Source organism: Mesorhizobium sp. (assembly GCF_017306585.1).
GTDB lineage: Bacteria > Pseudomonadota > Alphaproteobacteria > Rhizobiales > Rhizobiaceae > Mesorhizobium.
In genome coordinates this window covers 1-57,080 of the sequence record NZ_JAFKIC010000124.1, presented here as the reverse complement: position 1 = coordinate 57,080, position 57,080 = coordinate 1, and the positions used below count along the sequence as shown (strand labels likewise).

The window sequence follows — 57,080 nt, the reverse complement described above, 5'->3', positions numbered from 1 at the left end:
ACCAAGGGGTTCAGACCGGGTCATGAACCCCAAGAGGTTCAGACCGGGATCAGTTCGTGCCCTTGCCGCCGCATTTGCCGGTTTTGACGTTGAAGTTGCCGCAGCTGAGCGGCGCGCGCCAATCCGAGATCAGGTCCTTGGAATCAGGCAGGTAATCCGACCATTCCTTGCCGACCAGCAGACCAGGCGTCTGCCACACGGTCTGGAACTGGCCGTCAGCCTGGATCTCACCGATAAAAACCGGCTTGGTGATGTGATGGTTCGGCATCATGGTTGCGTAGCCGCCGGTAAGGTTCGGCACGGATACACCGACCATGGCGTCGATGACCTTGTCGGGATCGGTGGTGCCGGCCTTCTCGACCGCCTTCACCCACATGTTGAAGCCGATGTAATGGGCTTCCATCGGGTCGTTGGTGGTGCGCTTGTCGTTCTTGATGAACTTGTGCCAGTTCTCGATGAACTTCTTGTTCTCGGGCGTATCGATGCTCTCGAAATAGTTCCAGGCGGCGAGATGGCCGACCAGCGGGGCAGTGTCGAGACCAGCCAGTTCTTCCTCGCCGACCGAAAAGGCCATGACCGGGATGTCTTCGGCCTTGATGCCCTGATTGCCGAGTTCCTTGTAGAACGGCACGTTGGCGTCGCCGTTTACGGTCGACACGACAGCGGTCTTCTTGCCGGCAGAGCCAAACTTCTTGATCGCCGAGACCTCGGTCTGCCAGTCGGAGAAACCGAACGGCGTGTAGTTGACCATGATATCCTCGGCGGGAACGCCCTTGGCCTTCAGATACGCCTCGAGGATCTTGTTGGTGGTGCGGGGGTAGACGTAGTCGGTGCCTTCAAGCACCCAGCGCTTCACCGAACCGCCATCCTCGCTCATGAGGTAATCGACGGCGGGTATTGCCTGCTGATTTGGCGCGGCGCCGGTGTAGAACACGTTGCGCTCGCTCTCCTCGCCCTCATACTGGACGGGATAGAAAAGAATGTTGTCGAGTTCGGAGAACACCGGCAGCACCGACTTGCGCGAGACCGAGGTCCAGCAGCCGAACACCGCCGCCACCTTGTCCTTCGAGATCAGCTCGCGCGCCTTCTCGGCGAACAGCGGCCAGTTCGAAGCCGGATCGACGACGACGGCCTCGAGCTTCTTGCCGAGCAGGCCGCCCTTGGCATTCTGCTCGTCGATGAGCATCAGCATGGCGTCCTTCAGCGTCGTCTCCGAAATCGCCATGGTCCCCGACAGCGAATGGAGAATGCCGACCTTGATCGTATCGTCGGCCGCCCTGGCGGGCGCCGATAGCATCATGCCGGCGGCAATCACGCCCGCCGAAACCATTTTTGTTATTGTCGAGAAATGACCCCTCATACGAAAGACTCCCAAGCTGGTTGATTGCACCGCAACAATGCGATGCAACCCGCGTGCCAACCGTCATGGAGGTGTCAAAGAGACGTCAATAATCTAATATTATCAGTCTGTTATCCTGTCATACGAGGCAAGACCAATAGGGCTGGTAAAAATTTGGTTGAGAGAAATTTGCGCAATGCACAAGGGCTTATGCCTAATTTCTGCCCAAATCTATGAAGTGCCTATAATTTGCCCTCCGCCCTCGCATGCGGATACCGGATATTGCGGCGCGGAACGGAAATAGGGCAAGCTGGCGCTTAAACCGAGCGACGCAATGGCATCCCTGATTTCCCGCATTTCCATCGGCCTCCTGCTTCTGGCGACATCAACCGGTGGCGCGCGGGCTGATTTCAGCGACGGCAAGATGCCGGACGGCGCCTATCACTGCGAAGTCTATCTGCTGGGCATGTTCCTCGACCTCGGCGAGATCACCATCAAGGGCAACGTCTATAGCGGGCCGGCCACTTTCGGGACCTCGCAACAAGCCTACAACTACCAGATGGACGCGAACGGCGTGATCTCGTGGCTCGGGCCGGTCGGTGGTTACACGACAGGCGGCAATACGATCTCGCTGACTCAGGCGACGCTGGACGGCCAGACCCAGCCTTCCTTCGACATCATCATGAAGCAGCCGGACGGCGCCTTCACCGCTTCGACCTGTACGAAGAACTGAAGGCCTTTCCAGTCACCGGGAGATTGCGGACCGCCACGGCGGCTGGCGTGGAAACGCGTCTGTCATTTGCATGTTGCCGAAGCGGATTAGGCAGCGGTGCGCCGTCAACATCCACCCGAGAGGCAGACATCATGGCCAGTTCCCCGTCTTCATCCTCCCCCGTCATCCGCGATGTCATCGCCGCGCGCGCTTCGCGCCGCGACATCCTCAGGGGTGGCCTGGCCACCGGAGCGCTGGTCGCCGGCGGCGGCTTTGTCGGCTCTTTGTTTGCCGGCGAAACACATGCCTCGGCGGCGCTTTCCACGCTCGGCTTTCCCGAACTGAAGCGCGTCTACGACAAGACACACGCGGCGGCCGAAGGCTATGAAACCACGGTCGTCGCGCGCTGGGGCGATCCGCTGGTGGCCGGCCTGCCGGAGTTCGACGGCAACGCGATAGCGGCCGACGAGCAGGAAAAGCGTTTCGGTTACAATTGCGACTACATCGCGTTCATGCCGCTGCCCAAAGGTTCGGTGAACTCCGACCACGGCCTGCTTTGCGTCAACAATGAATATATCTCGCCGAATGTGATGTTCCCGGGCATGGCCGAGGACGGCGCCGGCAAGGCCATGACCAAGGAACAGGTCGACCTCGGTCTGGCTGCGATGGGGCATTCGATCGTCGAGGTGATGCTCAAGGACGGCAAATGGGCTGTCATCGAGGACAGCCCGCTCAACCGCCGCATCACCGCCAGCACGGCAATGACGGTTTCCGGACCGGTAGCCGGCCATGCGCTGATGAAAACCTCGGCCGATGCGACCGGCACAAAAGTGCTCGGCACGAGCTACAATTGCAGCGGCGGGTTTACGCCATGGGGCACCGTGCTGACCTGCGAGGAAGGCGTTTCCGACCTGTTCGGCGGCGACCCGAAGAAGGCGCCGACATCCGACATTCTCGACCGCTACGGCTTCGACGGATCCGATATCTACGGCCGTGGCCGCTTCCATGACCGCTTCAACATCGACAAGGAACCGAACGAGCCGAACCGCTTCGACTGGGTTGTGGAGATCGATCCCTATGACCCCAAGTCGAAGCCGGTGAAGCGCACCGCGCTCGGCCGCATGTCGCATGAAGCCTCGACAGTGGTGCTCAACAAGGACGGCCGCATCGTCGTCTACATGGGCGACGACGATTATTTCGAGTACATGTACCGCTACGTCTCGAACAAGGCCTACGACAAGGCAAACCCGGCCTCCAGCAACGGCCTGCTGGACGATGGCGTGCTCTCGGTCGCCCGCTACGACGCCGATGGCTCGATGAGCTGGCTGCCGCTGGTGCACGGCCAGGGCAAGCTCACTCCCGAGAACGGCTTTGCCGACCAGGCCGAGGTGCTTTTGAAAACACGGCTCGCCGCCGACGCGCTTGGAGCGACGCCGATGGACCGACCGGAGGACATCGAGACCAATCCGGTGACCGGGCGGATCTACGCCGTCATGACCAAGAACAAGAAGCGCGACGAATCCAAGATCAATCCGGCCAACACGCGCCCCGAGAATCTCTGGGGCCACATCGTCGAACTGATCCCGCCCGGCGGCCGCGGCGCGGACGCCGACCACACGGCGGACAAATACGCCTGGGATCTGTTCGTGCTCTGCGGCAATCCCAGGGACGTCAAGATCGGCGCCACCTTCCATCCCGACACATCGGACAATGGCTGGTTCGTCTGCCCCGACAACATCACCTTCGACCCGGCCGGACGCCTCTGGGTGGCGACCGATGGCGCCAACGACTTCGACCTGCCGGACGGCGTCTATGGCGTCGACACGGAAGGCCCGGCGCGCGGCCTGCCGAAGCTGCTGTTCACCTGCCCGCATGGCGCGGAGGCGACCGGCCCTTGCTTCACGCCGGATGGCACGACCTTGTTCCTGTCCGTGCAGCATCCCTCCGAGGATGCCGAGACGCTCGACAAGGCGCAATCGCTGTGGCCCGACTTCAGGGATGGCCAGCCGCCCCGGCCTTCGGTCGTCGCGATCCGCCGCAAGGACGGACAGCCGGTCGGAGCCTGAATATCGGGCGAATAAAAAGGGCGCGGAACCCGGTCGGGCCCCGCGCCAGCAGGCAGTCGGGAGGCTAGATCGTCTTCGCCGACATTTGCGCGGCGATATAGTCGGCCTGGCGGATCGCCAGCGATACGATGGTGAGCGTCGGATTTTCAGCCGCGCCCGTGGTGAACTGGCTGCCGTCCGACACGAACAGGTTCTTGATGTCGTGCGCCTGGCCATGTTTGTTCACAACGCCATCCTGTGCCTTCTCGCTCATCCGGTTGGTGCCGAGATTGTGGGTCGAGGGATAGGGCGGCGTTGGGAAGCTGCGCGTGGCGCCGACAGCATCGTAGAGTGCCGTCGCCTGCTTGTAGGCATGGTTGCGCATTGCGGTGTCGTTGGGGTGGTCGTCGAAATGCACGTCGGCGATCGGCATGCCGTGCTCATCCTTCTCGTCCTTGTGCAGCGTGATGCGGTTCTCCTCGCGCGGCATGTCCTCGCCGACGATCCATAGCCCGGCCATGTGGTCGTAATGGTCGAGCGCGGTGGTGAAGGAGCGGCCCCAGCCGCCAGGGTTCAGGAAGGCAGCCATGAAGGGCAGACCTAACGACAGCGTTTCGAATTCATAGCCGCCGACGAAACCGCGAGACGGGTCGTGTCTCGCCTCGTCACGGATAATGCCGGCCATGGTGGTGCCGCGATACATGTGCACCGGCTTGTCGAAGATGGCGTAGACCGAGCCCGTGGTGTGTCGCATGTAGTTCTTGCCGACCTGCCCGGACGAATTGGCGAGGCCATGCGGGAATTTGCTCGATTCGGAATTGAGCAGCAGGCGGGGGCTCTCGATGGAGTTACCGGCAACGGCGACGATGCGGGCCTTCTGCTCCTGCAGCTTGCCGTCCTTGTCGGCGTAGACCACGCCGGTGACCTTGCCCGAGGCATCATGGTTGATCTTGATCACCATGGCGTCAGGCCGGACTTCGAGATGGCCCGTCGCCTCGCCCTTGGGGATTTCCGTGTAGAGGGTCGACCATTTGGCTCCCCATTTGCAGCCCTGGAAGCAGAAGCCGGTCTGCTGGCAGGAATTGCGGTCATCGCGCTCGACCGAATTGATGGCCATGTTGCCGGTATGGCATTCCTTATAGCCAAGCTTGTCGGCGCCGGCCTTCAGCACCTTGAAATTGTTGTTGCCAGGCAGGCGCGGCCAATTGTTGGTGCCGGTCACGCCCATCTTGGCTTCCGCCTTGGCGTAATATGGCTCCATCTCGGCCAGCGTGACCGGCCAGTCCAGGAGATTGGCGCCTTCCAACTTGCCGTAGGTGGATAGCGTCTTGAACTCATGCTCCTGGAAGCGCAGCGACGCGCCGGCCCAGTGCGTGGTCGAGCCGCCGACCGATTTGACAATCCAGGCCGGCAGATTCGGGAAATCCTTGGCCACGCGCCAATCGCCTGAAGTGGTGCGCTTATCCTTCCAGGCGAGCTGGGCAAAGGAATCCCACTCGTCGTTGATGAAATCCTCATATTCGTGACGTGCGCCGGCCTCGAGGATGACGACGTCGATGCCCTTCTGCGCCAGTTCGTTGCCGAGCGTACCGCCGCCGGCGCCCGAGCCGATGATGACGACCACGCCGTCGTTTTTCAGATCAAATTGTGCTGCCATGGTTTCCTCCCATGAAATCGGTCAAATAGCTGATAGGACAGAGCGGCTCAGAGCCACTCGATGTCGTTGAAGCCGCGCGCGATGTAGCCGCCCTTGGAGTAGGACTCGCCCTCATAGCCAAAGATCGGCCAGAGCTCCTTCTGGTTGTAGAGGCTGACGACGAGCCCGCCGCGAACCGCCTGGAAGAAGGGCGAATTCTCGACCTCCTTGAGCAGTGCGACGCGCTGCTCTTCCCAGCCAAGTCCGCGATAGCCTCCGGGCCCGGCCCTGCTGTCGAGTTCGGCAATGCCCTTCTCGATGAGATCCTTGTGGGCAGGATCCTTGGCAGCGGTCTCGTCATGCCCCTTGACGGCGACTGCGTAGTATTTGTCCGGCACCTGGTCGTGCGGATAGATGTCGCGGGCCACCTGGATCAGCGTCGCCATTGTTTCAGGCTTCAGCGCCGCCATCTCCAGTCCCCAGGCATGTTCGGGACTGATGATGGCGCTGCCGGAAATGACCAGCAGCGCGCCGACGCCGCCGCGTTTTAGAAGTTCGCGACGCGAAAGCCCGTCCTTTCTCTCCTGGGGCTTCCGCTCGTAGATCGTGACCATGTTTTCCTCCCTGCTTGCTGTTCGCACTCCAAAGAGTGCCGTTGCTGGCGCCGCGCCGGCCCGCGCAGCTGGTGATTTCCTAAAGGAAGCGCCCTCCCCGCTGCAGGACCTCGATCTTGTAGCCGTCGGGGTCCTCGATGAAGAAGAAGCGGGCGATGAGGGAACCATCGCGGTTGAACTCGACGATCTTTTTCGGGTTGAGGCCGAGGGCGCCGAGCCTGTCGTGCTCGCTGTCGAGATCGGCGACCGACACCGCGAGATGTCCGTAGCCGTCGCCGAGCGCATAAGGTTCCTGCCTGCCCTTGTTGACAGTCAACTCGACCTCGAACGGCGTGTCGGCATTGCTGAGATAGACCAGCGTGAAGGTCTCGAAATCCAGCCGCTGGGCAACCTCCAGGCCGAACGCCCTGGTATAGAAATCGATGGACCGGGCCTCGTCCAGAACCCGGATCATGGTGTGGATCGCCTTTGCCAAATCAGACTCCGCGGTTCGTGCTTCGGAGATGATTATGAGCGCCTGCGAAGAAAGGTGGTGGCAGCCGATTACCACGCATGGGATCGGGAAAAAGGATATGTCCCTGCCTAAGGACGAAAGTCTGATTGCCGTTGCCGGTCGTCCGGTCGAAGATGAAATCGCAGGCAGTGCTCAAAAGGCGCCGACCGCCCCGTCGGCGCCCAAGACCAACAAAAACGGGAGAAAACAATGTGCAGAGTCTTTGCCGCACAGGATCCGGAAGGCTATCGCCAGATCAACCGGTCGATCCGTATCGACGGCCATTCGACAAGCATCCAGCTCGAGGCGACATTCTGGGCCTTGCTTGACGAAATCGCCGACAGCCAGGGCCTGACGACGCCCAAATTCATCTCGAAGCTGTATGACGAAGCCATCGAGATCAACGGCGCCATTCCCAACTTCGCATCGATGTTGCGCACGACCTGCGCGCTCTATCTGCGCGGCCACCGGCCGGGCATGGACGAGCAGATGGCGCTGAAGCGGGAAGCGGCCTGACCGCTTCTACGATTCAAGCATGTCCTTGACGACCGTCGCCAGTTGCTTGAGCGAGAACGGCTTGGGCAGAAAACCGAAATGCGCTTCCGCCGGCAGGTTCCTGGCGAAAGCGTCCTCGGCATAGCCGGAGACGAAGACGAACTTGATGTCCGGCTGGCGCTTGCGCAATTCGCCGAGCAGGGTCGGCCCATCCATCTCCGGCATCACCACGTCGGACACGACGATGTCGACCTTGCCGCCGAGCGCTTCGAACACTTCCAGCGCCTCGACGCCCGAAGACGCCTCGTGAACGGTGTAGCCGCGCGAGGTCAGCGCCCGCACACCGCCCATGCGCACGGCATCCTCGTCCTCGACCAGCAGCACCGTGGCCGATCCGGACAGGTCCTTGGCGGTGTCGGCGGCCTTGACCGGCGCGGTGGCCGGTGTTTCGCCGGGTTCGGCCGCCTTTTTCGCTTCGGCGATGTGACGCGGCAGGAAGATGCGGAAGGTCGATCCCTTGCCGACCTCGGAATCGCAGAAAATGAAGCCGCCCGTCTGCTTGATGATGCCATAGACCATGGACAGGCCAAGGCCGGTGCCCTTGCCGACTTCCTTGGTGGTGAAGAAGGGTTCGAAAATCTTCTTCAGCACATCGGGCGCGATGCCGCTGCCGGTGTCCTCGACCTCGACCACGACGTAGTCGGCCGCTGCTAGCTCGCGGTAGGGGAAGGTCTTGCATTCCTCGGCGGTCACATTGCGGGTGCGCACGGTGAGATCGCCGCCGGCGGGCATCGCGTCCCGTGCATTGACGGCAAGGTTGACCACCACCTGCTCGAACTGGCCGATATCGACCTTGACCGGCCACAGGTCGCGGCCATGGTCGATCTTGAGCTTGATGTCGTTGCCGACGAGGCGGGCAAGCAGCATGCGCAGATCGGCCAGAACGTCGGTGAGGTTCAGCACCTCCGGCCGCAGCGTCTGCTTGCGCGAGAAGGCCAGCAACTGCCTGACCAGCGAGGCGGCCCGGTTGGCGTTCTGCTTGATGTTCATGATGTCGGGGAAGGACGGGTACGACGGCCGGTGGTTGGTCAAGAGCAGGTCCGAGGGCATGTTGATGGCGGTCAGCACGTTGTTGAAGTCGTGCGCGATGCCGCCGGCGAGCTGGCCGACCGCCTGCATTTTCTGGCTCTGCGCCATCTGCCCCTCGAGCGCCTTCTGCTCGGTCGTCTCGACGGCATAGACGATGGCCGATTCCTCGGCGCCCTCGCCGCCGGTGCCATCGGCCACGGCGTTGACGTAGAAACGGATATGCCGCTCTTCATTGCCGGGCAGGACGGTGTCGATCGGCTCGATGTCCGCCTGCCGCTGCCGGGCCTTCTCGAACGCGGCGGCAAAGGCCGGCCGGTCGCGCTCGTGGATCACCGTATCGAGCCGCACACGGCGGTCGACGGCATCGCGGTCGACGACCGAGGAAAACAGCGACAGGAAAGGCGCGTTGGTGCGCAGGATGCGCCCGCTGGCATCGACGCCCGCGATGGCCATCGGCGTCGAATTGAAAAAGCGGGTGAAGCGCACTTCCGAGGCACGCAGGTCGGCGGAAGCATCCTCGCCCTGCGTTCGGTTGAGCACGATCGTGCGCGTCGGACCGCCGACGCCTTCGCGGCTGGCCGAAACGCGATGCATGAAGCGCACCGGCAGCGCCTCGCCGGTCATCGTCGTCAGGTCTAGATCGATGACGGCGTTGCGCGTCGTACCGGGATCGGCCTTGACCGAACGCACCAGCGCCATGCCGTCCCCGGCAACGATGTCGGGCAAGGCCACGGCACCGGGCGTGAAACTGGCGAGGTCGATGCCCAGCCATTCCGCGAGCGTGGCATTGATATAGGTGACGCGGCCATCCTGGTCGGCGGAAAAGAACCCGGCCGGAGCATGATCGAGATGGTCGATGGCTTTCTGCAGGTCGAGGAAGAAGCGTTCCTGCTCGGCGCGCTCCTGCGAAATGTCAGCGAGCTGCCATGCCAGCATCGGCAGACGCTGGCCCGGGACGCTGAAGGTGCGGGCGCGCGCCCTGTACCAGCGGGCGCCCGGTTCGGCGCCCGGGCGGATCGATTGCGCCAGCCGGAACTCGCCATCGCCGGGCTGACCATCGCGCAGACCCGATGCCAGCCGGTAAATGGTCACCGAGGCTTCGGGAACGTCGGAAAGCAGCCCTTCGACAGTTTTGAGATCGGCGGCCGACGAGGCGCCGGTCATGTCGGCATAGGCCCGGTTGGCGTAGACGACGCGGCCCTTGGTGTCCGTGACCAGGAGACCCTGCGACATCGAATCGACGAAAGCCTTGGAGAGTTCATCGCCGGTCGAGCGCGGCGTGATCTGCACGAAGCCGATCGCCGTCGCGAAGAGGAAGCCGACGCCGATCATCGCCAGCACGCCGAGCATGCCTAGCAGGAAGGGATCGCCGAGGCGTTCGCGGAAAAGACCGAAGACGATCGCGGCGCCCGTCAGAACGACGATGAAGATGATGAGCCGGGTGACCGCGCCCGGTCGCGTGTTCTGGTCGACGATCGGTACCGGATAGAAATCGCCGCGCGCTTCCTTGGCCATATGTCCCCTGCTCGTGAAGTCCGACGTTCCGCCCCTAATGCATTTCGCCCAAAAGTGACTTCGGCTTCGGGAAGACGAGATGCATGAAAACAAGGACCTGAGGCGCGCCGGATGAATCCGTTTCACCGCGACGTGCCTTAGCCGGTTGAATCATATTCTCCCAGTCTGGAAAAGGCCCGGGCGGCAAATGTCAGATAAAAATGATGCCGGCTCGGGCCAGGAGTGTTTCAACCTGTTCACGATGCGTGAAAGGCAACTTGCGGTGGCCAGCCGCAACAGTCTAGTGTCGCGTCACTTTCCAAAACCGATCAGGGGAAACCAATGCAGTGGCTGGATAGCGTGGCGGGTCCCGGTTATGCCGCAGCGCTGCTGTGGACCTTCGCGGCGCTGATCCTGCTGGTCATCGTCCTCATCATCGTCAGGCTTATCCGAAACCTGACCTTCGGCACGTTTGTGGCAGGCGGCCGGAACCGCAAGACGCGGCTCGCGGTCATGGATGCCACCGCCGTCGACAGCCATCGCCGGCTGGTGCTGGTGCGCCGGGACGACATCGAACACCTGCTTCTGATCGGCGGCCCGACCGATGTCGTCGTGGAGCGGGACATACGTCTGGCCGCGCCTCGCCGTCCGGCACTGACCGGAGATGGCGGCTTGCAGCCCGTGCCGGCCGCTGCCCCGGCTCCGGCGGCGAAACCGCGTCCGCCGCAGCCCGCCCCTCCCGCCCCCGCAAGACAGGCGCCCGCTCCGCAGCCCGTGGCCGCCGCGGCCCCTGCCCGCCAGCGTCCAACGCCGCCGCCCGCGCCGGCGCCCGCCCCAAAGCCGGCGGCGCAGACCTATGCACCGACCAATGTCACACCGCTGCCCGCCTATGGCTCCGCCAATGCCAACGTGGTCAAACACGCGCCGCCACCACCAAGGCAGGACAGCATCGACGACACGCTGATGAAGGAGCTCGAGGTTTCGCTCGACCAGCCGCGCTCCGGAGGTCCGGTGGGCAAACCGGCGGCCAAGGCGCCACAGTCGCTCGACGATGAGATGACCAGGCTGCTTGGTGAACTTTCCAGCCAGAAGCGATGATTGGTGCCTGAGCCGCTCGTATCGGCTGCGGTCAGGCAACTTCCATCACGGCGCACGAATAAAAAATGGCCGGGCAAACCCGGCCATTTCGAAATTAGTTCCGTGCAAGGCACTCAGTCGTCGCGATAAACTTTCTCGCGACGCTCGTGGCGCTCCTGAGCCTCGATCGACAAGGTTGCGATCGGGCGGGCGTCGAGCCGCTTCAGAGCGATCGGCTCGCCGGTTTCCTCGCAATAGCCATATGTACCCTCGTCGATGCGCTGCAGCGCCGAATCGATCTTGGAGATAAGCTTCCGCTGACGGTCGCGGGCCCTGAGTTCGATGGCGCGGTCGGTTTCAGAAGAGGCGCGGTCGGCGAGGTCTGGGTGGTTGGCGTTTTCCTGCTGCAGGATTTCGAGGGTTTCGCGCGCTTCGCGCAATATGTCATTTTTCCAGGTGACGAGCTTCAGGCGGAAGTAGGATTTCTGCCGCTCGTTCATGAACGGCTCGTCTTCGGAGGGTACGTAATCGGCGGTAACGATGTCGTTCATTCGACTCACCCAAACTGCCCCAAATTTGGCGCCTATATATTCGCCACCAGACGCCTGCACAAGCGCAATCGGCCACCGAGTCACGCAATTGTTAAAGCGCTCCCGACGTCCTCGTTGGGGCGAGACGCGGCTGTATTGAATTCGGAAGTACTTGAACTCGGGCCACGTCATTCTTGGCCACGTCATCTCATGAGCAATTCAGGATGCGAAACATATGGCCTGAAACAGATGGCCATTGTGCGCGGCGCCGTTCTCGTGGCTAATCGCGGCGTTGCTTGGGCATCATTGGAGGTTGGGTGAGCAGGCTCTTTCTGTTGCGACACGCCAAAGCCGGCTGGGCGCTGCCCGGCATGCGCGATTTCGACCGCCCTCTCGACGCATCCGGGCGTGCCGACGCCGAGATCATCGGGGCCGCCATGCGCTCACGCGGCTATATCCCGGACCGGACGCTCTGCTCCAACGCCGCGCGCGCCAGGGAAACGCTGGAAGGCCTTGCCGGCCAGACCGACACCGGCAAGGTCCTGTTTTTCGATACGCTCTACAGCGAAGATGCGGCCGGCTACCTCCGTCTCATCCGCGACCATGGCGGGGCGGGCTCCCTGCTCGTCATTGGCCACAACCCGATGATGGAGGACCTTGCCATGGCCGTTTCCGGCGATGGCGACGGGACTGCGCGCACGACGCTCAATCATGGCTTCCCGACCGCGGGCCTGGCGGTGGTGCGCTTCCTCGACGATCTGGCAAAGGCGGCCCAGGGCCTGGGATATCTCGAAGCTTTCCTGACGCCGGCCGAATGCTGACCTCGGCTCGGGCGCCATTTCAAAGCCGGGTTCCAGCCCCTATATCGGATGGACCGAAGCCCGAGAGACCGCATTTTGGCATCATCGCTGACCACTTTCACCGACGAGGCTAGAATTGCCCTCGATACGCTGTCGGGCCGCGCCACCGGGCTTTTTTCACCATCGCTGCGCCTGGGCGTAACCGGTCTTTCCCGCGCGGGCAAGACGGTGTTCATCTCGGCGCTCGTCCACAATCTGATCCACGGAGGCCGCCTGCCGCTGTTCGAAGCGCAGAAATCCGGGCGCATCGCCCGAGCCTTCCTCGAGGAGCAGCCTGACGACGCGGTACCGCGCTTTCAGTACGAGGATCATATCGCGGCATTGGTCAATGACCGCGTCTGGCCCGATTCGACGCGCGCCATCTCGGAGTTGCGGCTGACCATAGAGTATGAATCGGCTTCCGGCTGGAGCCGCATGTTCTCTTCCGGCAAGCTTTCGGTCGACATCGTCGACTATCCCGGGGAATGGCTGCTCGACCTGCCGCTGCTTGGCAAATCCTTCGCCGATTTTTCACGAGAAGCCCATGAGATGGCTGTTCTGCCGGTGCGCGAGGACCTATCGCGAGCCTGGCGGGCCATCTCCGCCGATATCGACCCGAATGCCGACGCCGACGAGATGACGGCCCGGCGCCTGGCCGAAAGCTTCGCTGCCTATCTCAAGGCCTGCAAGCTCGACGAACGGGCGCTGTCGACCTTGCCGCCCGGGCGTTTCCTGATGCCCGGCGACCTCGACGGCTCGCCCGCGCTGACCTTCGCGCCGCTGGCCAATATCGGCGACAGGCGCCCGCGCTGCGGCTCGCTGCACGCCATGATGGAAAGGCGCTACGAGGCCTACAAGACGCATGTCGTCAAACCCTTCTTCCGCGAACACATTACGCGTCTGGACCGCCAGATCGTGCTGATCGACGCCATGCAGGCGCTGAACGCCGGTCCGGGCGCGATGGCCGATCTCGAACGGGCGGTAACGGAAATCCTGGCCTGTTTCCGCCCCGGCCGGGGCAGTTTCATCACCGACCTGTTCTCGCGCCGCATCGACCGCATCCTGGTCGCTGCGACCCAGGCCGACCACCTGCACCACGAAAGCCACGATCGTCTGCAGGCGATCGTGCGGCGGCTGGCCGACCGTGCCGTCGCACGAGCGAATTTCACCGGCGCCGATGTCGACGTGGTTGCGATGGCGGCGGTGCGCGCGACCCGCGAAGGCACGGTCAAGCAAGGCCGCGAGACATTGCCTGTCATCATCGGAACGCCCATAGCGGGCGAGAAGATCAATGGCGAAATATTCGACGGAAAGACGGAAACCGCTATTTTTCCCGGTGACTTGCCGGAGAAAATTGATGCGGTATTCGATGCCTCCGGACCCGAACACAGGCAGGATTCCTCGGATCCGGCGATCCGTTTCATCCGGTTCCGCCCACCAAAACTGGAACGCACCGCCGAGGGCGTCACCCTGTCCTTGCCGCATATCAGGCTGGACCGCGCCTTGCAGTTCCTGATCGGAGACCATCTCGCATGACCTCCCCCCGCAAGCCGGCGGCATTCCGCATCGAACCGGAGGCCGCGCCAAGACAAGAGGCGCCGCAGGCACGCCAGACCGAGGCTCCACGCAAACCTCGCGCGACGAAGGTGGACGTGGCGATGGTTATCCCCGCGGAAGTCGACGTCTTCGACGAACCCGACATCATTGCCGCCGAACCGCCGCCGGCAATCGCTCCGAGGAAGCGGTCGCTGCTCGGCAGCATATTCTTCGGCGCCGTCGGCACGCTGGTTTCGCTGGCTGTAGGCCTGTGGGCCGACCAACTCATACGCGACCTCTTCGCGCGCGCCGAATGGCTGGGCTGGCTGGCCGCCGGCATGGCAGCCATCGCCGTGCTGGCGCTTCTGGTGATCCTTATCCGCGAGTTCCTGGCGATCGCGCGCCTCGCCGAAGTCGAAAAACTGCAGAAGCGGGCGCTCGATGCCATCGCCCGCGACGATCCAACGGCGGCGCGATCGGTGGTGGACGAACTGTCGGCATTCGTGGCGGCGAAGCCCGAGACCGCGGCTGGCAGGCGCGCGCTGGCCGACCTGCGCGGCGAGATCATCGACGGCGGCAACCTGGTGCGCCTGGCCGAAGCCGAAATTCTCGGACCGCTCGATGCCCGGGCGAAAGTGATGATTCTCGAGGCCGCCAAACGCGTTTCGCTGGTGACCGCGGTCAGCCCGCGCGCGCTCGTCGATGTTGCCTATGTCGTGTTCGAGGCCGGGCGCCTCATTCGCCGCCTGTCGGAACTCTATGGCGGCCGCCCCGGCACGCTGGGGTTCTTCCGCCTGGCCCGCAGCGTCCTGGCGCATCTGGCGGTGACCGGCTCGATCGCCGGCGGCGACAGTTTCGTCCAGCAGATCGTCGGCCATGGCCTGGCGGCACGTCTTTCGGCCAAGCTTGGCGAGGGCGTCGTCAACGGCATGATGACGGCGCGGATCGGTATCGCCGCGATGGAAACGGCGCGACCCCTGCCCTTCAGCGCCGCGAGGCGTCCGGGATTGGGTGATTTTCTCTCGGCATTGACGTCGTTCGCCAGCAAAAAGGAAGGCGAGAGCACACCCGCCGAACGGTGAACAAGCCCTTCCCAGTGACGAAGCGTTAACCAATCTTCTTCATGGTCACACTGGTTTCAAAACAGCCTCTGTTGTTGCCGGGTGTGTTCGATGAAAAGCGTAAATCTGTCCAGCGTGCTGCCTCTGGCGGTTGCGATCGCGGTAACCGTGGGCATCGCCGGCAAGGCATCCGCGACGGAGCCAGACAAGCAGTTCTTCCAGTCGGCCGAGGGCAAATGGGTTGGCCCGGGTGAGATCATCGCTGGCAAGTACAAGGGCACGAAATTCAACTGCAGCTTCACCGGCTCGACGCCGGACGGCAAGATGGGCATGACGCTGGATGGCGGCTGCCGGGTGGGTGTGTTCACCCAGCCGATGTCGGCCAAGATCGAGCGCAAGGGCCGCGACTATAAAGGTTCCTTCATGGGCGGCTCCGCCGGCTCGGGCCTCGACATCGTCGGCGGCAATGTCGTCGATGCCCGCAAGGTGGTCTTCACCATCAACCGCAATCAGTTGCACGGCGTCATGCAGGCCCGCATACCCGACGACAATTCGATGACAGTGACAGTCGCGGTACGCGTCCAGGATCAGCTGGTGCCGGTCATCGGCATGAGCCTGAAGCGTGTCGATGCCGTTGAAGTCGGCTCCATCGCGCCGAACTGAGCGTCCATCGCGCCCGACCCCCGATACCCCGTTAAAACAAAAGAGGCGGCAGCCCATCGCTACCGCCTCCCCTGAACCGGTGGATCCGGGCGTCAGCCCTTGATCGCCGCCGTCACCTCGTCATACGCCTTGCAGGCGTCCGCCGGGTTGGTGCTGCCCTGGTACTTGGTCGTCACCGCCTGGACCTTGGCGGTCAGGTCGGCCGCCTTGGACGGGTCCTTGGTGATCGCTTCCTGCAGCGCGGCAGCCATATCCTGCGCCTTCTTGGTCGCGATCTCGGTGGTGCATTCCGGCGCCTTCGAACAGGCCGAACCCGCAAGCACCGCCAAACCGACGGCAACGAGCAAAAACTTCTTCATGTCAGTCATCTCCTCAAAAGGGCGCGACTTGATCGTCGCTCACCCTCCAATGGCCGAAGCCGAGCGTGCTCTAACGCTCGATTGTGGCAAGATGCAACGCGTTGCCTACGTCAACTTGTGTAACGCCACTGCAACATCACCGGCGGCCGGACCGAGGCTCCGTGTCAGTGGCGGTTGGTTCAGCCGCGTGGCTGCAAAAGCGCCAGGATGGCCGTCAAAGCCGCAAGGACGGCGGTAAGGGTCAGGGGCGCCGTGGCGCCATAATTGTCCACGACATAGCCTCCGACGACCGCGCCGATGGTGATGGCAACCTGGAAGGAGACCACCATCAGGCTGCCCGCCGCTTCCAGCGCATCGGGCGCGGCACGGGAGAGATTGGTCGGCAGCACGACCGGCCCCATGCCGAAGGCCAGGCCCCAGACCGTGACGAAGCCGAAGGCCACCCCCATGTGCACGCCCCAAAGCACCAGCGCCAGCGCCGCAAACGCCATCAGGACGGCCGTGACCACCAAAGCCAGGCGGATATTGGCATCGGCCATGCGGCCGCCGACAATGTTGCCGATCACGGCGGCAATGCCAAAGCCAAGAAGCGCCAGGGCAATCGGCCCGGTTGCAAGCATCGCCACCTGTTCGAGGAAGGGACGCACATAGACGGAACCGGCAAAATGCCCGGTCATCAGCAAGACGATGGCCAGCATGCCGAGCTGAATGCCGCGACGCCGCGTCAGCCGGAACACGTCGGCAAGACTGTTGCTGGCTGACGCAGGCAGGCTCGGCAGGCTAAGCAGTTGCAGCAGCATGGCCAACACGGCCAAGCCCGCTGTCATGGCCATGGCGACGCGCCAACCCAGCCAATCGCTGATCAACGCACCCATCGACGGCGCCGCAATGGTGGCGAGCGAGACGCCCAGGGTGACGATAGCCATGCCTCGACCTGTCGCATTGGCGCCAACCAGCCTGGCGACCACGGCGACCGACAGCGCCCAGAATGCACTGAGCGCGATTCCGAGCCCTGCCCTGCCCAGCAACAACAACCAGAAATTGGGCGCCAGTGCCGCAAGAATATTGGAAGCGACCGCCAGGACCATGAGACCGACCAGAACCGTCTTGCGGTTCAATCGGCCGATGAGAACATTACTCAGCATGGCCGTCACCGCGCCGACCGAAGCAGTGGCGGTCACGACCTGTCCGGCCGTCCCCTCGCTGATCCCGAGATCGCGCGCCATCGGCGTCAGCAGGCCTGCCGGCAGGAATTCGGCCGACACCAGGGCAAAGCTGGTGGCCGCCAACGAAATTACCGCGAACCATGTTGTCGCGCTCCACGCGGCTGGAGCATCGGCATCAAGGCCGATCGCGGTGTCTTCAAGCTTTAGTGTCGTGTCAGTCACGGGAAGATCTCCAAAGTTTGGAGCTCTTCATAAATGAGTTTCTTCGGATGATATGTATCTTAAAATCCGAAATTCATGTCCGTTCGTCCGGAAATTGTGCGGCGCACAATACCTGGAGATACGCTGGTGATGCGCTTGAAGGCACGGGCGAAGGATGCCTCCGAATCGTAGCCCAAACGGGTGGCGACCTCGGCAACCGACATGCCGTTTTGCCCGAGCAACTCGCGGGCAAGCTGCATGCGCAGGCGGGCGAGGTAGCGTGCGGCGCCCTCTCCCAGGACGGCGCTGAAACGCTCGGCGAAAATCGAGCGCGACTGGCCTGCCACACCGGCGAGGCTTTCCAGTGTCCAGTTACCGCCAGGGTCCCGATGCATGGCCGCCAAGGCGCGACCGATATGAGGATCGCGGATGGCCGCAAGCCAACCTGTGGTCGAGGCCCCATTGCAATTGACCCAGCAGCGGATGAGCCGGGCTGTCAGCAAGTCAGCCATGCGCGACAGGATGGTGGCGCTGCCCATCTGCGGCTGCGCTGCCTCCGCGGTCATAGCCGCTAACAAAGGACCAACGACCGGATCATTGCCGGCCACGTCGCAACCCTTGATGATAGGCGGCATCAACGTGATCAATGGGTTCAGCGCACAGGCGCCCAAGGCCATGGAGCCGCAGAAAAGGGTGCTTGTCGCGCCTGTCCCTTCCCGCACGACCTCGCAGACATTGCCGCCGAGCCTGGTCACCCGGCAACCCTCGAGCGAATCGCCCGCGACGTCCGGCGCACTCGCCAGACGATGCGCGATGCCTTGCGGCAGCAGCACCAGATCGCCGTCGCGCAGCTCCTGCCAGCCCTGCGCCTCGGTATGAATCCAGCATGGACCCTGACCGACAAAGTGAAAACGAAGCTGCGGCTGTTGCGGAAAGTCTATGCTCCATGGGTGCCGCAACTCGCAACGGCCATAGTTGACGCCGCTCATGCGAAAGTCCTGCAGAACCTCGCTCAGAGCATCCATCGGGATGTGCGGCGGGGAAGACGATCGGGACGAATGGTCAGACATTTTCCTAGTATAGATACCGAACGTCCGGCGGGCAAGCGGAGACCTCTGTTCCACCGGGGCGACCGTAGCGGCGGTGCCCTACCCGTCGTGCCAGGCTTCCCGCCCTTGCCTCGCGCTCCAACTGCATGCAAGGAGTGCTTGACGACAAAGGGACAAGAGGCATGGCAGCGGAAGCAGCGGGCAGCGATCTCATACAGGTGGTGGCGCTGCTTGCCGCGGGCGTCGTCGCCGTCCCCATCTTCAAGCGCATGGGTCTCGGCTCGATTCTGGGCTATCTCGCGGCCGGCGTGGTGATCGGCCCGTTCGGTCTCGGTGTGTTTTCCGAATCCGGCGCTATCCTGCATGTCGCCGAGCTCGGCGTCGTCATGTTCCTGTTCATCATCGGGTTGGAGATGCAGCCGTCGCGGCTTTGGGGCCTGCGCCGTGAAATCTTCGGACTGGGCGCGCTTCAGGTGGGCGTCTGCGCCGTCCTTTTGACCGGCGTCGGCATGGCCGGAGGTTTTTCGGTCGCGCAATCCTTCGTCGCCGGCGCCGGCTTCGTGCTGACCTCGACAGCGATCGTCATGCAGCTTCTGGAGGAGCGCGGCGAAATCTCATCTCCCAAAGGCCAGCGCATCGTCTCCATCCTGCTCTTGGAAGACCTGGCCATCGTGCCGCTGCTGGCGCTCATCGCCTTCCTGGCGCCCGGCGGCGCCGACACCAGCCTTTCGGAGAGACTGACCGAGGTCGGCATTGGCCTCGCCGCCATCGTCGGGCTCGTGCTGGCCGGACGTTTTCTCCTCAACCCCTTCTTCCGCATCCTGGCGGATGCCCGTGCCCGCGAGGTCATGACGGCCGCCGCATTGCTGGTCGTGCTGGGATCGGCGCTCGCCATGCAGCTCAGTGGCCTGTCGATGGCGATGGGCGCGTTCCTGGCCGGCGTGCTCCTGTCGGAATCGACCTTCCGTCACCAGCTCGAGGCCGATATCGAGCCGTTCCGCGGCATTCTGCTCGGCCTGTTCTTCCTCGCCGTCGGCATGTCCCTTGACCTGCATGTGGTGGCGGCGAACTGGAAGCTGATCGCCGTCTATGTCGTCGCCTACATGGTGATGAAGGCCCTCGGCATCTACATCGTCGCCCGTATCCTCAAGACCGGCCACCGCGAAGCGCTGGAACGCGCGGTCGTCATGGCGCAAGGCGGCGAGTTCGCCTTCGTTCTCTATTCCGCGGCCGCCGCCGTCGGCATCATCGACGGCCAGGCCAATGCGACGCTGACCGCGATCGTCATCATTTCCATGGTGCTGACGCCCCTGGCGATCATCGCCCTGAAGTACGTGACGCCGCGCGACGAACAATCGCTCGACGGGGTCGATGTCGCCGACGGACTGACCGGCAGTGTGCTGATCATCGGCTTCGGCCGCTTCGGCCAGATCGCCAGCCAGCCGCTGCTGTTGCGCGGCATCGACGTGTCGATCATCGACAACGACGTCGAGATGATCCAGGCGGCCGCCGATTTCGGCTTCAAGGTCTATTACGGCGACGGCACGCGACTCGATATCCTGCATGCAGCCGGCGCCGGTCGGGCGCGCGCCGTGCTGATCTGCGTCGACAAGCCCGATGCCGCCGTTCGCATAGCGGAGCTCGTCAAGGCGGAGTTTCCATTGCTGACGGTTCTGGCCCGCGCCTTCGACCGGGGCACCGCGCTGCAGCTTATCCGGGTGGGTGTCGACTACCAACTGCGCGAAACCTTCGAATCGGCCCTCGTCTTCGGCGGCTCGACCCTGGAAGCACTGGGTGTGGATCCTGAAGAGGTGGCTGAAACGATCGAGGACGTCCGGCGCCGTGACACGGCCCGTTTCGAGACCCAGTTGGCCGAAGGCATCCGTTCCGGACAGCGTTTCCTGAAGGGCAATATCGGCACGCCGATCCCGACCCCGCTCTCCACGCCGCGCCGCCCCGGCCAGGCGCTCAACGAGGAAACGGCGGGCGTCCTGCACAAATCCGAACAGGCGGACTGAATAAGGGAACAGCATGGAATTGGATAGAATAGCCCTGTCCGTCACCAAATTCTGGCGCGACGCCGGCGAGGACGCCTGGTTCGAGAAGAACGACGCTTTCGATACCGATTTCCGCAACCGCTTTCTCGATCTGCACTATGCGGCCGCGCGGCGTGAACATGACCGATGGTCAGATCATGCCGAGGGATCGCTGGCGCTGATGATCCTGCTCGATCAGTTTCCGCGAAACTGCTTTCGCGGCACCGGCCACATGTACGCCACCGACCCGCTGGCGAAGCATTTCGCGCAAAGGGCGGTCGCGGCCGGGCATGACCTGGCGCTGGAACCGCAGGTGCGGGTGTTTCTCTACCTGCCGTTCGAACATTCGGAAGATCTTGCCGACCAGGACATATCGGTCGAACTGCATACCGCCAGGGCCGAGTTCAATCTGAAATACGCGCTGGAACATCGCGACATCATCCAGCGCTTCGGCCGCTTTCCGCATCGCAACAGGATGCTTGGCCGGGAAACCACGGCGCAGGAAAAGGCGTTTCTCGACGAAGGTGGCTTCTCCGGCTGATACCTTCCGGTCCAGCACGTCCCGCTCGCGAAGAGGTGAACGCGCCAGCCGTCAAATCAACCACATTCCGGCCGATCGCCTGGGTCTCATCGTTTTCGAGACCGCCGGAGAGCCCATGTCCACTGTCACCGAGGCCGCCTCGGATATGCCGTCGTCGCGGTACCGGCCATCCCAGCGCGTTCTGCACTGGCTGATGGCCATTGTCATCATCTCGGCGCTCGCGATCGGCCTCTACTGCTCGTATCTCGAGCCGGGAACGCCGCTGCGCCGCGCCCTGCTCGACGTGCACAAGTCGCTCGGCATGACGGCGCTGGTCTTGATAGCGATCCGCCTGCCGCTCAGGCTTTCCCTAGGCGAACCGGCCAATCGCCAGCCGTTTGGCGCCTTGGTTCACTATGCCGCCCGTTGCACGCACATGCTGCTCTACGTGCTGATGATCCTCATGCCGCTCGCTGGATATGTGACCTCTGCGGCCGGTGGCCATGACCTGCCATGGTTCGGGCTGTTCCAGTGGCCCGACCTCCTGCCGCTCGACAAGCCTCTGGAGAAAGTCGCCGCCCGGATCCACGAATATGGCGCCTATTGCCTTTACGCGATCCTCAGCCTGCATGTGCTGGCAGCGCTTTGGCATCATTTTTTCCGCAGGGATGGCGTACTGGCGAGGATGCTGTAGTCGGGAACTGCCCCTTACAACGCTCAGCTCCGCCCCAGCCACCAGTCACGGCCGGATGGCAACCGCTCGATGCCGGCCGCATCGACCCCGCCGAGGCGCTCGGCCACAGTTTTTCCGCCAACCGCCAGATCGGGCGCGATCTCGGCCAGCGGCGCCAGCACGAAAGCCCGCTCCAGCATGCGCGGATGCGGAACTTCGAGCCCCGTCTCGTGGATGACGCGTTCGCCGAACACCAGGATGTCGATATCGATCAGACGCGGCCCCCACCGCTCTTCCCGAACACGCTTCAGCTTGCGTTCCGCTTCGAGGCAGAGGTCGAGCAGTTCCCGAGGTGAAAGCCGGGTCGACAGGCCGGCGGCGGCGTTGAGGAAATCCGGCTGGTCGAGCTTTCCCCAGGGGGGCGTGCGGTAGAGCGAGGAGACGGCGGTGACATTTGTCTCCGCGTCGGCGTCGAGCAGGCGAAGCGCCGCGGCCATCGAGGCGGCCGGGTCGCCGAGATTGCCGCCGAGGCTGATATAAACGGTGTTACTCTGGCCAGACAACGGTCACCTCGACATAATCGAGCACGCCGGGTACCGGAGCGTTCGGCTTGCGCACCGTGATCTCGGCCTTACGGATCTGCGGAAAGCGCGACGTCAGCGCCTTCGCCACCTCGAGTGCCAGCGCCTCGATCAGGAAGCGCCTGTGTCCGGTGATGATCTCCTCGATCACCGTGAAAGCGACACCGTAATTCACGGTTTCCCCGATGGCGTCGTCGACCAGCGCACGTCCCGGTTCGACAGTCAGAGACGCGTCGACATAGAAGCGCTGGCCAAGCCTCTCCTCCTCGTCCAGCACGCCGTGCCGGGCAAAGAAGGCGCAGTTCTTCATGCGGATGACATACATGGGGTCAGCGTTCCGATCTGTGGTCCGGCTTGGCGGTTTGTCGCGCCAGCATAGCATCCGCCATGGCCAGCGCGTCCACGTTGATTGCGACATCATGGACGCGAAACAGATGCGCGCCCTTGAGCCTGAGAATGGCGCTCGTCGCCGCCGTTCCGGCGGCGCGGTCGGCCGCATCGCGGCCGGTGACGGTGCCAATGAAACGTTTTCGCGAGGTACCGGCCATCAGCGGGAAGCCGAGTGCGTGCAGTTCCGAAAAACGCGCCATCAGGTCGAGGTTTTCCTCCGCCGTCTCCTTGGCGAAACCGAAACCGGGATCGAGCACGATGTGATCGTCCGCGATGCCGTACCGGCGCGCGATCTCCAGTGATTTTTCGAGGAACATGAACTGATCGGCGATCACATCGGGCAGCTTTTCGCGATCCCGTCCGGTGTGCATGATGATCAGCCCCGCGCCGGTTTGCGCCGCGACCCTCGCGATCTCGGGTTCGCGCTGCAGGCCCCAGACATCGTTGACGATATGCGCGCCCGCGGCCACCGCGAGCCGCGCGGTGTCGGCACGATAGGTGTCGACGGAAATCAGCACATCGCCGGATTTCGACAAAGCCTCGATCACGGGCAGGATGCGCGCCTGCTCCTCGCCGGCCGATATAGCGGCGGAGCCGGGGCGGGTCGATTCCCCGCCGACGTCGATGATCCCCGCCCCTTCCGCCATCAAGCGCCGGGCCTGAATCAGCGCCGTTTCTGGGTCATGAAAAAGGCCGCCATCGGAGAAGCTGTCGGGGGTGACGTTTAGGATCCCGACGACCACGGCCTTGCCGCCGAGGTCGATATGGCGTCCATGGGCCAGTTGCCATTGCCTCGCCGTCATTGGATACCAACCATGGTTCATCAAGGATGCGTGATCCGCAAAGGATCAATTCCGTTGCGCCGGCAATGGCCGTAAAGCAAGGTGGATCGAGAGGCAACATGATGAAACGACCCCTGCTCTGCGCATTGCTGCTTGCTGTAACCGCCCTGCCGGCGGGCGCGGCCAATCTGGTCAAGACATACAGCTATTTTTCCATCGGCGGCAGCACGCTCGACGATATCGAGAAGCAGCTTTCCAAACACGGGCCGCAAGTCAAAAGCACCGGCTCGCGCCACCCCGGGGCCACGCAGATGGCCTTCACAACCCGTATCAGCTATGCGGCGCAACGAGGCTCCTGCCGGATCGCCGACGCCGTCGTGACCGTCAAGGTCAAGGTGATCCTCCCGGAATGGCGCCGGCCGCGAAAGGCGGACGCCGATGTGCGGCTGTTCTGGGACACGCTGTCGGCCGACATCAAGCGCCACGAGGAGCGCCACGTCGAAATCGCCAAGAATCACGCCCGCGAACTGGAAGACGCGCTGAAGGCGAGCTATCCGCAAAAGGATTGCGACGCGGCAAAGGTCAAGGCCGCCGAGATCACAGCCGACATCCTCGCCAAGCATGACCGCGCCCAGGTGCAGTTCGATCGCGTCGAAGGCGTCAATTTCGAGAGCCGCATCCTGCGGCTCCTGCGCTACCGTATGGAGCGCATCGAAAATGGCCAGCTGCCGCCGGCGTAACTCTGGTTGCTGCGTCAAACCCCTGCCGGCAAGCCAATCGAACCGAAGCATGATGCCAGCTTTGGATTTTTTTCGAGCGCCGGTCGAAATCGGCCTATATCGGGCGACATATCATGGGTTGGCAGGTCACCCCGGCAAGAACGAACACCACGACCGATAGCGCGGCCGGCAGACCAGTCATGAAGCCCAATCGGTGAGCGGCAAAGCGCGCAAGCATACGGACGAACTCTTATGGATCAGGCTGTCGACAAGCAGGCAATGGCGGCTACAGCCGCGCCGCTGAGCGAAAGCGAAAAGAATGCCATCATCGGCGGCGTTCTGCTGTCGATGCTGCTGGCGGCGCTCGACCAGACCATCGTCGCGCCGGCCATGCCGACCATCGGGCGCGCGCTTGGCCATGCCGATTACCTGCCATGGATCGTCACCGGCTATCTGCTGACGGCGACCGCCGTGGCGCCGCTCTACGGCAAGATTTCCGACGTCTATGGGCGCCGGCCGACCGTCTATGCCGCGATCCTGATCTTTCTGGCCGGATCACTGGTCAGCGCGCTGGCGCCCAACATGTTCGTCCTTGTGCTGGGGCGCGCGATCCAGGGTGCCGGCGGCGGTGGCCTGTTCGCGCTGACGCAGACCGTGGTCGGCGACCTCGTCCCGCCACGCGAACGGGCGCGCTATGCCGCGTGGTTTTCCGGCACTTGGGCCGTCGCCAGCGTCGCCGGGCCGCTGCTGGGCGGCACCTTCGCCGAACATCTGCACTGGTCGCTGATCTTCTGGATCAACATCCCGCTCGGCTTCCTTGCCATGGCCATCATCAACAGGCCGCTCAAGAAGCTGCCGATCGCCGCCAAGAACCACAGCATCGACGGCCTCGGCGCATTGCTGCTCATCGTGGCCACCGCCCTGCTGCTGCTGGCGCTGAACTGGGGCGGCAGCGCCTATCCCTGGATATCGCCGGAAGTCATCGGCGTGCTGGCCTGCTCCGCGGTTTTCTGGGGCGCCTTTGCCCTGAGGCTGATGCGGGCGGCCGAACCGCTCATCTCGCTCGAAGTGCTGGGCAACCCGATCGTCCTGGCCGGCACGCTGTCGATGTTCCTGCTGCAGGCCTCCAGCGTCGGCCTTGCCGTGTATCTGCCCGTCTATCTGCAATCGATCATCGGCCTGACGGCAAGCGAGTCCGGCATTGCAATGCTCGGCCTTCTGCTTGGAACCGTGGCCGGCGCCGCCTCCAGCGGCCGCCTGATACCGCGCTTCACCCACTACAAGCGAATTGCGATGTTCGGCGTCATCTTCTCGATATTGTGCCTGGGCCTGCTCGCCTTTGTAGCCGGCCATGCATCGCTGCTGGTCGTCGAGGTGCTGACCGTCTGTATCGGGCTGGGAACCGGGACGACATTTCCGGTCACCACCGTCTCGGTGCAGAATGCCGTCGACCGCATCCATCTCGGCGTCGCGACGGGTGTGCTGACCTTCCTGCGCTCGCTGGGCAGTGCCCTGGGTGTGGCGATGCTCGGCGCCGTCGCCCTGGGCTTTGGCCTGCCGCTGGCCGGCGAAGGCGTGCAGGTGACCGGACATATCGCGTCGGTCCAACCCTTCGTGATGATCTTTCTCGTCGCCGCCGTCACCCTATTGCTGGGGCTCGTCACGCTGACGCTGATGCCGGAGAAAGAGCTTCGCGGCCATATCGACGATCCCGCGCCGATCCTGTCGGAGTAAAGCCTTATTCGGAGACGCCGAGCTTCTTCTGCAGACTGGTCGACGAGGTCGTGTACTGGAACACGATGCGCTCCCCGGGGCTGACGATGCGCTTGGCCGCCTGCGCCATGAGCGCGACTTCGTGGAAGCCCGACAGGATCAGCTTCAGCTTGCCGGGATACCAGTTGATGTCGCCAACCGCGAAAATGCCGGGGACCGATGTCTGGAATTTCTCGGTGTCGACCGGGATCAGGTTCTCGTGGAGATTGAGCCCCCACTCCGCGATCGGACCGAGCTTCATGGTCAACCCAAAGAAGGGCAGCATGCGCGTGCAGGGCACCTCGATGTCGCCGTCCGGGCCACCCTTGATGACGGCTGATGAAAGCTGGCCGTCGGCGCCCGTCAGCGCGGTCACATGGCCGACGCGGAATTCCAGCTCCTTCATCTCCTGCATGGCGTACATCTTGTTGACGCTGTCAGGCGCGGCACGGAACTCCGGCCTCCGGTGAACCAGCGTCACGCTCTTTGCCACCGGCTGCAGGTTGAGCGTCCAGTCGAGCGCCGAATCGCCGCCGCCGACAATGACGAGATCATGGCCGCGGAAATCCTCCATGCGCCGTACCGAATAGAAGACGCTCTTGCCTTCGTAAGCCTCGATGCCCGGAATCGGCGGGCGTTTGGGCTGGAACGAACCGCCGCCGGCGGCGATCACCACTACCTTGGCCTCGAACACTTCGTTCTCGTCGGTGACGACGCGGAAGCCGCCGTCCTCCAGCTTCTCGAGGCTGGAAACCATGCGGTTGTAGGTGAACTCCGGCTTGAACGGCGCGACCTGCTCCAGGAGCTTGTCGACGAGGCCCTGCGCCGAGATCGAAGGCCATCCGGGAATGTCGTAGATCGGCTTTTCCGGATAGAGTTCGGCGCATTGGCCACCGGGCTTGTCAAGAATATCGATCAAGTGGCATTTCAGGTCCAGCAGACCGAGTTCGAACACGGCGAACAGGCCGACCGGCCCTGCCCCGACAATGAGGACGTCTGTGCTGATGATGCCGGTCATGCCTGCCTCGCTGCGAAAGACCAGCCGAGACTGCATGAGCATTGGCCCGCTGCCAAGCGCCAGCGGGAAAAATCGCTGATGGCGATGTTCAGCCTTGCCGTTCGGGCACGCGCACGACCAGACCGTCAAGCGCGTCGCGCACCTTGATCTGGCACGACAAACGCGAGTTCGGCTGGACGTCGTAGGCGAAGTCCAGCATGTCCTCCTCCATCGCCTCGGGCTCGCCGACTTCGGCCGTCCAGGCTTCGTCGACATAGACATGGCAGGTCGCGCAGGCGCAGGCGCCCCCGCACTCGGCCTCTATACCCGGAACGGCATTGCGGATGGCGTTCTCCATGACCGTCGAGCCGTTTTCGGCATCCACGTCGAAATGTGTGCCGTCATGGGCGATGAAGGTCAGCTTGGTCATTTGTCACCTGAAGCGAGTTTCCGCCGAGATAATCACTCCGGCGAACAAGTCAACTGCCGCGCGAAAGCGCCGCCCGGTGACGTTTTTGTCGCAAACTGAAATCAGCGGCTGATGGCGGCGATGAAATCGCGCACTTCGTCGATCAGCTTGCCAAGGCGCTTGAGCGTCTGGCTGTCTTGCGGCCGTTGTTCGATCTCGGCGGCGCAATCGGCGATAGCAAAGGCGCCGACGCCGCGTGCCGACCCTTTCAGCCCATGGGCGAGCAAGAGCCGATCCTTGAGATCAGCATCGACTATTTTGTCGCGCACCGACAGCGCCTGCTGTACAAACAGCGCCAGCACTTCCTGCTCCAGGGCGCGGTCACCCATCGTCTGCCGGGAAAGGTGTGCCAAATCGACCGGCCGGGACTGCCTGGTTCCCGATACGTCGCCCCCGGGCATTGAGAAGGCAATGCCGCTTTCGCCACGCATGAACTCGAACTCCGTTACTTTGGCCGCCCGGAAAATTAGGCGAATCCAGTGGACAACGGGTTAATGAATGGCGCGGAAAAATGTTGCGAAAGCGGCGCCCAAATCACGCTTCCGTTAACCTTATATTTAAAGTTTTACGTATCCCGCGGAATGCATGTTTTCTTTACCCCCCTGTGTCATTACGATACGAAGGTCCATTTTTCAGCCTCCTGTGCGGGGGTACGACAACCAGAATTATAAGCCCGCGGCAGCTAGTACAGGGTAGCGAAGGCATGGCGAAGAAACCAACGACGACAAGAAATCTCGACAGCGACGTGGCCAGGGAACTGGAAAAAGCGCTCGACATAGACCTCGGCAGCGACGCCGGCAGCGGCGACCTCGACATCGCCGCTTCGATGGAAGATCTGGAAGCGCAGATATCCCAGGCGGCCGACGAACTGGCCCGCGAGGGACGCAACCAGCAGCCCGCACCCGTCGTCAGCCAGGCCCAACCGGCAAAGCCCGCGCCCAAAGCCAAACCGGCAGAACTGCGCCCGGTCGAGACGCGCGCCAGCGCCCAGCCAGCCGGTTTCGCGCCAGCCAACGACGACCGCCAGAAGGATTACAAGACGCTTCTTCACAGCCTCAACCGGCGCGCCTCCAACACCATCTACTGGGTCATCGCCTTCGTCTCGCTCGCCTGGATCGCGGGTGCGGGCGGCCTGGCGAACCTGCTTTTCGGACCGAGCATCTGGCAGATCCGCACGCTCGACCAGTTCTTTGCCCGCCCCGAGCTGATCGGCCTGGCGGTCGCGGCAATCGTGCCGGTGATCCTGTTCTGGGCCTTCGCGGCAATGATTCGCCGCGCCCAGGACATGCGCATCGCCGCGCAATCGATGACGGAAGTGGCCTTCCGCCTGACCGAGCCGGAAAACATGGCGCAGGATCGCGTCATGATGATCGGCCAGGCCGTTCGCCGCGAGGTGGCGGCGATGGGCGAAGGCATCGAGCGCACGCTCGCCCGCGCCGTGGAACTGGAAACGCTGGTGCACAGCGAAGTCAACCAGATCGAGCGCTCCTATTCTGAAAACGAGAACCGCATCCGTTCGCTCGTCGATGGCCTCGGCAGCGAGCGCGAGGCGGTCGTCACCCATGCCGAACGCGTCCGCGCCTCGATCGCCGGCGCGCATGAGACGCTCAGGGACGAGATCGGCGCCGCCAGCGACATCATCCGCGACTCGATCCTCAACGCCTCGACCAAGCTGTCGATGACGATCACCAATTCCGGCGACACGCTGATCGACCGCATCAACGAAAGCTCAATGTCGATCTTCGATTCGGTGGAAGGCCGGCTCGACAACATCACCGACCGCCTGTCGACCTCGGGCGAGGCCTTCGCCAGCCTGCTCGATACGCGCATCGCCAAGCTGACGGACACGACAGACGGCCTGACCCGGTCGCTGACCGACCTGCTCGACGACCGCACCACCGGCATGGTGTCGCTGCTTGGCGGCGCCGCGCGTACGCTGAGCTCGGAATTCGAGGCCAGCCTCAACGGCATCGAGCGCACTCTGGCCGAACGCGGCCAGGCGCTGATCAGCGAGTTCCAGACCCGCGCAGAAGCGCTGGACACCGGCACGCAGAAGCTCAACGCAGCGCTAGAGGCGCGCGCCCGCCAGATCAACGAGACGCTGGTCGAACGCGCCCGTGAAATCGCCCACACCTTCGCCGAGAGCAAGGATACGCTGGCTGCGATGATCGATCAGGGCAAGACCCAGATCGGCGCCGACATGGCCGACATCGTCACCTCCACCTCCTCCATGCTGGAGGCTCGCGCCAGCGACTTCGCCGGGCGCATGGAGGCGGCGCGTCATGTCGTCTCGCGTTCCTTCGACAGCGACATACAGCGCCTGGCCGACGCACGCGTGGGCATAGAGGAAGCCGTCGAGAACCACAGCCGCAAACTGTCCGAGAGCCGCGAGCGCATGGCAGCGGCCATGCAGGCGGATCTGGCGAAATTCGCCGAAGGCCGCGCCGGCATCGATGCCGCAGTGACCAATCAGGTGCAGAAGCTGGCCGAGGGCCGCAATCTGATCGCGCGCGCGCTCGAAGAGGATTTGCGCAAGGTCAACGAATCGCGCGCTGCCATCGATGCTTCGCTCGGCAGCCACCTCGAAAGGCTGGAAGAAGGCCGCAACCGGCTCTCCCTGGCTCTCAACGAAGACTCCGGAAAGCTCGTCCAAGCCCGTACGATCATTGATGAAATGGTCGCCGGACATGTCGGAAAGCTCGCCGAAGGCCGCAACATCCTGTCGCGTGCCCTGGAGGCCGATCTCGGCAAACTGTCCGACAGCCGCGCCGGCATCGACGGACTTGTCGCGGGTCAGGTCGAAAAGATCGCCGAGGGCCGCGCGGTGCTCGCCAAGGCCCTGGAGAACGACATCGCCGGCATCAAGAGCCTGATCGAGGCGCATTCGGCGAAAATAGCCGAGGACCGCAGCCAGCTTGGCCGTTCGCTTGAGAGCGACCTTTCGGGCATAAGGGGCCTGCTCGACGACCATTCCGGGCGGCTCGCCAACGACCGCAGCCTGTTGTCGCAGATGCTCGAAGCCGACCTTGCCAAGCTGGCGGAAAGCCGGTCGAGCATCGACGGGCTGGTCGCCGGCCAGGTCGAGAAGCTGGCCGAGGGCCGCGATATTCTCAAGCGCGCGCTGGAATCGGACCTCAACACCATCAAGGGTGTCATATCGAGCCAGTCGGAAAAGCTGGCGGAGGACCGCGGGCAGCTTTCGCGTGTTCTGGAAGCCGACCTGCAGAATGTGAACAGCGTCATCGCCGATCACATGAACAAGCTCGTCCAGGATCGCTCCACCCTGTCCAAGGCGCTTGAGGACGACCTCGCCAAGCTCGCCGAAAGCCGCTCCAGCATCGATGGTCTGGTGACGGGCCAGGTCGAAAAGCTGGCGGAAGGCCGCGACATCCTGCGGCGTGCATTGGAAGCCGACCTCAATGCGGTCCGGAACACCGTAGCCGACCAGTCGCAGAAACTGGTCGATGACCGCGCCCAGTTCACCCGAGCCCTCGAAGCCGATCTCGAAAGCGTCAACGGTCTCGTCAACAGCCATTCCGACCGACTCGCCCTGGAGCGCTCCGCGCTGTCGAAGGCGCTTGAAACCGACCTGGAGACGGTCGCTAAGCACGTCAACGACCACTCCGACCGCCTGGTCCAGGAGCGCACCGCACTGTCGAAAGCGCTCGATACCGATCTTGAGGCTGTCGCCACCCACGTCAACAGCCACACGGATCGGCTTGCCCAGGATCGTTCGACTCTGTCGAGGGCCCTGGAGGCTGACCTGCTGACTGTAAGTGGTCATGCCAACAACCACGCCGAACGGCTTGTCCAGGAGCGTTCGAACCTCTCCAGGGCGCTGGAGGACGATCTCGCCAAGCTGGCCGAGAGCCGCTCCAGCATCGACGGGCTCGTCGCAGGCCAGGTCGAGAAACTTGCCGAGGGCCGCGATGTCTTGAAGCGCGCGCTGGAAGCCGATCTTGCCAAGCTGGCCGAAAGCCGCTCCAGCATCGACGGGCTCGTCGCCGGCCAGGTGGAGAAACTGGCCGAAGGCCGCGATGTGCTGAAGCGCGCGCTGGAGGCCGACCTGGCCAAGCTCGCCGAAAGCCGCTCCAGCATCGACGGGCTCGTTGCCGGCCAGGTCGAGAAGCTGTCCGAAGGCCGCGACATTCTCAAACGCGCGCTGGAAGCCGATCTGCAGAGGCTGACCGAAAGCCGCGGCGAGATGGACGACATCATCGCCGGCCATGTCGGCAAGCTAGCCGACGGCCGCAACATGCTGAGCCGCGCGCTGGAAGACGACCTCGCCAAGCTCGCCGACGCCCGCAAGGATGTCGACCGTTCGCTGTCAGGCCATATCGACCAGATCGCTGCCAGGAGCACCGATATTTCGGCCGTCATCGCGGCCGATGTCGAGAAGATCGAGCAGGCCTTCAGCCGGCAGACCGGCATCATCGAGGAACGCGCGGGGACGATGGAACGCGCGCTCTCCACCGGCGTCGACAATGTCCGCAGCGTACTGGAAAAGAGCGCGGTCTTCGTTGCCGGCGCCCTGCGTGAAAAGGTCCTGGAGGTCACCAGCACGCTGCATGAGCAGGCTGGCGCGGCGTTCAGCGACGCCGATCGCAAGATCGCCGAGCGCGCCGAACAGACCTCCGCCGCGCTTCTGGCGCGCGCCGAGGACATCGCCCGCACCTTCGAGGAAGCCGATCGTCGCCTGCACGCCCGGGCCGAGGATACGTCGAACGCGCTTCTCGCTCGCGCCGACGATACGTCCAGCTCGCTGATGGCGCGCGCCCAGGAAGCCGCCGACCAGTTGGCTGCCCGCGCCGGCGAGATCGCCGGCACGTTCGATGTCGCGGATCAGAAGCTTGCCGCCCGCGCGCAGGCAACCACGGACCAGTTGGCCGCCCGGGCCCAGGACACTGCCGATCAGCTTGCCGCCCGTGCGAGCGAAATCGCCGGGGCCTTCGACGCCGCCGACCAGAAGCTGGTTGCCCGCGCCGTCGAGACGGCGCAGTCTCTGGCGGCCCGCGCCGGCGACATCCTGCGCAACTTCGAAAGTGCTGATCAACGGCTCGGCATGCGCATCGGCGAATCGGCCGAGGCGCTTGCGGCGCGCGCTTCCGACCTCGGCCGCATCTTCGATGCCGCCGACCAGCAGCTGGTCGCTCGCATCGCCGAAGGTTCCGACGCACTGTCCAGCCGTGCGTCCGAAATCGGCCGTATCTTTGATGATGCCGATCAGCGCCTCGTCTCGCGCATCGCCAACAGCACCTCGACCATCGGCGAGCACGCGGAAACCATTGTCGGAGCCTTTGCCAGCACCGAGCAGAGGGTCGCGGACCGTGCGCGCCAGACCGGCCAGGAGATGGCCGTGCACGCCCGCGAAATCGAGCAGGCGCTTGCCGGCGCCGACGAGCGTCTTGCGTCGAGCGCGGCGGCCGCGGCCGCCCGTGTCGAAGAGCAGATCGCCAGCGTCGAGAACCGCCTCGCCTATACGACCGAGACGATGGGCCAGAGGCTCAACGAGCAGGTTTCGACCGCCGAGGCGCAACTGGTTTCGCGCGCCAATGTGATCGCCGAGACCTTCACCGCGGTCGGCCAGCATATCGGCCAGAGCACCAACGATGCCGCCAAGACGATCGGCGCCAACACCCGCGAGCTCAACACGATGCTCGCGGCGCGGTCGGCCGAGATGTCGAAGATCCTCGACGAAACCGCCCGTCCGCTGGTCGAGCGTTTTGCCCAGGGCGGCTCGGAACTGCAAAAGAGCATGGAAGAGGTCACCGAACGCGCCACCGAAAAGCTGCGCAGCGAAAATGCCGCGCTGGTCAATGCGCTCGCCAGCCGCACCGCCGAGACCTTGTCGGCGGTCGAAGGCGCCCGCTCCTCGCTGTCCGACAGCGTCGCCGACCTCATCGGCCGCATGACCAAGTCCAGTTCGCAGCTCGGTCAGCTGATCGAACAGGCCGCCGTCAACCTCGGCCAGGTCGACGAACGCCTGACCGGCAGCACGCAAAGCTTCGCCGCCACCACGGAAAAGGCGGCGCAGACTTTCGCCAGCTCGGCGCGTCTGGTCGATTCGAACACCACGAGGCTGACGGAACTGTCGTCGTCGACCTTGCGCGAAGTGGCTTCGATCGCCACCAAGTTCGACGAGCACAGCCGTCTGCTGGCGAGCGCTTCGGATCTCTTGAGCTCGGCCCAGAGCAACCTCGAGCACACGCTGGAAAGGCAGTCGTCGCTCGAGGATCTCGCCGTCGGCCTCGTCAAGAAGTCGGAAGATCTCGAACGCGTCATGCGCTCGTTCGAGAACCTGGTCGGCCAGACGCTGCAGAACGCCGAAGGCAAGACGATGGAATCGGCCGACAAGATCCGCAACGCGATCACCGATGTCGTCGATTCGGCAACCAAGCGCTTCGCCGACGCGACCGAGGAGATGCGGCGCACCGCCGGTTCGATCAAGAGCGAGCTCGACCTCACCCGCGCCGAGCTCAAGAAGGGCGTCATCGAGATGCCGGAAGAGGCGAAGGAATCGACATCCGCCATCCGCCGCGCCGTCTCCGAGCAGATCAACGCCCTGAAGGAGCTCTCGGACATCGTCGCCAAGTCAGGCCGTGGCGGCGGCGACGGCTCGGAGCCGCGCCCGCTGCGTCCGGCGCCCCAGGCACCGGCGGCACGCCCCGCCGAGCCGCCGCGCCGCGCTCCGGCGCCGCAGCCCGAACTGCGTACGCCTCAAGCGCCGTTGGGCGGCGCCGGGCTGCGCGGCACGCTCGACCTCGAGCGTCCGGCCGAAACGGCATCACGCCCGCGTGCCGACGCCAACACCCGTGCGCCGCAGGGCGGCTGGGTGCGTGACCTCCTGAGCGCGGCGTCGAACGAAGCCGACCTCCGGCCGGCAGCGCCCCAGGCGCCCGCGGAAACACCGCGCGCCGCCCCTGCCCAGCGTTCGCCGCTGCATGTCGTGGAATCGTTGAACTCGCTGTCGGTCGACATCGCGCGGGCCATCGACCACGATGCGTCGATCGAACTGTGGAACCGCTATCGGCGCGGCGAGCGCGACGTGTTCACGCGCCGGCTTTACACGCTGAAGGGCCAGCAGACGTTCGACGAGATCCGCCGCAAGTATCAGGCCGAGGCCGAATTCCGCGCCGCCGTCGACCGTTATTGCGACGATTTCGAGAAGCTGCTCAAGGATGTCTCGCGCAACGATCGCGACAACATCATGGCGCAGACCTATCTCACGTCGGACACCGGCAAGGTCTACACCATGCTGGCTCATGCCAGCGGCCGCCTGCACTGAGGCTTGGCCGAATCAAAAAAGGCGGGAGACAAGTCTCCCGCCTTTTTCGTTTTATGCCCGACGGTGAGCTGTTGATGTAAGACGCATCAGATACCCGTCGGTCGGCGCCGCCCCTCATCCGCCTGCCGACACCTTCTCCCCGTATAGTGACGGGGAGAAGGGAGATGGCTGCATCGCTGACGCCCTATTCCGCAACGTCGGAGATTGGCGAAACCGTCAATAACGGCATCACTATACGGGGAGAAATGCCCGGCAGGGCAATGAGGGGCAGCGCCGACGTTTCAGCAACTCTCTTGGTTTCGGCTCAGATAACTGAATCGGTCCAGCGAACGATCTGTTTCGCGGCATCGCCGAACGCATTGTCCAGCGCGCCGACATAGGCCGCGTTGCCGCTGCCCGAAACTGGCGCGGACGCCGTGAAGCTCTTGGAAGCCTTCACCTCGCCATTGCGGTCGTTCAGCAGCCGTACGAACAGATCGACCTCGGCATGCTCGCCGCCGTCGACGCGCACCTCGAAGGAGCGGATCTCGACGATCACCTGATAATCGATCGCCAGGCCCTCGCCCGGCTTGCCGACGCCGGCAAAGCTGCCCGAGCGCTGGAACGTCTCGGCCAGCCGCGCCTGCACGATCAGCGGCAAGCGGTCGGCCCATTGGGCGCCCTTCAGATACTGGATCGAGCGCGCGGAAGGCTTGATGACGATGTTCTGGCTGTCCAGCGCCTTGAGCGCCGAGGGCTGGGCGATCAGAATCTGGCGGCGGCTATGGCCATGCGCACCGACTGAAGGCGCCGACAGTTCGAACGTATCGAGCGGTGCGGGTCCGCCACCCGGCAGCGCCGCGCAGCTGGCAAGGGCCAGGGCAAGCAATGCCAGGCCCGATCTGGACACAATAGACTTCACGCGCGACCCCTGCTGTCCCCGTTATCTATCGATCTCGAAATTAGCTCACATCCGCAATGAACGTTTCTGAGGCTGGCCGAGACTGAAGTCAACGTCGCGCCCTGCCATCAAACTGGCGAACCTCGCCGTCACCACCCGAAAGAATGCGCTGCGGATTGCGGCTGAGATCGGTCACCGCCTCCTCGATGCGCCCGATCGAGCGACGGCTGTCCTGCACCAGCGCCTCGACATTCGACAGCCCCTGGCCGGAGAAACGGGCCAGATTGTCGGTGATGACGCCGAGCCGCGCATTCAGCGTATCGGCGACCTGCTTGAACGATTTCAACGTATCCCGGGCGTCGGCCATCACACCGTCCGCCTGCCCCGAACCAAGCAGCGTATCGACCTTGGCCAGAATGCCATCGACACGCACGGAAGCGTCGTTGAGGCGTTGTGCAAGCTGCCTGGCGTCCTTGATCGTCTGGTCGATGTCATCGGCGCGGCTGGCGAACTTGTCGGTTACAACGGCAATGTCGGCCGCGGCCTTGTCGGCGCTTTCGCTGGCCTTCTGGATGTTGGCGAGCGCCGTGCGCACCTGCGCCGGATCGATGCCGTCGAGCACGCCGTCGACCTTGGCCAGCGTGCCCTGCGTCTGCTTGGCGAAGTCGTTGACGGATCCGACCGCCGTGTCGACGTTCTTGATGACGCCGTCCAGCTGCTGCGACGTTTCCTTGAGGTTCGCGGTCACAGTATCGACGTTGGCGACGATGCTCTTGATCTTGTCCCTGTCGACCGCGTTGAGCAGGCCTTCCGCAGCCTTCAGCGTGCCGTCGAGCTTGCCGGAAACGCCCTTCAGCTCGTCGGACAGCGCGCTGACGCTGGACAGGAACTTGTCGATCCCGTCCGAATTCTTGGCCAGTGCATCCGAGAAGGTCTGAACGTTCTGCACGGTCTGCGTCAGCGGTCCGCGCACATCCTTGGTGAACCCTTCAAGGTCCGAGAGCACCTTGTCGGCGCGGGTAAAAATGGTCTGCGCCGTCTGCAAAAGGTTGGTCACGGCGGAAGGGTTGGCGATGATTTCGGCAACCTTGCCTTCCTTTTCCGCCTGGTCGAGCAGCTTCACTTCCTTGGGGTCAGCCCCCTTGAGTTCGATATTGGCCTGTCCGGTGAGGCCGGCAAGGCCGATATCGGCCTGCGTCGACTTGGTGATCGGCGTCATGCGGTCGATTTCGGTATCGGCGATGGCGACGGTTGGATTGTCGACGTCGATATAGACGCGCTTGACGTCGCCGACCTTCACGCCGTTGAACAGCACGAAGCTGCCGCGGCCAAGACCGGAGGCAGAGCCAGGAATGCGCACGCGCAGCAGCGTGGTCTCGCCCTTGTCGCCGATCGCCGCCGTCCAGTAGACGAAGGCGAAGGCCGCCAGGATCGCAACCAGCGTAAAAATGCCGACAATGACGTAGTTGGCTCTGGTTTCCATTGCTTCACTTATGGCTATGCACGTGCGGCAAGATCAAGTTGTCGGGCGCGTTTTCCGCGGAAATAGGATTTTACCCACGGTTCTTCGCTCTTCAGCATGTCGTCTATGGTGCCTTCGACCAACACCTTTTTCTTGCCCAGCACCGCGACGTGGTCGCAGGCGGTGAACAGCGTGTCGAGATCGTGCGTGACCATGTAAACGGTCAGATCCATGGTGTCGCGCAGCTTGACGACGAGTTCGTCGAACTCGGCCGCGCTGATCGGATCGAGGCCCGAGGTCGGCTCGTCGAGGAAGACGATGTCCGGATCGAGCGCCAGGGCGCGCGCAAGTGCCGCGCGCTTGATCATGCCGCCGGAGAGTTCGGAGGGAAATTTCTGCGCCGCGTCCGGCGGCAGCCCGACGAGCTCGATCTTCAGCAGCGCGAGCTCGTCCATCAGCTTTCTCGGCAGGTCGAGATACTCGCGCATCGGCACCTGCACGTTTTCCAGCACGGTCAGCGCCGAAAACAACGCGCCATGCTGAAACAGCACGCCAAGCCGCATGTCGATGCGCAGCCTCTCGATATCGCTCGCCTTGTCGACATCGACGCCGAACAGCTTGATCGTTCCTGACTGCTTGGGCATCAGCCCGAGAATGGTTCGCAACAGGACGGACTTGCCGGCGCCCGAGGCTCCGACGAAACCCAGGATTTCGCCGCGCTTTATGTCGAGCGAAAGCTTGTCGAGGATCAGCTTGTCCTCGATGGCGACGGTAACGTCGGTCACCGACAGCACGAACTCGCTTTCGTTCTGCGCTTCAGTGGTCACTCCGTTGCCCTGTGCCATCTCAGAACGCGATCGCTGCATAGAACATCGCAAAAAGCCCATCGAGGATGATGACCACGAAGATCGATTTCACCACCGAGGCGGTGACGTGCGTACCCAGCGATTCGGCGCTGCCGCCGACTTTCATTCCTTCTACGGAGGCGATCGTGCCGATGATCATGGCCATGAACGGCGCCTTGATGAGACCCGCGAAAATCGTGCTGAGGTCGATGGCGACGCGCAACCGGTCGATGAAGGCTGCCGGCGGGATATCGGAATAGAGCCAGGCCGCGACGATGCCGCCGCCGAGCGCGGCGAAATTGGCGATGATGGTGAGGCACGGCAAGGCGATGACCAGCGCGACGAGACGCGGAAAGACCAGCACGCCGATCGGGTTGAGGCCGATGACCTTCAGCGCGTCGACCTCCTCGCGCATCTTCATCGAACCGATCTCGGCGGTGATGGCGCTGCCGGAGCGGCCGGCGATCATGATGGCCGTCATCAGCACGCCGAGCTCGCGCAGGATCAGCACGCCGACGAGGTCCACGACGAAGATGTCGGCGCCGAAATAGCTGAGCTGATAGGCGCCCTGCTGGGCGACGATGGCGCCGACGATCGCCGACATCAGCACCACCACCGGAATGGCGCCGACGCCCATGCGATCGATCTGGTTGAAGATCGCCGCCGGGTTCACGGCATGGCCACGGCCGAGTTTCATCTGCGCGCCGCGGATGGTGGCGCCCAATATGTTCATGGAGGCCAGGAAATCGTCCCTCATCTCGTAAACACGCCGCCCGACAGCCTCCAGGGCGCGAATGACGATGTTGGGTGGCTGCGCCGGTCCGGACTCGGGCTCGCGGCGCACAGCCTCGCCGACCGCGTCGAGCAGGATGGACGCGATCTCGCTCTGGCCTTGCAGCCGGACCTCGACATTCTTCTTCTCGAACACGCTTACCAGCCGGTCGATCAGCCAGGCGCCGGCGGTGTCGATCTTCTCGATCCCTGAAAGATCCAGCGCCAAGATCTTGAAGCCGCTGCGTTTCTCGATCTTGCGCATCTCAGCGTCGATCTGCGCCACGGTGCGGGTCGTCCAGATTCCGGAGAAAGCGCAGGCCAGGACGCCATCCTCCTCGCCGACGGCCACACGCGGGTCGTGGTCAGCCTCCGAGGCGGTCGTGCCGCTTGCGTCGCGCTTGCCGATGGTCAACATGGCGTCCTGTTTAGCCCGATGGGTCCGACCTTGTCGATTTGCCGACAACCCTTCATCGCATAGCCGGAGCAGAAAAATATGGCGCGTGTCATTTCGGTCGAGGCGGAGCGCTTTCCCATCGCCGGCACCTTCACCATCTCGCGCGGCTCCAAGACCGAGGCCGAGGTCATCACCTGCACGATCCGTGAAAACGGGCATATCGGTCGCGGCGAATGCGTTCCCTACAAACGCTATGGCGAGACAATGGACGGCGTGCGCGAGGCCATAGAGGCGATGCGCGAACGGATCGCCGGCGGCATTGACCGGGCCGCCCTGCTTACCGTCATGCCGGCCGGCGCGGCGCGCAACGCGGTGGACTGCGCACTTTGGGACCTCGAGGCAAAGCTTAGTGGAATACCGGTGGCCGACGCCATCCTGGCCGTGCCGCTTAGGGGGCTCGAAACAGCTTATACCCTGTCGCTCGCCGAACCGGAGGCGATGGCGGCACAGGCCCGCGCCAACGCCAGCCGGCCGTTGCTGAAGGTCAAGATCGGTGGCGACAACGACATGGCCAGGATACGCGCCGTGACTGAAGCCGCGCCGCAAAGCCGCATCATCCTTGATGCCAACGAGGGATGGACCGACGAGAACATCGAGGCCAATCTGGCTTTTGCCGCCGAGCGCGGCATTGCGCTGGTCGAGCAGCCCCTGCCCGCCGGCCACGACGAAATACTGCGCCGGATTGCGCACCCCGTGCCGATCTGTGCCGATGAAAGCGTGCACGAGGCGAAGGACCTCGATTCGCTGGTCGGCCTCTATGACGCGGTCAACATCAAGCTCGACAAGACGGGCGGTCTGACCGAGGCGCTTGTGCTTCGCGATCGGGCTCGGGATCTGGGGTTCGACATAATGGTGGGTTGCATGGTCGGCACATCGCTGGCGATGGCGCCGGCGGTGCTGCTTGCGCAAGGAGCCGATTTCGTCGACCTCGACGGCCCGCTGCTGCTTGCACGCGACCGCGAACCGGGTCTGGTCTACCAGGGTTCGCTCGTCTCACCCCCGGACCGGGTGCTGTGGGGCTGAGCGCGCGGCAAGCCCGATCAGCACGAGGCCGACGATCGCGATCGGAATCATCGCCAGGAAACCGTCGACCCCAAGGCGGTCATAGAGCGGACCGGAAGCCAGTGTAACCGCGGCCATGAAGAAGCCGTTGAAGAAATAGGCGATGCCCTGCGCCGCGCCGATACGTTCTTCCGGAACGGTTTCACCGATCATCTTCTGCAGGCCGATCAGCACCATTGCGGTGGACACGGAGTGCAGCGACTGGACGGCAAAGAAGCCCGCGGTGCCAAGGCCCAGCGGCCACACCAGCGGAAAGACGATCCAGCGTATGACAGCGCCGATGCCGGCTATGACCATCACCCGCACCACCGAAACGGATGCAAAGATGCGGTTGAAAAACAAGAACATGCAGACTTCGGACACCACGCCCCAAGCCCAAAGCAGGCCAACCACGGAATCGCTTATGCCGATCGACTTCCAGTAGATCGACACGAAACCATACAGGAAAGCGTGGCTCGCGGTGATGATGCCGACGCCGAGGGTGAAGTAGAGGAAATACGCATTGAAGAGGCGCGGCGCCGCGTGCTGGATTTCCGTCGCGGACAGCGGCGAAGCCTTGCGCGGACGCCCCATGCGTGGTGCCAGCAGACCCGCGACCAGCGCCGCGCCAAGGGCAAGGAATATGATCACCGGCACCGCTTGGGGACCTGTCGCCGCGAGGATGAAGCCGCCCGCGACATTGGCGCAGAGATAGCAGATCGAGCCCCATTTGCGCATGCTTGCATAGTTGGAGCCGAACCGGCGCACGCCCGAAAGCGCCAGCGAATCGGCGATCGGCGAATGCGGCGTCCAGACGATTGTCAGCACCAGCGACACCGCCAGCACCATGGCATAGGTCGGCGTGAGAAAATAACCCGTCGACAAAAGCAGCGAAGCCGCCACCAGCGCCACATAGACGTCGGCGCGGTCCCTTGCCCGATCGGCAAGCGTCGTCAGAAGCGGCGTCGTTACCACGCGCAGGAACATGGGGGCGGCCAGGATGACGGCGATCTGTTCGGCGTGAAAGCCCTTGGCCTGCAGCCAAAGCGGGAAATAGGGAAGATGCGTGCCGAGCGAAATGAACAAGGTGCCGAAGATCAGGCTCATGCGCAGTTCGAAATGGCGTGGCTTGACGAGTTGTTCGGGCGAAAGCGGCGGCAGGGACATGAATCGATCCAATTACGCCGCATTCGACCGGCAGGCGAGCAACGTGGATCGATCCTTAACATGGCGGAAAACCGGACGAAACCGGCTGGACTAATCGATTAACGCTAAAAAACGCGGCGATGTTCGGGTCAGGCCGCCTGCCCCACCCGATCTTCGATCAGCATGGGGATGAATGGCTCATCCAGGGACTCGGGCAATACATGCGCCCAGGTCAGGATTTCCATCCGGCCGTCGAAATGTTCGACCACCGCCGTGCAGCTTTCCACCCAGTCGCCGGTGTTGATGTAGCGCACATCCTCGAAATTCTCGATCGCGGCATGGTGGATATGGCCGCAGATGACGCCGTCGACATGCGAGCGGCGGGCTTCTTCGGTCAGCACGGTCTGGAACGAGCCGATGAAGTTGACGGCCTTCTTGACCTTGACCTTGGCCCAGGACGAGAACGACCAGTAAGGCAGGCCAAGCCATTGGCGCAACCGCGTCACCACGCGGTTGACGATCATGGCCGCGTCGTAGGCGTGGTCGCCGAGATAGGCGAGCCAGCGCTGATTGTGCACGACGGTGTCGAACTGGTCGCCATGGATAACGAGCATGCGCTTGCCATCGGCCGTTTCATGGATGGCCCGGTCGGCGACGACGATACCGCCGAAATGCACGCCCTGGAACTGGCGGGCGAATTCATCGTGATTGCCGGCGATATAGGTGATGCTGGCACCCTTGCGCGCCTTGCGCAGCAGTTTCTGCACGACGTCATTGTGGCTTTGCGGCCAGTGCCAGCTGCGCCGCAGCCGCCAGCCGTCGACGATATCGCCGACCAGATAGATGATATCGGCGTCATGATAGCGCAGGAAATCGATCAGGAAATCGGCCTTAGCCGCCTTCGAGCCGAGATGAACGTCGGAAATGAACATGCTGCGGAAAGTGCGGGGCTCTTGGCCTGACATCGCGTTTTCACCCTTGCTTTCGAGCAGCCTATGCCCCGATTCATGCAACAACCGTATGACGGTTGCGATTGGTCCAGCGCTGGCGCTAGCCTGCCGGGCAAATCACAGGAGAAATCGTTATGGATCTCGGTATCCGCGGGAAGAAAGCCATCGTCTGCGCGTCGAGCAAGGGACTGGGGAAAGGCTGCGCCATGGCGCTTGCCGAAGCCGGCTGCGACATCGTCGTCAATGGGCGCAATGCCGAGCTGGTCGCCAAGACCGCCGCGGAACTGCGCCAGCGTTATGGCGTGACGGTGACGGAAGTGGTCGGCGACGTCTCGAAACCCGAGGTGCAGAAGGCCTTGCTCTCCGCCTGTCCGGAACCCGACATCCTGGTCAACAACAATGGCGGTCCGCCCTTGCGCGATTTCCGCGAGCTTGATCGCGCCAAGATCCTCGAAGGCGTCACCCAGAACATGGTGACGCCGATCGAACTGGTGCAGGCGGTTCTCGACGGCATGGCAAAGCGCGGCTTCGGCCGCATCGTCAACATCACCTCGCTGTCGGTCTATGTTCCCATTCCCGGCCTCGATCTGTCGTCGGGGGCGCGTGCCGGCCTGACTTCGTTCCTCGCCGGCGTGGCGCGAACGGTGATCGACCGTAACGTCACCATCAACAGCCTTCTGCCGGGCAAGCTCGACACCGACCGGCTGCGCGGTCCGCACGAGGCCGGCACGGTCGAGGACCCTGCCGCCGCAGCCGAGCGCAAGACCCGCATCAGCGCCGACGTGCCAGCCAAGCGGCTGGGCACGCCTGAGGAATTCGGCCAGATCTGCGCCTTCCTGTGCTCGGTCCATGCCGGCTATCTCACCGGCCAGAACATACCGGTGGACGGCGGGCTCTATGTCAGTGCGTTCTGATCCGGTCGCGGACGGAACAATCGAGCGCCTCGGCATGAAACGTCCGTAACCACCTGACATGTAATGTCTTTCGGCGTTCCGGCCGCGAAAGCTGCCGGCGCGTCATTTAGCGTCGCGAAAAAGCCTGACCCCATGCTAAAAGGTCCCTCCAAGCAAGTTTCGAAGGAGCGGCCGCATGGAAGGCGAGAACAAGAAAACGGCCCGTTCGGACCTCGATGAGGCCGCCCTCTTCTTCCACAAGCATCCGACCCCGGGGAAGCTCGAGATCCAGGCGACCAAGCCCCTCGGCAACCAGCGCGACCTGGCGCTGGCATATTCGCCGGGTGTTGCCGCCCCATGCCTCGAAATCCGCGACGATCCGGCGACCGCCGCCGACTACACGGCGCGCGCCAATCTGGTCGGTGTCGTCTCCAACGGCTCGGCGGTGCTGGGCCTTGGCAATATCGGACCGCTGGCCTCCAAGCCGGTCATGGAAGGCAAGGCCGTCCTGTTCAAGAAATTCGCCGGCATCGACGTCTTCGATATCGAGATCGACGCGCCCGAGATCGAGCGGATGGTGGAGACCGTTGCGGCGCTGGAGCCGACCTTCGGCGGCATCAATCTGGAGGACATCAAGGCTCCGGAGTGCTTCGAGGTCGAGGAACGGCTCAAGGCCCGCATGGGCATACCGGTGTTCCATGACGACCAGCACGGCACGGCCATCATCGTCGCCGCCGCCGTCCTCAACGGGCTGGAATTCGCCGGCAAGACCATAGCCGACATCAAGATCGTCACATCGGGCGCTGGCGCGGCGGCGCTGGCATGCCTCAATCTGCTTGTTTCACTCGGCGCGCGCGTCGAGAACATCTGGGTCACCGACCGTTTCGGCGTCGCCTACAAGGGCCGTCTCGAGGAGATGGACCGCTGGAAGGATCCTTATGTGAAGGACACCGAAGCGCGCACGCTGGCCGATGTCATCCCCGGCGCCGACGTCTTCCTCGGCCTGTCGGCCGCCGGCGTGCTGAAGCCGGAGCTGCTCCAGCACATGGCGCCGAAGCCATTGGTTCTGGCTCTGGCCAATCCCAATCCGGAGATCATGCCTGAAGTGGCGCGCGCGGCCCGCCCCGATGCCATGATCTGCACCGGCCGCTCGGATTTCCCGAACCAGGTCAACAACGTCCTGTGTTTTCCCTACATCTTCCGTGGCGCGCTAGACTGCGGCGCGAGCGCCATCAACGAGGAGATGAAGATGGCGGCGGTGCGCGCGATCGCGGCGCTTGCCCGGGAAGAACCTTCCGATGTCGCCGCACGCGCCTATTCGGGGGAGACGCCGGTTTTCGGCCCTGAATTCCTGATCCCCTCGCCCTTCGATCCGCGCCTCATCCTGCGCATCGCGCCGGCCGTCGCCAAGGCGGCCTGCGACACCGGCGTGGCGACAAGGCCGATCACCGATTTCGCCGCCTATATCGACAAGCTCAACCGCTTCGTCTTCCGCTCCGGCCTGGTGATGAAGCCGGTGTTTTCGTCGGCCAAGGCATCGAGCGCCAAGCGCGTCATCTACGCCGATGGCGAGGACGAACGCGTGCTGCGCGCCGCCCAGGTGGTGCTCGAGGAAGGGATAGCCGAGCCGATCCTGATCGGTCGTCCGCATGTCATCGAGGTCAGGCTGAAGCGCTACGGGCTGCGCATCAAGCCGGGCGTCGACTTCGGACTGATCAACCCCGAGGACGATCCGCGTTACCGCCACTATGTCGATCTTCTGATCGAACTCGCCGGCCGGCGCGGCGTGACGACGGAGGCCGCGCGGACGATGGTGCGCACCGACAATACGGTTATCGCGGCGCTCGCGCTCAAACGCGGTGACGCCGACGCCATGGTCTGCGGCCTCGAAGGCCGCTTCGAGCGGCATTTGCGCAATGTCACGCTGATCATCGGGCCGCGCGCCGGCATCCGCGACCATGACCTCTCGACGCTGTCCATGCTGATCTCGCAGCGCGGCATCATCTTCCTCACCGACACCCATGTCTCGGTCGACCCGACGGCCGAGGAAATCGCCGAGATGACCGTGCTGGCGGCGGAGGAAATCCAGCGCTTCGGCATCGAGCCGAAGGCCGCACTGCTGTCGCATTCCGATTTCGGCTCACGCGATTCGCCAAGCGCGCTGAAGATGCGGCACGCGGCGCAGATCCTCGCCCGCATCGCGCCGGAACTGCAATGCGATGGCGAGATGCATGCCGACACCGCTCTGTCGGAGCATCTGCGCCAGCGCGTCTATCCGCATTCGCGCCTGAAGGGCGAGGCCAATCTGCTGGTGTTCCCGAACCTCGATTCGGCCAACATCACGCTGACGGCGCTGCGCGCGATGATGGATGCGCTGCATGTCGGGCCGATCCTGCTCGGCACTGACAAGCCGGCGCATATATTGACGCCTTCGGTGACCTCGCGCGGTGTCGTCAACATGACCGCGCTTGCCGTGGTCGAGGCCGCCCACAAGGCGCAGGCGACCGTCAATCTGGACTGAACCGGACGCCGCAAGTCCGGCTCGGCAGGCCGGACGATCTCACCCCGTGGCACGCCATCTGGTCCAAACCGGGTGTTGCGGACCGGCAACTTGCGATTGCGGAAAACAGCGGCTGGCCGGACGCGGATTTCACAGGAAAAGCAGAGGTGGTAAAGTCGACCATCTGATTTGGCGGCGAGGACGTCATGAGGGGCCTGCTTCTTGCATCCGCATTGCTGTCGCTGATTGGCGGACAAGCTCTCGCCGCCGATGCCATCAGCGCCGAGCCCGCGGCCGTCCACGACTGGTCAGGTGTCTATGTCGGCGGGCAAATCGGCTATGCTTTCGGGAAGAGCGACGCGGTTTTCAGTTCGCCCAACACACCTGTGTTTCATGCTAGCCAGGATTACGACATCGATGGTTTTCTGGGCGGAGTCCAGATCGGATACAACTACCAGATCAATTCGGTGGTCCTCGGTGTCGAGGCTGATATCGCGGGTTCCGACATCAAGGGGCAGTCGGGCGGGATCAATCCCCGAGGCGATTTCTACGACACCAAAGTGGACTGGTTTGGAACGCTTCGAGCCCGAGCGGGCTATGCGTTCGACAGTACCCTGCTCTACGGGACCGGCGGCCTGGCTTACGGAAGCGTCGAAAACCGGTATCTTGACGGCCCCTTCAACAGCTTTTCAGAGAAGAGCACCAAGGCCGGCTGGACTCTTGGCGCAGGGCTGGAACAGGCATTCACCGATCACTGGTCCGCTAAGGTCGAATATCTTTACGTCGATCTGCGCGACCAGACCATCGACTACGGCGGCAGCAATACCGAGTTCGACAACAAGCTCAGCACGGTCAAGATCGGTATGAACTACAAGTTCTAACGGCCGGTCGAGTCGGGCTGCCTTGCCCCTCGGTGCCGGCTGAGCGGGCAGCGAGTTGAGAGCGCGAACCGGATGGTCGCCGCCTTCGGCTAGTCATTGGACCGCACCCGAAATAGATGATTAACCGCAAGCACGATAGCCTTCTGGCGAACAGGCGGAGTTTGGGCGGATGAGAGGCGCAAGGTGGAAGCATTGGCATGCCGCCATGCTGCTTGGCTTGCTGCTGTCCGGCGCCACCGTCACCGAGCCCCAAGCCGCCTCGCGCGTTTGCCGCCAGTTGGAGGCCGATCTCGCCTCTGCTTCGCGCGGCGGCGGTGGCGGTCCTGCAATGGTCCGGAAGTACGACTCCGCGATCGAGCGGCAGCGCGAACAGATATCCAAGGCCCGCAGCCAGGCGAACGCCGCCGGTTGCGGGTTTTCGCTGTTTTCCCGCAACATCAATCAATGCGCCGGCCTCAACGCCACGATCGATCGCATGAACGCCAATCTCGACAGTCTGCAGGTCAAGCGCGCCCAGCTCGCCGGTGGCGGCGGGTCGCGCCGCGACCGTGGCCGCATCCTGGCCGCGCTCGACGCCAATGGCTGCCGCGATGACGCGTCTCCCCAGCGCCGTGCCCCGTTGGAAGAAGCAGACCGTGGGGACGACGGCAACGCGAACCTGTTCGACCAGCTTTTCGGCAATGACAGCCGTCAGGCCGACACGCTGGATCAGCCTGATGACCCCGGCGAGGAACGCAATGTCCGCCGGGTGCTTAACCAACCCGATTTCCCGAACAGCGGCGGCGAATTCCACACCACCTGCGTGCGCACATGCGACGGCTATTTCTTCCCGATGTCGAATGCCGCCTCGGCCGGCGATTTCGAGCGCGACCAGAAGAACTGCGAATCGAGCTGCCCCGGCACCGAGATGCAGGTCTTCTATTCGCGCGGCATGGACGACGATTCGGCATCGATGACATCGTCGGTCACCGGGAAACCCTACAGCGAACTGCCGACCGCCTATCTCTACAAGCAGTCCAACATACCGCGACCGCCGGCATGCGGCTGCAACGCCGCGCAGAACTTCCAGATCATCGGCGGCAATTCGCCGACCCCGCAGGAATCGCAGCCCCAACCGGATGCGGCGCCGTTTGTCCCCGTACCGGCCTCGAAACCGGATCCGGGCGCCGACCCGGAGACCCTGGCCAATATGGAAGGCGGGCTCGACCGCGAGGCCATCAAGCGTCTGTCCGCCAAGCCGGTGACGTCGCCTGTTTCGGCGATACCGCCGGAACAGCGCAAGGTCAGGGTCGTCGGGCCAACGTTCCTTCCCGACCCATCAGCGGCAATAAATCTGCAAGCTCCGGCCCCGAAGACAGTCCAGTAAGGGCAAGCCTCAGCGGCATGAACAGGCCCTTGCCCTTGCGCCCGGTCGCTTCCCTTATCTTGCCGGTCCAGTCTTTCCAGACCGTGCCGTTCCAAGGTTCTTCGGGCAGGACATCGAAGGCCTGATGAAGAAAGTCGCGATCATCGGCGGAAAACTCCGACCTCTCCTGCGGGCCTTCGCGCAGGATGCGCCACCAGCCGACGGCATCGGCCAGCCTGTCGAGATTGCCGCGCACCGCGAGCCAGAAGGGCTCTGCCTGGTCACCCGAGATGCCGAGCACCATCAGCCTGTCGCGTGCCTCGTGGAACGGCATGTGGTGCAATAGCGCACGGTTGAGCACGAACAACTCGTCCGGATCGAACTTGGCCGATGATTTCGAAGTGGCGGCCGGGTCGAAATGACCCGCGAGTTCGGTCAGATCGTGCGCGGCGGCAACGTTCTCCGAAGTTCCGACCAGCACGGCCAGCGAAGCAACGGCCATCGGCTCGATGCCATCCTCGCGCAGGCTTTCGATGGAGAGCGCGCCGGTGCGCTTGGACAGCCCCTCGCCCGAGACGGTGGTCAGGAGATTATGGTGGCCAAAGACAGGCGGCTCGACGCCCAGCGCCTTGAACAAGGCGATCTGCACGCCGGTGTTGGTGACGTGATCATCGCCCCGGATGACATGGGAGACGCCCATTTCGATGTCGTCGACCACGGAGGGCAGCGTGTAGAGATAGGTGCCGTCCTCGCGCACCAGGACAGGGTCGGAGAGCGAGGCAAGATCGACCGTTTCCTCGCCGCGCACCAGATCGGTCCAATGGACCTCGGTGCGCTCCGGCTGCTGCGGATCGCCGGTGAAATTGGGCAGCAGGAATCGCCAGTGCGGCCGCCGACCATCGGACTGGTACTCGGCGATCTGTTCCCGCGTCAGTGTCAACGCCTCGCGGCCATAGACCGGCGGCAGCCCGCGCGTGCGGCGCACCTTGCGCCGGAGATCGAGTTCCTCCGGCGTTTCGTAACAGGCGTAGAGAACGCCCGCCGCCTTCAGCCGCTCAACCGCCGCATCATAAATCTCGAAGCGCCGCGACTGGTACTCCGTGGCATCGGGGAAAATCCCCAGCCAATGCAGGTCGTAGAGGATGGAGTCGGCGAACTCCTGCTTCGAGCGGGCGACGTCGGTGTCGTCGAAGCGCTGGATGAAACGGCCCTTGTTGTTCAGGGCGAACAACCAATTGAACAGAGCGGTACGCGCATTGCCGATATGGATGCGGCCGGTCGGCGACGGGGCGAAACGAACGGTAACTGTCATGAGCGGGGCGTACCGGATGCCTTTGCGATTGACAAGATGCGCCCCCGCGCTGCGCCGCAGACATAGAACATGACGCGCGCGATGAAAAGCGGCCCTTGTCAGATGAGCTCGGACCGTTGAAGGCGATCACCGGCCGAAGTCGTCGGAGCTGAGGCGGGTCCAGCGGTCGCCCATCAATCCACCGATGAAGATATCGCCGGCGCGGACCGCTTGCGCGACCTCGGGGATGCGCGAACGCACCATCGTCCCCCCGGCATAGCGGAAGAAGACATTCTTGTAGCTGAAGAGATGCGGCATGAATCTGCCCTGCGTCTGCCCAATGATACCCGCGCAGCCCATAGCCCACGCGTCAGCGATCAAGGCATCCAGCGTCGCGCCCCAGTGAGATCCGGAGGACTGGATCTGCAGAAGGTTCGCCATGCCGCCGGCTTGACCATAAAAAGCGTAGCAACCGAGCATCCTGCCGGCTTCGTCGTAAGTCCCGCCGAAATGAAGGGGGCCGTCGGCCCGCTTCTCGGCTGCCAGTGCGAGCAGCCTTGGCAACTCGCCATCCTGCCAAAGCGGTCGAAGCACGTAATCTGACGCCAGCGTCGGCATGCGCTCCGCAAATTGCCCGGCATTCATCGGCTCGCGATGAACCCGATGTGACGGGGAATGCTGGACGGGTGGCTCGAACCTCTTTCTCGCAAAAGCGTCGAATGCCCTGGCGCAAGGATCGAGCGCGAAGCGGGGCAGGCCTGGCCATCTGCCGCGCACCATCATGGAAGCCACCGCGGCCGGCCGGAAAATGCGGGTCCATCCCAGACAATGCGCCGGCAGGAGCTGGTATTTCATCGGACGTGCGAAGGCCAGGGAAACCCGGTTGGCCGAATCGGTCAGATACAGATCGAATTCGCCCTGATGCAGGGCACGCAGCAATTGCGGCCCAGCCGAGCCGTGATCGGTACCGGAATCTGCCATGAACGGACCGATGATGGCCGCGTTCAACACCGCTCCATTGAGCTCGTAACGGGCTTTCAGGACGCCGAGGAAGCCACCCAGTTGTCCCTGCGGGTTGATCTGGACAAGAGCGTTGCTCGCGCCGGATTGGCCGGCAGGGTCAAGATAAATCCTTCTCATATACTCGGCAGTCTCCGCAACCGCGCGGTCGAGAAGGTGTCGCCGCCGCCGGCGAAACCTGGTCAGGAAGAGTGCGGCGACGGCCTCGAGGTCTTCGACGGCAAGCGGTCGAACCGAACCATGCTGGGATTCCAGCACCGCCGGCGCAGCCAACTGCTCCGTGGCGGTCTTTTCGAAAACAAGATCCATGATGAAACCCATGGGGATCGTCGGCCTGACGACGAATTCCTGCGCTGATCAATCGGCCCACGGGATCGGCATCAGCCTCCCTTGGGTTGCTACAAAAGGAATATACCAACCAATGGTTGAAACAACGTATCTCGGTCAGCATCATAAACAAAACGTCTCCGAGCTCGGGATCCGAAAAGGACTTGAATGCCGCCTCGCGTCGCCCAACGTGTTTCCGCCGCAAAATTCGCAGGCGGATTTGCTCGCCCGGTACCGGCCGGGCGGCAGGGCGTTCGCATATCCTACGCTCGTCGATGCGCTCGCGGCAGGTTCGGCTGGGCCCTGCCATTGCCGCCTGCAACCGCCCGTCGGCTTGATCGCATCCGACGGGAGAGGCCTCCGGCCGAAGCCGGAGACCTCCCTGGTTCAGATCACAAGGCCCTTGGTCAGTTCCAGCGCCTGGCGCTCGAACAGGCGGCGGTAGATGCCGCCCGTCAGCCGGATCAACTCGTCATGCGAGCCTTCCTCGACGATCTCGCCGCGGTCGAAGACCAGCAGTCTGTCGAGCGCGCGCACCGTCGAAAGCCGGTGCGCGATGACCAGCGTGGTGCGCCCGACCATCAGCCGCTCCATCGCCTGCTGGATCAGCACCTCCGACTCGGAATCAAGGCTCGATGTCGCCTCGTCCAGGATCAGGATGCGTGCATCGGCCAGGAAGGCGCGTGCGATCGCCACGCGCTGCCGCTCGCCGCCCGACAGTTTCACGCCGCGCTCGCCGACCAGCGTGCCATAACCCTTCGGCAGGCTGGTGATGAAATCATGCGCGCTCGCCAGCCTGGCGGCATGCTCGATCTCCTCCTGGGTCGCGCCCGGCCTGCTATAGGCGATGTTTTCGGCCAGCGATCGGTGGAACAGGATCGGCTCCTGCTGGACGATAGCGATCTGCCCGCGCAGCGACGCCTGTGCGACCTGCGAGATATCCTGGCCGTCGATCAGGATCCTGCCCGCATTCACATCATAGAGCCGCTGGATGAGCTTGACGAAGGTGGTCTTGCCCGAGCCCGAGTGACCGACCAGCCCGACCCGTTCGCCCGGCGCTATATCAACCGAGAAGTCGCGGTAGAGCGGCGACCGGTGATTGCCATAGTGGAAGGTCACCTTGTCGAAGCCGATGGCCCCTTGCGTGATCCGGATCGGCTTCGCGCCGGGCCGATCCTCGATGCCGAGCGGTTCGGACTGGAAATCGACCAGCTCCTCCATGTCGTTGATCGAGCGCTGCAGATTGCGGATATGGGTGCCGATATCCCGGAGATAACCCTGCAGCACGAAGAACGAGGTCAAGACGAACGCGACATCGCCGGCGCTCGCCTGCCCCCACGACCACAGCATCAATGAGAGACCGATCACCGCGGCCCGCATTACCAGCAGCAGCACCCCTTGCGTGGTGCCGTTGATGGTGCCACGCACCCAGGTGCGCCGCGTGCGTTCCCGCCATTTGGTGACGACCTTGGCAAGCCGCCGCTCTTCACGCTCCTCGGCGCCAAAGCCCTTGACCACCGCATTGCAGCTCACCGCGTCGGCCAGCGAACCGCCCAGGCGCGTGTCCCAGGTGTTGGCGAGCCTTGCCGCCGGCGCGACATAGCCGAGCGACAGCATCGCCGTCACCATGATGAACAGCACCGAACCAGCGGCAACGACTGCGCCCATCAGCGGCCAGAACCAGCCCAGCAGCAGCGTCGAACCGACCAGCATGACGACCGACGGCAGCAATGCGATCAATATGGTGTCGTTGAGCAGGTCGAGCGCCCACATGCCGCGCGTTATCTTGCGCACGGTCGAGCCGGCAAACGAATTGGCATGCCAGTCGGTGGAAAAGCGCTGGACGCGATGGAAGGCGTCCGCCGCGATGTCGGCCATCATCTTGAGCGTCAACTCCACGATGGCCATGAACGCCAGGTTGCGCAGTACGACGCCGGTCAGCGCCAACGCCATCAGCATGAAAAATGCCGTCATCGCGGCATTCCAGGCAATGGCGTCCGCGCCGGCACTGCTGGCGACCGCATCGACCAGCCGGCCGGAATAGAGCGGTGTCAGCACGTCGGCCAGCGTCGACAGCAGGAAACCACCCATGATCAACGACAGCCGCCAGGGCTGGCGCCGCCAATGGATGAGCGTGAAACCAAGAACGCTGCGAAAGGCGCTCGCGCGCAAATCGATCTTGAAACGAGCCATGATGTCATTCGGGCGCAAACGAGCCCGATCCCGGTAATATGAAAATGAAGAAACCGCGTCGGGCAATTCGCCCGGGAAATGCGGAGGTTCGGCGGAATTGGTTGCTCACCCGTATGTCGGGCGGCGACCGGCATCGGCAAAAGCCTGTTCTCGATCCGGCTTGGCGGCGAAGGCATAAGCCTTGCGGCGCGCTGGTCGAGACCTAAGCTTCGCGGCCTCGCATGATGGTAGAGATTCCTGCCATTCGTTCCTCCCGATTGGGAATCGCGGAAGGGCCGGTATAGAGGGTCAGCGAGGCCTCGCCAAGGCAGGCAGGCACCAAAAGCGCGTCTGGCCCAGCCGGTGAGACGATTTTGCAACAATGGCCGCCGCTCACGGCACTACGAGCCAGGCCTTCTGATCGGCGATCGCGATGGTCACGTCGGTACCGGAATTGAACTCGATGAAGTCGACCTCCATGCCATCGCTGAAGATGACGCCACCCCGGCTCTGCCGTGAGGAAACGACAAGCGGCCGGTCGCGGGTGATGACGCCATGGACCAGCGAGACGCCGGTCGTGTTGCTCGGAAACGGTTCGCGCACGGAGAAGAAAAGCTGCTCGCCTTCGCGGTCGTAGCCCTGCGGCGGCACTGTCGGCACGCCCGTGTCGCCATAGGCCGCGGCCAGTCCGGCGGCCCCGGCCATCACGGAGCGCAACCATCCGGTGGAGCCGGCGCCGGTCGAAACGATGATGCCGCTCGATGATTGGCGCTCGGTCCTGCCCGCATAGGTCAATTCATAGCGGGCCGAGACATGCGTGGAGGCGCCGACGAACAGATCGTTGAAGGCGATCAGCCGCCTGCCGTCATTGGAGCGCGCCTCGGCCATCACCACTGCCTGGCGCCGCTCCTTGCCCGAGATCGTCAGATCGAGCACTTTTTCGGTGTCGTCGGCGCGCCAGGGCAACAGCACGCCGTCAAACAGCGCCGGGTTCGGATTGATACCGATCAGCGGCTGGCGTGGCAGGTATTTCGCGGTGTTGGAGACCAGGCCATCCTGGCCGAGCGCGATCACGACGTCGGAACCGAATTCGAATTGCGGCACCAGTTCGCGGTCGAGCCGCAACTGCTTCAGCCCCTGAGGCAGCGAGCCCATCACCCGGTCGAGCGCGGCATGATAGGTATCGTGCGCGGCCCTGACCGGGTCGAAATCCATGCCGGCCTGCCTGAGATAGAAGCGGGCCTGCCCTTGCGTGTTGAAGCGCGCGGTCAGTTCCTCGAGTTCGGTCTTGCGGGTGACGACAACCACCCGGTCGATCGGCCTGTCGCCCTGGTCGCCGGCCACCGGCTGGATCACTTCTCGGTCTTGGCCGGTGCCGCAAGCTGGCTCAGCGCACTGGTCAGCATGTCGGGCGTTATCGACAGATTGCCGACCGAACCGCCCTTTTCAGCCCAGGCCTTGAAAGCCATCGCCGTCAGCACGTTGGCGGGAGCCGACGAATAGACGGTGAGTTCCAGTTGCTGCGCCTTGGCTTCCGCCTCGGCCAGCGTCAGCTTGTTGCGCGCTTCCGTGTCGACCAGCAGCTTGTTGCGCTCGGCAAGCTCGATCTCTGTCGCCAGTTCGCTCTGCTTGATCTCGCGCTCCTTCTCGACGCCGTAGGCCCGGCGGGCATAGATCGCCTCATCGGCCTGGCGCTGCAGCGCCTCGCGATACTCGGTCTGCAGCGCCTTGCGGATTTCCGGTGTCGGCTGGACCGAGGTAATGTGAACCTCCTCGATCGACAGGCCAGCCGTGGTGGCGATCGGATCGCCGCGCAGCAACTCGGCAAGATTGCCGCCGAGCTTGGTCACCTCGGCAAGGGCCTGTTCGAGCGTCATGCTTGATACGACCGCCCGGGCACGGCTCTGAATGGCCAGCACCAGGCGCTCGGCGATCTTCTCGCGGCCGTCGCCGGCGACATCGGATTTGCTGAGTTTTGCCCTGAAATCGAAGCCTTCCGCCGCCTTCACCGGATCGACGATGCGGTAGCTGACAGAACCCTGGATGGCGAGATCCTGGAAATTCGCCGTCGTCTCCGTGAAAATGAACGGATTGTCGAGCGACGTCACCGGCACCATGGCGATGGTCGTGCCCAATGTGCCGTACCAGAAGCTTATGCCGCGCCCCTGCCCCCTGATCTTGCCGTTCCGGAACCGGACGACGTGGTATTCAGGCGTTCCCTTGAAATAGCTGATGAACATGCACGCCCCCAAGGTTGCTCAAAGCGAAGAGCCCGCTACCCACGATCCCTGAAACGGTTGGTGATGGGATAGCGGCGGTCGCGGCCGAAATTCTTCTTGGTGATCTTCACGCCGGGCGCCGCCTGCCGGCGCTTGTATTCGGCGATGTAGAGGAGATGTTCGATACGCGTCACCGTCGCCCGGTCATGGCCGCGCGCGACAATGTCGTCGACGCCCATCTCGTTCTCGACCAGGCATTCCAGGATGTCGTCAAGCACCGGATAGGGCGGCAGCGAATCCTGGTCCGTCTGGTTTTCGCGCAGCTCCGCGGACGGCGCCTTGTCGATGATGTTCTTCGGGATGACTTCGCCCGACGGCCCGAGCGCGCCCGGCGGCACATGGCTGTTGCGCCAGCGCGACAGGGCGTAGACCTGCATCTTGTAGAGGTCTTTTATCGGATTGAAGCCGCCGTTCATGTCGCCATAGAGTGTGGCGTAGCCGACCGACATCTCGCTCTTGTTGCCGGTGGTGACCACCATCGAACCGAACTTGTTGGAGATCGCCATCAGGATGGTGCCGCGCGCGCGGCTCTGCAGGTTCTCCTCAGTGATGCCTTCCTTGGTGCCCTCGAACAGCTGCGTCAGCGCATGCAGAAAACCTTCGACCGGCTCGAAGATCGGCACGATGTCGTAGCGGCAGCCGAGCGCGCGGGCGCAATCCTCGGCATCCTTGAGCGAATCCTTCGACGTGTAGCGGTAAGGCATCATCACCGCGCGCAGCCGTTCCTCGCCCAGCGCGTCGACCGCGAGCGCCGCGCAGATCGCTGAATCGATGCCGCCCGACAGGCCGAGCACCACGTTCTTGAAGCCGTTTTTGTTGACGTAGTCGCGCAGGCCGAGCATGCAGGCGCGGTAGTCAGCCTCCTCCCGCTCCGGGATTTTCGACATCGGCCCTTCCGAGCAGGCCCATCCGGCATCCGTACGCTTCCAGGTGGTGACGTCGACCGCCTCCTCGAACTGGCTCATCTGGAAGGCCAGCGCCTTGTCGGCGCCGATGGCGAAGGATGCGCCGTCGAAGATCAGCTCGTCCTGGCCGCCGAGCTGGTTGGCGTAGATCATCGGCAGTCCGGTTTCGATGACCTGCCTGATGACGACCTGGTGGCGGACGTCGATCTTGGCGCGGTAGTAAGGCGAGCCGTTCGGCACCAGCAGGATTTCCGCCCCGCTCTCGGCCAGCGATTCGCAGATATCGACATCGCCCCAGATGTCCTCGCAGATCGGAACGCCGATGCGCACGCCCCGGAAATTGACCGGGCCCTGGAGTTCCGGCCCGGGCTGGAAGACTCGCTTCTCGTCGAACTCACCATAGTTCGGCAAGTCGAGCTTGTAGCGCTCGGCGATGATCTTGCCGCCGTCGGCGAAGACGATCGAATTGTGCGTGCCGCTCTTGCGCTTCAGCGGCGTGCCGATAATGACGCCCGGGCCGCCGTCAGCCGTGTCGGCGGCAAAATCCTGCGCCGCCTTTTCGCAGGCCTTCAGGAAGGCCGGCTTCAGCACCAGATCCTCCGGCGGATAACCGGCGAGAAAAAGCTCGGTGTAGAGCACGAGATCGGCGCCTTGGCGCGCCGCGTCCGCCCTCGCCTCGCGCGCCTTGGCGAGGTTGCCCGATATGTCGCCGACAGTCGGGTTCAACTGGGCGATGGCGATGCGCAGTATGTCGAGCTTCTTGGTCATGCCTGCGGTTTAGCGCGGCGAAATCCGCCCCGCAATGGCGTTTGCTTGGACCAATCCAAAGCCACCGGCATCCGCGATCGTGCAGAGGCTGCGCTCAGTCGTCGCCCATATATTCGCGCAGCGATTGCGGAGAATGGTTCTCGCCGATCGACATCGCCAGGATGCGCGAAATGTGCCGGCGCGGCAGGCCGGTATCGCCTGCCCATCGGTTGATTTGCGCCTGGATCTTGTCGAGATCCTTCTTCGAGGTCGGGCTTTCGGCGATGTCGAGACCGGAATCGCGCAGTGCCGCCGCCATGTCAGATGAAATCACGAAGGCATCCCAGCCAAGCCAGCGCAGAAAATACTGACCGGTGTTGCCGCCAAGCCGGCTGCCGTGCTTGCCGAGATAGGCCATCAGCCCGACCTGGTCGTCGGCGGGCCAATCGGCAAGGAACTGGCCAAACCCGCGATGCTCCTTCGAGACACGCTCGACGAAGGCGGCGTTCTCGCGCACCGACCTGATCTTCTGCGGATTGCGCACGATGCGCTGGTCGGAAGCCAGG

General features: G+C 63.6%; 46 protein-coding genes and 1 pseudogene. 19 read left to right on the top strand and 28 right to left on the bottom strand.

Annotated features, from left to right (window positions below; translation table 11 throughout):
• Positions 1-49: 49 nt before the first annotated feature.
• Positions 50-1,360: an urea ABC transporter substrate-binding protein gene (gene urtA / locus J0I79_RS11110; protein WP_292857649.1), complete on the bottom strand. Its 1,311-nt coding sequence runs from the start codon at positions 1,358-1,360 to the stop codon at positions 50-52.
• Between the two features lie 313 nt (positions 1,361-1,673).
• Between urtA and J0I79_RS11105 the strand changes: the two genes are divergently transcribed.
• Both J0I79_RS11105 and J0I79_RS11100 read left to right on the top strand, forming a co-directional pair.
• Positions 1,674-2,072: a hypothetical protein gene (locus J0I79_RS11105; protein WP_292857645.1), complete on the top strand. Its 399-nt coding sequence runs from the start codon at positions 1,674-1,676 to the stop codon at positions 2,070-2,072.
• A 131-nt stretch (positions 2,073-2,203) separates the two neighbouring features.
• A complete protein-coding gene (locus tag J0I79_RS11100) occupies positions 2,204-4,117 on the top strand; it encodes a PhoX family phosphatase (RefSeq protein WP_292857642.1) in 1,914 nt (637 codons plus the stop codon).
• 64 nt (positions 4,118-4,181) lie between these two features.
• Here the strand turns inward: J0I79_RS11100 and J0I79_RS11095 are convergent, their stop codons facing one another.
• The 3 genes from J0I79_RS11095 to J0I79_RS11085 form a co-directional block, all read right to left on the bottom strand.
• Positions 4,182-5,753, bottom strand: a complete 1,572-nt coding sequence (locus J0I79_RS11095; RefSeq protein ID WP_292857639.1) for a GMC family oxidoreductase — start codon at positions 5,751-5,753, stop codon at positions 4,182-4,184.
• Between the two features lie 47 nt (positions 5,754-5,800).
• Complete coding sequence (locus J0I79_RS11090) at positions 5,801-6,346, bottom strand: gluconate 2-dehydrogenase subunit 3 family protein (RefSeq protein ID WP_292857636.1); 546 nt, start codon at positions 6,344-6,346, stop codon at positions 5,801-5,803.
• Between the two features lie 79 nt (positions 6,347-6,425).
• Positions 6,426-6,821 carry a VOC family protein gene (locus J0I79_RS11085; protein WP_292857634.1) on the bottom strand — a complete coding sequence of 132 codons (396 nt, stop codon included), beginning with the start codon at positions 6,819-6,821 and terminating at the stop codon, positions 6,426-6,428.
• 228 nt (positions 6,822-7,049) lie between these two features.
• On the opposite strand from J0I79_RS11085, the gene J0I79_RS11080 reads away from it, so the two are divergent.
• A complete protein-coding gene (locus J0I79_RS11080) occupies positions 7,050-7,355 on the top strand; it encodes a ribbon-helix-helix domain-containing protein (protein WP_292857631.1) in 306 nt (101 codons plus the stop codon).
• Positions 7,356-7,361: 6 nt separating this feature from the next.
• Here the strand turns inward: J0I79_RS11080 and cckA are convergent, their stop codons facing one another.
• Positions 7,362-9,938 (bottom strand): cell cycle histidine kinase CckA, encoded by a 2,577-nt coding sequence (cckA, locus tag J0I79_RS11075; RefSeq protein ID WP_292857628.1) that lies wholly within the window; start codon positions 9,936-9,938, stop codon positions 7,362-7,364.
• Between the two features lie 321 nt (positions 9,939-10,259).
• On the opposite strand from cckA, the gene J0I79_RS11070 reads away from it, so the two are divergent.
• Complete coding sequence (locus J0I79_RS11070; protein ID WP_292857625.1) at positions 10,260-11,015, top strand: flagellar biosynthetic protein FliO; 756 nt, start codon at positions 10,260-10,262, stop codon at positions 11,013-11,015.
• A gap of 113 nt (positions 11,016-11,128) precedes the next feature.
• On the opposite strand, the gene dksA is transcribed toward J0I79_RS11070, so the two are convergent.
• Complete coding sequence (dksA, locus tag J0I79_RS11065; RefSeq protein ID WP_006202025.1) at positions 11,129-11,545, bottom strand: RNA polymerase-binding protein DksA; 417 nt, start codon at positions 11,543-11,545, stop codon at positions 11,129-11,131.
• A 296-nt stretch (positions 11,546-11,841) separates the two neighbouring features.
• Between dksA and J0I79_RS11060 the strand changes: the two genes are divergently transcribed.
• The 4 genes from J0I79_RS11060 to J0I79_RS11045 all read left to right on the top strand — a co-directional run bounded on the left by J0I79_RS11060 (position 11,842) and on the right by J0I79_RS11045 (position 15,623).
• Positions 11,842-12,345: a histidine phosphatase family protein gene (locus tag J0I79_RS11060; protein WP_292857622.1), complete on the top strand. Its 504-nt coding sequence runs from the start codon at positions 11,842-11,844 to the stop codon at positions 12,343-12,345.
• A gap of 75 nt (positions 12,346-12,420) precedes the next feature.
• Complete coding sequence (locus tag J0I79_RS11055) at positions 12,421-13,899, top strand: YcjX family protein (protein WP_292857619.1); 1,479 nt, start codon at positions 12,421-12,423, stop codon at positions 13,897-13,899.
• On the top strand, positions 13,896-14,981 hold the full coding sequence (locus tag J0I79_RS11050) for a YcjF family protein (protein WP_292857617.1): 1,086 nt from the start codon (positions 13,896-13,898) through the stop codon (positions 14,979-14,981). The genes J0I79_RS11055 and J0I79_RS11050 overlap by 4 nt, the downstream gene beginning before the upstream one ends.
• Before the next feature lie 90 nt (positions 14,982-15,071).
• On the top strand, positions 15,072-15,623 hold the full coding sequence (locus tag J0I79_RS11045) for a hypothetical protein (RefSeq protein ID WP_292857614.1): 552 nt from the start codon (positions 15,072-15,074) through the stop codon (positions 15,621-15,623).
• A gap of 92 nt (positions 15,624-15,715) precedes the next feature.
• Here the strand turns inward: J0I79_RS11045 and J0I79_RS11040 are convergent, their stop codons facing one another.
• The 3 genes from J0I79_RS11040 to J0I79_RS11030 form a co-directional block, all read right to left on the bottom strand.
• On the bottom strand, positions 15,716-15,982 hold the full coding sequence (locus J0I79_RS11040) for a hypothetical protein (protein WP_292857611.1): 267 nt from the start codon (positions 15,980-15,982) through the stop codon (positions 15,716-15,718).
• Positions 15,983-16,161: 179 nt separating this feature from the next.
• Positions 16,162-17,370 (bottom strand): MFS transporter, encoded by a 1,209-nt coding sequence (locus tag J0I79_RS11035; protein ID WP_292857609.1) that lies wholly within the window; start codon positions 17,368-17,370, stop codon positions 16,162-16,164.
• 59 nt (positions 17,371-17,429) lie between these two features.
• The gene (locus J0I79_RS11030; protein ID WP_292857607.1) at positions 17,430-18,419 is read right to left on the bottom strand and encodes an AraC family transcriptional regulator; all 990 of its coding nucleotides are present in this window, start codon (positions 18,417-18,419) and stop codon (positions 17,430-17,432) included.
• Between the two features lie 161 nt (positions 18,420-18,580).
• Here J0I79_RS11030 and J0I79_RS11025 point away from each other — a divergent pair, with 161 nt between their 5' ends.
• The 3 genes from J0I79_RS11025 to J0I79_RS11015 all read left to right on the top strand — a co-directional run bounded on the left by J0I79_RS11025 (position 18,581) and on the right by J0I79_RS11015 (position 21,648).
• Positions 18,581-20,416 carry a monovalent cation:proton antiporter-2 (CPA2) family protein gene (locus J0I79_RS11025; RefSeq protein WP_292857605.1) on the top strand — a complete coding sequence of 612 codons (1,836 nt, stop codon included), beginning with the start codon at positions 18,581-18,583 and terminating at the stop codon, positions 20,414-20,416.
• A gap of 13 nt (positions 20,417-20,429) precedes the next feature.
• Positions 20,430-20,975 carry a DUF924 family protein gene (locus J0I79_RS11020; RefSeq protein WP_292857603.1) on the top strand — a complete coding sequence of 182 codons (546 nt, stop codon included), beginning with the start codon at positions 20,430-20,432 and terminating at the stop codon, positions 20,973-20,975.
• 115 nt (positions 20,976-21,090) lie between these two features.
• Positions 21,091-21,648: a cytochrome b gene (locus J0I79_RS11015; RefSeq protein ID WP_292857601.1), complete on the top strand. Its 558-nt coding sequence runs from the start codon at positions 21,091-21,093 to the stop codon at positions 21,646-21,648.
• 23 nt (positions 21,649-21,671) lie between these two features.
• On the opposite strand, the gene folK is transcribed toward J0I79_RS11015, so the two are convergent.
• The 3 genes from folK to folP are packed head-to-tail and all read right to left on the bottom strand — an operon-like array spanning position 21,672 to position 23,401.
• A complete protein-coding gene (gene folK / locus J0I79_RS11010) occupies positions 21,672-22,190 on the bottom strand; it encodes a 2-amino-4-hydroxy-6-hydroxymethyldihydropteridine diphosphokinase (RefSeq protein ID WP_292857599.1) in 519 nt (172 codons plus the stop codon).
• A complete protein-coding gene (gene folB / locus J0I79_RS11005; RefSeq protein WP_292857597.1) occupies positions 22,174-22,533 on the bottom strand; it encodes a dihydroneopterin aldolase in 360 nt (119 codons plus the stop codon). The genes folK and folB overlap by 17 nt, the downstream gene beginning before the upstream one ends.
• Before the next feature lie 4 nt (positions 22,534-22,537).
• Positions 22,538-23,401 carry a dihydropteroate synthase gene (folP, locus tag J0I79_RS11000; RefSeq protein ID WP_292857595.1) on the bottom strand — a complete coding sequence of 288 codons (864 nt, stop codon included), beginning with the start codon at positions 23,399-23,401 and terminating at the stop codon, positions 22,538-22,540.
• 98 nt (positions 23,402-23,499) lie between these two features.
• On the opposite strand from folP, the gene J0I79_RS10995 reads away from it, so the two are divergent.
• Both J0I79_RS10995 and J0I79_RS10990 read left to right on the top strand, forming a co-directional pair.
• Positions 23,500-24,120 carry a DUF922 domain-containing Zn-dependent protease gene (locus J0I79_RS10995; RefSeq protein ID WP_292857593.1) on the top strand — a complete coding sequence of 207 codons (621 nt, stop codon included), beginning with the start codon at positions 23,500-23,502 and terminating at the stop codon, positions 24,118-24,120.
• 231 nt (positions 24,121-24,351) lie between these two features.
• On the top strand, positions 24,352-25,833 hold the full coding sequence (locus J0I79_RS10990) for an MDR family MFS transporter (RefSeq protein ID WP_292857591.1): 1,482 nt from the start codon (positions 24,352-24,354) through the stop codon (positions 25,831-25,833).
• A 4-nt stretch (positions 25,834-25,837) separates the two neighbouring features.
• On the opposite strand, the gene J0I79_RS10985 is transcribed toward J0I79_RS10990, so the two are convergent.
• The 3 genes from J0I79_RS10985 to J0I79_RS10975 form a co-directional block, all read right to left on the bottom strand.
• Positions 25,838-26,869, bottom strand: a complete 1,032-nt coding sequence (locus tag J0I79_RS10985) for an NAD(P)/FAD-dependent oxidoreductase (protein ID WP_292857652.1) — start codon at positions 26,867-26,869, stop codon at positions 25,838-25,840.
• Positions 26,870-26,957: 88 nt separating this feature from the next.
• On the bottom strand, positions 26,958-27,278 hold the full coding sequence (locus J0I79_RS10980) for a 2Fe-2S iron-sulfur cluster-binding protein (RefSeq protein ID WP_137931040.1): 321 nt from the start codon (positions 27,276-27,278) through the stop codon (positions 26,958-26,960).
• Between the two features lie 101 nt (positions 27,279-27,379).
• The gene (locus J0I79_RS10975) at positions 27,380-27,748 is read right to left on the bottom strand and encodes an Hpt domain-containing protein (protein WP_292857570.1); all 369 of its coding nucleotides are present in this window, start codon (positions 27,746-27,748) and stop codon (positions 27,380-27,382) included.
• Between the two features lie 272 nt (positions 27,749-28,020).
• Between J0I79_RS10975 and J0I79_RS10970 the strand changes: the two genes are divergently transcribed.
• Positions 28,021-34,602, top strand: a complete 6,582-nt coding sequence (locus tag J0I79_RS10970; RefSeq protein WP_292857567.1) for a kinesin — start codon at positions 28,021-28,023, stop codon at positions 34,600-34,602.
• A 304-nt stretch (positions 34,603-34,906) separates the two neighbouring features.
• Here J0I79_RS10970 and J0I79_RS10965 read toward each other — a convergent pair whose 3' ends face one another.
• The 4 genes from J0I79_RS10965 to J0I79_RS10950 all read right to left on the bottom strand — a co-directional run bounded on the left by J0I79_RS10965 (position 34,907) and on the right by J0I79_RS10950 (position 38,978).
• Positions 34,907-35,503 (bottom strand): ABC-type transport auxiliary lipoprotein family protein, encoded by a 597-nt coding sequence (locus tag J0I79_RS10965; protein ID WP_292857564.1) that lies wholly within the window; start codon positions 35,501-35,503, stop codon positions 34,907-34,909.
• An 88-nt stretch (positions 35,504-35,591) separates the two neighbouring features.
• Complete coding sequence (locus J0I79_RS10960; RefSeq protein WP_292857561.1) at positions 35,592-36,965, bottom strand: MlaD family protein; 1,374 nt, start codon at positions 36,963-36,965, stop codon at positions 35,592-35,594.
• Positions 36,966-36,979: 14 nt separating this feature from the next.
• Complete coding sequence (locus tag J0I79_RS10955; RefSeq protein ID WP_292857558.1) at positions 36,980-37,789, bottom strand: ABC transporter ATP-binding protein; 810 nt, start codon at positions 37,787-37,789, stop codon at positions 36,980-36,982.
• Position 37,790: 1 nt separating this feature from the next.
• Positions 37,791-38,978 carry an ABC transporter permease gene (locus J0I79_RS10950; protein ID WP_292857555.1) on the bottom strand — a complete coding sequence of 396 codons (1,188 nt, stop codon included), beginning with the start codon at positions 38,976-38,978 and terminating at the stop codon, positions 37,791-37,793.
• A 78-nt stretch (positions 38,979-39,056) separates the two neighbouring features.
• Between J0I79_RS10950 and dgcA the strand changes: the two genes are divergently transcribed.
• Positions 39,057-40,040, top strand: a complete 984-nt coding sequence (dgcA, locus tag J0I79_RS10945) for an N-acetyl-D-Glu racemase DgcA (protein ID WP_292857552.1) — start codon at positions 39,057-39,059, stop codon at positions 40,038-40,040.
• Here the strand turns inward: dgcA and J0I79_RS10940 are convergent.
• Both J0I79_RS10940 and J0I79_RS10935 read right to left on the bottom strand, forming a co-directional pair.
• Positions 40,011-41,225, bottom strand: a complete 1,215-nt coding sequence (locus J0I79_RS10940; protein ID WP_292857549.1) for an MFS transporter — start codon at positions 41,223-41,225, stop codon at positions 40,011-40,013. The genes dgcA and J0I79_RS10940 overlap by 30 nt on opposite strands.
• 128 nt (positions 41,226-41,353) lie before the next feature.
• Positions 41,354-42,169, bottom strand: a complete 816-nt coding sequence (locus tag J0I79_RS10935) for a UDP-2,3-diacylglucosamine diphosphatase (protein WP_292857546.1) — start codon at positions 42,167-42,169, stop codon at positions 41,354-41,356.
• 119 nt (positions 42,170-42,288) lie between these two features.
• Between J0I79_RS10935 and J0I79_RS10930 the strand changes: the two genes are divergently transcribed.
• The 4 genes from J0I79_RS10930 (at position 42,289) to J0I79_RS10915 (ending at position 47,794) form a co-directional block, all read left to right on the top strand.
• The gene (locus J0I79_RS10930) at positions 42,289-43,068 is read left to right on the top strand and encodes an SDR family oxidoreductase (protein ID WP_292857544.1); all 780 of its coding nucleotides are present in this window, start codon (positions 42,289-42,291) and stop codon (positions 43,066-43,068) included.
• A 175-nt stretch (positions 43,069-43,243) separates the two neighbouring features.
• Positions 43,244-45,568, top strand: a complete 2,325-nt coding sequence (locus J0I79_RS10925) for an NADP-dependent malic enzyme (protein WP_292857541.1) — start codon at positions 43,244-43,246, stop codon at positions 45,566-45,568.
• Between the two features lie 185 nt (positions 45,569-45,753).
• Positions 45,754-46,428, top strand: coding sequence for an outer membrane protein (locus J0I79_RS10920; protein WP_292857538.1), 675 nt, complete (start codon positions 45,754-45,756; stop codon positions 46,426-46,428).
• Positions 46,429-46,597: 169 nt separating this feature from the next.
• Complete coding sequence (locus tag J0I79_RS10915) at positions 46,598-47,794, top strand: DUF2865 domain-containing protein (protein WP_292857535.1); 1,197 nt, start codon at positions 46,598-46,600, stop codon at positions 47,792-47,794.
• Here the strand turns inward: J0I79_RS10915 and gltX are convergent.
• The 7 genes and pseudogenes from gltX to J0I79_RS10880 all read right to left on the bottom strand — a co-directional run.
• On the bottom strand, positions 47,712-49,085 hold the full coding sequence (gltX, locus tag J0I79_RS10910) for a glutamate--tRNA ligase (RefSeq protein WP_292857532.1): 1,374 nt from the start codon (positions 49,083-49,085) through the stop codon (positions 47,712-47,714). The genes J0I79_RS10915 and gltX overlap by 83 nt on opposite strands.
• 126 nt (positions 49,086-49,211) lie before the next feature.
• Entirely contained in the window at positions 49,212-50,405 is a 1,194-nt protein-coding gene (locus J0I79_RS10905) for a hypothetical protein (RefSeq protein WP_292857529.1), read from the bottom strand.
• Between the two features lie 393 nt (positions 50,406-50,798).
• Entirely contained in the window at positions 50,799-52,604 is a 1,806-nt protein-coding gene (locus tag J0I79_RS10900; protein WP_292857526.1) for an ABC transporter ATP-binding protein, read from the bottom strand.
• A 372-nt stretch (positions 52,605-52,976) separates the two neighbouring features.
• Complete coding sequence (locus tag J0I79_RS10895) at positions 52,977-53,939, bottom strand: sugar kinase (protein ID WP_292857523.1); 963 nt, start codon at positions 53,937-53,939, stop codon at positions 52,977-52,979.
• A complete protein-coding gene (locus tag J0I79_RS10890; RefSeq protein WP_292857520.1) occupies positions 53,936-54,823 on the bottom strand; it encodes an SPFH domain-containing protein in 888 nt (295 codons plus the stop codon). The genes J0I79_RS10895 and J0I79_RS10890 overlap by 4 nt, the downstream gene beginning before the upstream one ends.
• Before the next feature lie 35 nt (positions 54,824-54,858).
• The gene (locus J0I79_RS10885) at positions 54,859-56,535 is read right to left on the bottom strand and encodes an NAD+ synthase (RefSeq protein WP_292857517.1); all 1,677 of its coding nucleotides are present in this window, start codon (positions 56,533-56,535) and stop codon (positions 54,859-54,861) included.
• A gap of 94 nt (positions 56,536-56,629) precedes the next feature.
• Positions 56,630-57,080: pseudogene (locus J0I79_RS10880) on the bottom strand (DNA-3-methyladenine glycosylase I); the annotation flags it as partial.

Coding starts and splice junctions, on each gene's coding strand:
- urtA (WP_292857649.1), bottom strand. CDS start 1,360: ATGAGGGGTCATTTCTCGACAATAACAAAAATGGTTTCGGCGGGCGTG.
- J0I79_RS11105 (WP_292857645.1), top strand. CDS start 1,674: ATGGCATCCCTGATTTCCCGCATTTCCATCGGCCTCCTGCTTCTGGCG.
- J0I79_RS11100 (WP_292857642.1), top strand. CDS start 2,204: ATGGCCAGTTCCCCGTCTTCATCCTCCCCCGTCATCCGCGATGTCATC.
- J0I79_RS11095 (WP_292857639.1), bottom strand. CDS start 5,753: ATGGCAGCACAATTTGATCTGAAAAACGACGGCGTGGTCGTCATCATC.
- J0I79_RS11090 (WP_292857636.1), bottom strand. CDS start 6,346: ATGGTCACGATCTACGAGCGGAAGCCCCAGGAGAGAAAGGACGGGCTT.
- J0I79_RS11080 (WP_292857631.1), top strand. CDS start 7,050: ATGTGCAGAGTCTTTGCCGCACAGGATCCGGAAGGCTATCGCCAGATC.
- cckA (WP_292857628.1), bottom strand. CDS start 9,938: ATGGCCAAGGAAGCGCGCGGCGATTTCTATCCGGTACCGATCGTCGAC.
- J0I79_RS11070 (WP_292857625.1), top strand. CDS start 10,260: ATGCAGTGGCTGGATAGCGTGGCGGGTCCCGGTTATGCCGCAGCGCTG.
- dksA (WP_006202025.1), bottom strand. CDS start 11,545: ATGAACGACATCGTTACCGCCGATTACGTACCCTCCGAAGACGAGCCG.
- J0I79_RS11050 (WP_292857617.1), top strand. CDS start 13,896: ATGACCTCCCCCCGCAAGCCGGCGGCATTCCGCATCGAACCGGAGGCC.
- J0I79_RS11045 (WP_292857614.1), top strand. CDS start 15,072: ATGAAAAGCGTAAATCTGTCCAGCGTGCTGCCTCTGGCGGTTGCGATC.
- J0I79_RS11040 (WP_292857611.1), bottom strand. CDS start 15,982: ATGAAGAAGTTTTTGCTCGTTGCCGTCGGTTTGGCGGTGCTTGCGGGT.
- J0I79_RS11030 (WP_292857607.1), bottom strand. CDS start 18,419: ATGTCTGACCATTCGTCCCGATCGTCTTCCCCGCCGCACATCCCGATG.
- J0I79_RS11025 (WP_292857605.1), top strand. CDS start 18,581: ATGGCAGCGGAAGCAGCGGGCAGCGATCTCATACAGGTGGTGGCGCTG.
- J0I79_RS11020 (WP_292857603.1), top strand. CDS start 20,430: ATGGAATTGGATAGAATAGCCCTGTCCGTCACCAAATTCTGGCGCGAC.
- J0I79_RS11015 (WP_292857601.1), top strand. CDS start 21,091: ATGTCCACTGTCACCGAGGCCGCCTCGGATATGCCGTCGTCGCGGTAC.
- folB (WP_292857597.1), bottom strand. CDS start 22,533: ATGTATGTCATCCGCATGAAGAACTGCGCCTTCTTTGCCCGGCACGGC.
- folP (WP_292857595.1), bottom strand. CDS start 23,401: ATGACGGCGAGGCAATGGCAACTGGCCCATGGACGCCATATCGACCTC.
- J0I79_RS10995 (WP_292857593.1), top strand. CDS start 23,500: ATGATGAAACGACCCCTGCTCTGCGCATTGCTGCTTGCTGTAACCGCC.
- J0I79_RS10990 (WP_292857591.1), top strand. CDS start 24,352: ATGGATCAGGCTGTCGACAAGCAGGCAATGGCGGCTACAGCCGCGCCG.
- J0I79_RS10985 (WP_292857652.1), bottom strand. CDS start 26,869: ATGACCGGCATCATCAGCACAGACGTCCTCATTGTCGGGGCAGGGCCG.
- J0I79_RS10980 (WP_137931040.1), bottom strand. CDS start 27,278: ATGACCAAGCTGACCTTCATCGCCCATGACGGCACACATTTCGACGTG.
- J0I79_RS10975 (WP_292857570.1), bottom strand. CDS start 27,748: ATGCGTGGCGAAAGCGGCATTGCCTTCTCAATGCCCGGGGGCGACGTA.
- J0I79_RS10970 (WP_292857567.1), top strand. CDS start 28,021: ATGGCGAAGAAACCAACGACGACAAGAAATCTCGACAGCGACGTGGCC.
- J0I79_RS10960 (WP_292857561.1), bottom strand. CDS start 36,965: ATGGAAACCAGAGCCAACTACGTCATTGTCGGCATTTTTACGCTGGTT.
- J0I79_RS10955 (WP_292857558.1), bottom strand. CDS start 37,789: ATGGCACAGGGCAACGGAGTGACCACTGAAGCGCAGAACGAAAGCGAG.
- J0I79_RS10950 (WP_292857555.1), bottom strand. CDS start 38,978: ATGTTGACCATCGGCAAGCGCGACGCAAGCGGCACGACCGCCTCGGAG.
- dgcA (WP_292857552.1), top strand. CDS start 39,057: ATGGCGCGTGTCATTTCGGTCGAGGCGGAGCGCTTTCCCATCGCCGGC.
- J0I79_RS10940 (WP_292857549.1), bottom strand. CDS start 41,225: ATGTCCCTGCCGCCGCTTTCGCCCGAACAACTCGTCAAGCCACGCCAT.
- J0I79_RS10935 (WP_292857546.1), bottom strand. CDS start 42,169: ATGTCAGGCCAAGAGCCCCGCACTTTCCGCAGCATGTTCATTTCCGAC.
- J0I79_RS10930 (WP_292857544.1), top strand. CDS start 42,289: ATGGATCTCGGTATCCGCGGGAAGAAAGCCATCGTCTGCGCGTCGAGC.
- J0I79_RS10925 (WP_292857541.1), top strand. CDS start 43,244: ATGGAAGGCGAGAACAAGAAAACGGCCCGTTCGGACCTCGATGAGGCC.
- J0I79_RS10920 (WP_292857538.1), top strand. CDS start 45,754: ATGAGGGGCCTGCTTCTTGCATCCGCATTGCTGTCGCTGATTGGCGGA.
- J0I79_RS10915 (WP_292857535.1), top strand. CDS start 46,598: ATGAGAGGCGCAAGGTGGAAGCATTGGCATGCCGCCATGCTGCTTGGC.
- gltX (WP_292857532.1), bottom strand. CDS start 49,085: ATGACAGTTACCGTTCGTTTCGCCCCGTCGCCGACCGGCCGCATCCAT.
- J0I79_RS10905 (WP_292857529.1), bottom strand. CDS start 50,405: ATGGGTTTCATCATGGATCTTGTTTTCGAAAAGACCGCCACGGAGCAG.
- J0I79_RS10900 (WP_292857526.1), bottom strand. CDS start 52,604: ATGGCTCGTTTCAAGATCGATTTGCGCGCGAGCGCCTTTCGCAGCGTT.
- J0I79_RS10890 (WP_292857520.1), bottom strand. CDS start 54,823: ATGTTCATCAGCTATTTCAAGGGAACGCCTGAATACCACGTCGTCCGG.
- J0I79_RS10885 (WP_292857517.1), bottom strand. CDS start 56,535: ATGACCAAGAAGCTCGACATACTGCGCATCGCCATCGCCCAGTTGAAC.